This window comes from Cyanobacteria bacterium FACHB-DQ100, from assembly GCA_014695195.1.
Taxonomy (GTDB): domain Bacteria; phylum Cyanobacteriota; class Cyanobacteriia; order Leptolyngbyales; family Leptolyngbyaceae; genus Leptolyngbya.
In genome coordinates this window covers 1-56,694 of sequence record JACJNW010000023.1, presented here as the reverse complement: position 1 = coordinate 56,694, position 56,694 = coordinate 1, and the positions used below count along the sequence as shown (strand labels likewise).

Genomic DNA, 56,694 nt, shown 5'->3' with positions numbered 1-56,694 from the left:
TGCTTCGGTTGCACCGGATATGAATCCATTGATTCAATGGACATTAGCGATCGTTGCAGGAGGCGGAACCGCAGGCATTACAAAGTTATTAACAAACTTACTCAGAGGCACATCGACGGCTGCTTCGGGTGGCTTGACGAATCCGATCTTCGCTGCGGTAGAACTCGCGATCGCAGTTCTGCTTTCTGTGTTAGCGCTCACCGCCCCGATCGTCGCCGGACTGCTGGTGATTGGATTGTTCAGCTTTGGATTCTATCGACTGACAAAGTTCGTCACACGCTGGCGGACTCAGGGCAGAGTCAAAACTTTGCAAGAATAACTGCCCTTGCAACTTAGCTAAATATAATTTTCTGAGCTAAAACTCATCCTAAAATTTCATCAGCTGTAATTGAGACTCCGGGAAATGCCAAAAGCTCGATCGCTTGACCCCGCATAAAGGTCTGAAGCGATCGATATCCTGTAGCACTTGGTTGCCGATACACCTCAATTAGTTCTGCATTCACATCAACAACCCAAGATTCAGCAATGCTGTCTTCGGCATAGAGCGGAATTTTGACAGTGCGATCGTGGCGAATGGTTGAGTCTGAAACCTCAATCAGCAAAAATACATCAGTTGGAGTGGGATGAGCAGACGCATAAAAATCTTCACGCGGTCTCAAGATTGCAATATCAGGTTGAGGTTCTGAATGTGCATCAACTTCAACTGGATTTTGAACTGCGACTAACACTTGATCATCAAACTTTTTGAAGAATAGCCGATTCAGCCGATTAACCCCCGCTGCGTGTCTTGTCCCGAGGGATGCCATCTCAATAATTTCCCCTCGAATCAACTCGACACGATCGCCCTCTTGAATAATTCCGGTTTCGATCATGCGGTGATACTGCTTAACCGTAAATAGTCGTCTTAACACCTCGGTTGTCATGACGAAATCCCCCAGGTTAGTAGTACGTCTAGGTTATCAAGAATCTAAGGCTCAACGATAATAGGAGTCCCGATCGACACCTTTTCAAAGAGCGCCACCACATCTTTATTTCGCATCCGAATACATCCATGCGATACCGCTTGTCCGATTAGCTCCGGTTCATTCGTACCGTGAAATCCAAGCTGCGTTTTTCCATCTGTCCAAAACCCAATCCAACGCACACCCAAGGGATTATCTCGTCCGGGCTTGATGATTTTTCCGGTTCTAAAGTTTTTGAACACCGGATTCACTTCTTTCGAGAACACGTTATATTCACCGGGAGGAGTTTCCCAGCCTGATTTACCCACCGCGATCGCATAACTTGCAACCACCGCTTTTCCTTCATATACAAACGCTCGCCGTGCTTTCGTCCGTATCACCACTCGCAAGGGTGCAACCTCTGGTTCCGACAGTTGAATTTCAGCCGTCGATCGCCAATCTGGAGCCGCTAGCACTGGCAGTCCAGCAATCAGCAAAAATCCGCTTACGAGAGCTAAAATTCGTTTCATCTCACTCACCTTTCACGCTTTTTCTATCATTCCTGCTCATCTGGTTAAAATAATCAAGCGCTGATCGGCACATCTGATCAGCCTGAACAGCGGATGTGGAAACGACAGGATAGAATAAGTCCAGCAAACCTTATGATCGCAGTAAAGGTTAAAGAAGCGAATGGGTAGAGTCGTTGGGATTGACCTGGGAACAACCAACTCGGTCGTGGCAGTCATGGAGGGCGGTAAGCCAGTAGTCATCGCCAATGCCGAAGGAATGCGAACCACGCCATCGGTAGTCGGCGTGAGTAAAGAAGGCGAACGTCTCGTTGGACAATTGGCGCGTCGTCAGGCGGTGCTTGATCCGCAGAATACGTTTTTTGGCGTGAAACGGTTTATGGGGCGCAGATATGCCGAACTCAACCCCGAATCGAAGCGCGTTCCTTATACAATCCGTAAAGACGAAGCGGGCAACATCAAGCTGAAGTGCCCTAGACTCGATCGCGATTTTGCTCCCGAGGAAATTTCCGCGCAAATTCTGAAGAAATTAGCCGACGAAGCTGCTCGATATTTGGGCGAACCCGTAACGGGTGCAGTGATTACGGTACCCGCTTATTTCAATGATGCCCAGCGCCAAGCTACCCGCGATGCTGGACGAATTGCCGGACTAGAAGTGAAGCGCATTCTTAACGAACCCACTGCGGCATCGTTGGCATATGGACTCGATCGCGTGCAAAGCGAAACCATTCTTGTGTTTGACCTCGGTGGCGGCACGTTTGATGTCTCGATTCTTGATGTTGGCGATGGTGTGTTTGAAGTAAAAGCCACCAGCGGCGATACGCAGTTAGGCGGAGGCGAGTTCGATAAAAAGATCGTTGACTGGCTAGCAGAGCAGTTTTTAGAGCGCGAAGGCATTGATTTACGCAAAGAACGCCAATCGTTACAGCGACTCACCGAAGCCGCAGAAAAAGCGAAAATCGAGCTTTCCGGCGTGGGCGTAACGGAGATAAATCTTCCCTTTATTGCAGCCGATAAAGACGGCCCGAAACACTTAGAGACGCGATTAACCCGATCGCAGTTTGAAGGCTTATGCGAAGACCTGCTCTCTCGTCTGAGACTTCCCCTGCGAGAAGCGTTCCGCGATGCAGGTATGAGTCCCCGCGATATCGATGAAGTCGTACTCGTCGGCGGCGGAACTCGAATGCCGATGGTGCAAGAAGTCGTGCGATCGTTGATCAATCTCGAACCGAATCAAAACGTCAACCCGGATGAAGTCGTCGCGGTTGGAGCCGCCATTCAAGCCGGAATCCTAGCAGGCGAAGTCAAGGACATTCTGCTGCTCGATGTCACTCCGATCTCAGTTGGGCTGGAAACGATCGGCGGCATTATGAAAGCGCTGATTCCACGCGGAACCACGATTCCAACTCGACGATCGGACGTTTTCTCAACCTCCGAAGACAACCAAACCGTCGTTGAAGTTCACATCCTACAGGGTGAGCGTCCGATGGCATCCGGGAATAAATCGCTAGGGCGGTTTAAGCTCATGGGCATTCCGCCTGCACCGCGTGGCATTCCTCAAATTCAGGTCGCGTTTGATATTGATGCCAACGGCATTATGCAAGTGACGGCGATGGATCGCACCACTGGACGCGAACAGAGCATCACCATTCAAGGGGCATCGAACTTAAGCGACGAAGAGATTAAGCAAATGATTCGCAGCGCCGAAGAATTTGCCGAAATTGATGAACTCCGCAAAGCCAAAGTCGAGAAGCGCAACCGTGCCGAAGCCATGACCTATCAGGCAGAGCGCCAACTGCGAGAAGCCACTCTAGATTTCGGATTCCAGTTTGTTCAGCCTTACCGCAATCGCATTGAACCGCTGGTGCAGCGACTGCGAGCAGCACTCGCAAACAACGACGATCGCGGAGTTGATATCGCAGAAGCCGACCTCAGAGATGCCCTTTACGACCTAAATCGCGAAGTTTATCAGCAAAACAGAGAGGAAGAAGGCGAAGGCGGCATCCTCAAATCAATCAAAGACTTTTTCCTCGAAGACGACGACGATTACTACTACGACAATCGCCGCGATTATCGAGATGACTATTGGAGCGGTGGACGCAGTGGTTATGCGCTGAATCCCGCGCGTGAGCCTGATTTGTATCGCCCAGATTATCCGCGCCGGGATTCCTACAGCGATCCGTACAGTTCAGGCGGACGAGATGCTAACGGCTCAAGTGGTCGATCGACCCGCGATGCTGATTATGGCTCTAGTCGATCAACCCGTGATTCTGACTTCAGCACGCCGCCGCGCCGCAGTGCTGATCCGTATGGCGATGCTTACGGTTCGCGGGATTCCTACGGCACCAGCGATCGTTCATCCCGCAGTTCCGATTATTACGACTACGGTTCCCCCCAATCGGATCGTTCACCCCGACAAGACAGCGACTACGATTCGCCGCGTCGGGACAGCTATGATTCACCCCCAACTCGTAAGCGTCCCGATTACGATGCCGATTATTACAACGATCGCCAATCCCGCAGCAGCGATCAGCCCCGCCGCGATGACACCCCTCGCAAGCGTCCCAGTCGCCCCAACTATCAGCAAGACAACTGGGATGATGAGGACGACTGGCTGTAACGAGAAGCCAGGGACAAAGAGGAATGCGCCGAGATTTCAAAACAGTGCTACACTCTAGTCCCTAAGCTTCTTTTCAACCCTCCTAGCTCTGTTTTCCTATGCAAAGTTTCCGCAATTATTACGAGATTTTGGGCGTTGCTAATGATGCATCGGCTGATGAAATTAAGCGATCGTATCGACGCTTAGCGCGACAATATCATCCGGATCTCAACCCAGGAAACACAGCAGCAGAAGACAAGTTCAAAGCTTTGGGAGAAGCTTATGGCGTATTGTCTGACCCAACGAAGCGGGCGCAGTATGACCAATACGGCGGTTTTTGGAAACAGCGCGGCTTTCAAACCGGGCGTGGGGGACGAGACGACAAATCGACCTATGGCAAATTTAAGACGTTCAATGAGTTCTTCGATGAGGTTCTCAGCCGGAAGACTCCCGCACCAGAACCAGACTTCGATCCGGTTCCACGTCAGACCCGAACCACTCGCACCGTCCGTACTGCAACACCGCCGCCTCCGAGACAAGAACCTGATCCATTTCGTCCGGGAACCTCGAAGGAAAGTTACACCGTGAGACCTCCCAAGCCGAAGCGAGATGCAGAAGCAAGGTTAACGGTTCCGCTTGAAAAGGCTTACTCTGGGGGACGGGAGCGCATTCGGCTCGAAGATGGTCGATCGCTCGAAGTGGATATGCCGCCTGCGATGATGACTGGGCAAAAAGTCCGGCTGCGGGAGCAAGGTGTGAACGGTGGCGATCTGTATCTCAAAATTGAAGTCTCACCGCATCCGTTTTTCCGACTCGAAGGATTAGACATTAGCTGTAAATTGCCGATTACGCCGAGTGAAGCAGTCTTAGGTGCACCCGTCGAAGTCCCAACACTCGATGGATTGGTGAAGATGGTGATTCCAGCCGGAGTGCGATCGGGACAGCGCTTACGACTGGCAAACAAGGGCTACCCCGATGTAAACGGCGATCGGGGCGACCAAATTGTAGAAATTCAGATCGCCGTCCCCAAAGAACTCAGCGAACAAGAACGCGAACTCTACGAGAAGCTGCGGCAAGCTGAAACTTTTAATCCTCGGAAGGACTTACCCGTCTAATCTTCCGGGAGAATCCATTGCGTTGGGGTTGACATGCGCTCTAGCGCTTTTTTCCGTACCGCTTCATCTGCCATTTCTAGCAGCTTATCGAGCGGCGTATCGCTGATAAATTGGCTGGTTTTCTCGGTGTACTCCCGGTTTGGACATTCATCCCCCAGAACACAGCCGTTCTGACACAGTTCAGCGCAGTTAATTTCCGTCATGGTCTCTCCAGAGTCATTCATCAGGTGTTCTCAAGCAGTCGCGACAGTCTGCCCACTTGTCATTCTAGCGGGCATCGACGATCGTACCTATCTCCCTCGTGGTATGCGAGAATCAATCTACGGTTAGCTTCCGAGTTTGAAGGCTTCGAGAAATAAGCTGTAAATCAGTCCGAGCTTGAGCGCATTTGCAAGTTCAATCAGGAGCGATCGACGCAAGCGATCATTTCCCCCGTAAGTAAACCGACTCACCGCTTCTGTTAATAACAGCAGAAAAAACGCTTCCACGATATCGAGTTCCGCTTTCTGACCTGCACTGGTTGAAATGGCACTACCAAGAAAAAAACCGAGCAGCAGTCCGATCATCAGCAAGGACGTGCGCCGCCAAGGATTGCGAAACACCTGATTAAGTTGTGCCGCAGTGGTATTCACGATCGTACTCAGTCGAGTATTCTGCATAATTCAAGTGCGCCTGATCACAAGACTATCCAAACTGTATGCGAACTCTTGCCGAAATTAATCAAAAAATTCAGCGTGGAACCGCGATCGTTCGCACTGCTGAGGAAGTGAAAGCTCAAGTGGCGGAAATGGGCGTAACGGAAACGGCAAAAGTCGTTGATGTGATTACGACTGGAACTTTCGAGCCGATGGAAGCTTCAGGCGCAATTCTGAACTTAGGACAGACCGATCCGCCAATCAAAATTCGCCAGTGCTGGATGGATGGCGTGCCTGCTTATGCAGGGTTTGGAGCGGTGGATTTGTATTTAGGCGCGTCTCAATTAGTTGAATACCCCAGTGGAGGAGAGCCGCTCGATAGTGACGATCGCGAGTCTCCAGATGTACGGCAACGACAGCGCGGCGGCGGTCATGTGATCGAGGATTTGATTGCCGGAAAGGCGGTGAACCTACGTGCGATCGGGCAGGTGACGGACTGTTATCCGCGCTCGTCCTTTGAAACGACGATTACCCGCGATACGATTAATCAATTCTATTTGTTCAATCCTCGCAATCTGTACCAAAATTTTATCGTTGGAGTAAACGGCGGCGATCGTCCCTTGTACACCTATCTAGGCGCACTTCAACCGCGTTTAGGGAATGCCGTCTTTTCAAATCCGGGCGCAATTTCGCCATTGCTCAATGATCCAGATCTGCAATTAATCGGCATCGGATCACGAATCTTTCTTGGTGGTGGAGTGGGCTATGTTGCTTGGGAAGGAACGCAACATTTTCCGCTGCAAAAGCGCTTACCAAACCGCACCCCGATCGGGCCTGCTTCTACGCTGGCGCTGATTGGTGATGCGAAACAAATGGACGCGAAATGGGTACGGGGTTGCTATTTTCGCGGCTATGGTGCTTCGTTAATGTTGGGTGTTGGCATTCCATTGCCTGTGCTGAGTGAAGAAGTAATCACTCATTGTGCCGTTCGCGATAAAGATCTGGTGGCTCCGATCGTTGATTTTTCTATTCCTCGCCGCGTGCGTCCAACCTTTGGGCTTGTAAGTTACGCTCAGTTGAAATCGGGTCGATTAACGATCGACGGTAAATCTGTCCGGGTTGCTCCACTTGCCAGCGTTTATTTATCGCGACAGGTCGCCCTTGAGTTGAAGCATTGGATCGAGTCAGGAACGTTTACTTTGACCGAGGCAGTGGCACCGATTCCGAGCGATCGAACATTTATTCCGCAAGATATGCGCGGCAGTTGAATACCTTTGGAGAGTAGAAGAAAACTATAGTGATCCTGTTTGAGTTGTAAACGCTAAAAGGAGTAGGGAGTAGGGGGCTGAAAAGGGAACGACACCCCGCTCCTCACTTCACAACTAATTCAGGTCACCATATAAGCAATTTCGCTTAGATCTAATCTGATCTAACGGTAATTTGACGGGGCTTTCACGTCCTACTTGATTCGTTTCAAATTACTAATGTAAAGTCAAATTAAGAATACCTCGGAAAGAGATTAGAAGTTGTGTTTATCGTTAATAAGGCTTCTGGTGAGCAGATCGATCGTCATCAAATCAATCAGATCAAAATTGAATTGGAGAAAAAATTTAGCAATCAAGCTTTTGATCCAGCAGGTTTGGGGCTGATTTGGGCGGGTGAATCAGAATTCGTCTTACTTAGTGCAAATCTTTGCCTACAAGCAGTACACATTAACCTGATTTATGCTGTGATCGAGCTTTATCGGGAACAGCAGCTTGACCTTGTAGAGCTGGATTCTCCAAAGTTTCGGCTTAAATGCTGAAGCCACGAAGAAAAGTACAGCGCTTCGGGTTGAGCCGTGCGGAAACTCAGCAAATTGAACTCTGCGGCAGATTTAATTTGCTGAGCCGATCGCGCTCCCGATGCAACCCCCATTGAGACGCTCATGTACGCTAACATTCGAGGCACACAAATCTATTTCGATATTGAAGGTGCAGGACTTGTTCCTCAAGGCAATCAAATGCGCGAAAAACCAGTCGCCTTTTTGATTCATGGAGGGCCTGGAGCTGATCACACTTCCTACAAACCGACCTTTTCTGCATTAAGCAACAAGATGCAGCTTGTCTACTTCGACCATCGTGGACAAGGACGATCGGCAAGAGGTGATCAATCTACTTATACCCTCGATCAAAACGTCGAGGATATGGAAGCGCTGCGGCAGTATTTAGGGTTAGAGAAAATTATTGCGATCGGTGGCTCCTACGGCGGTATGGTGGCGCTCACTTACGCAACTCGCTACCCCCAAAACCTCTCACACTTGATCGTGATTGCCACAGTCCCTGATTCTCGCTTTCTCAAACGTGCTCAGGAAATCTTGCAAGAACGCGGCAGACCCGAACAAATCGCGATCGCGCAATATCTCTGGAATGGCAACTTTGAAACCGAAGAGCAGCTCAGCGATTATTTCCGCATCATGCACCCGCTTTACTCATTTACGGCTGACTCAACTCAAGCGGTTCAACGCCGATCGATTCTCTCGATCGAGGCAATTAACGAAGCCTTTGGCGGATTTTTGCGGTCGTACGATGTCCTCGATCAGCTTCACAAAATTACGGCTCCAACGCTCGTAATCGCAGGTCGCCACGATTGGATTTGTCCGCCTGAATTCTCTGAAGAAATTGCCCAAGCGATCCCCAATTCAGATCTCCGCATCTTCGAGAACAGCGGACATTTGATTCGAGTGGATGAACCTGAAGCGCTACTTGATGCGATCGCAGGCTTCATCGTTTACAAAAAATAAGGGCGATCCGAAGACCGCCCGTTCAACCTATGCTTCACTAATCGCGCTATCTGCCGCAGGGGGACTGCTTTCAGCCCGACGCTTCACGGGCTTGGGCAGCGGTTCCGATCGACGCGGTGCTTCTGGCGCAGAAGCGACACTTGCGGGTCGGCGATCACCTCCACCCGGACGCGGACTAAACGGTCGTCTTCCGCCCGGACGAAATCCTGGACGACCGCCTGAGCGCTCCCTAGCGCTTTCCTCCTTCGATTTTTTGCGAGGCGGAATCATTCCGATCGATTTAGCGCTCTTGATGACGAGATCGGCTCCTTCACGCTGGACGTTGAGTTCCCAGAAATAACCGACCACTTTTCCGCTTAACTCACCATTGAGCTTTAGCTTAAAAGACTTCGCTCGATCGTCTTTCTTGCGCGGCGACTGCTGAATCTTCACCACAACAGACTTCTCTTCAGGTGTATGAAAGATAACTTCTCCCCGAATTGAGAAATAGTTATCTTCAACTTCCGAGGAGGGCAGATATGCAGGTGATTCTGCTTCTTCCTCGTCAGGCTTACTGAGATTTTCAGGCTCCCAAACTCCGACAATCTGAACGTGCAAATCTTCCTGCTTTTCGCGAGTGCGCGGATACACAACCCAGAGATGCTCTTGTTCGAGGTCTAAATGATTTTTCACCAGGCTCATGACGCGACCGAGCAATACCGCTTCGATCGTCGTGCCATCGGCAGTGATCATCTCGCCGCGGGTGAATTGCTCGTCCGAGGCTTTATACCGACCGCGCAGTAACCCAATGGCACGGTACTGCATCGGTTCGCTTGGGGCGGGAATCGGTTGCTGTCTCAAACTCGCCGGATCAAACGCTGGTTCTGACGGAGACTCAACTGCTGGAGGCGGAGCCGGAGCAGGCGACTGTGGACGAGCCACAGGGCGCACCAACGGGCGCTGAACAGTCGTGTGTTTTGAATCAGAGGCTTCTGAGGGTTGGGGCATGGTAGAGCCTTCAGCCGCATTCTGAGCGGCATAGGGTTTAGGAGGCTGGGGTGGGCGGTTTGGCAAGGGACTCATAGGCTGTCATCGTCACAGGCTGAGGGCAAAAGCATTTCAGGCGCTTATTGTACTGAATGCAGGCTGATTTAACGGAATCCGAACGCTTTGCAACGGGTTTACAAAAAACTCACCCAGCTTTGCATCTTTTTCGGAATCTCCCTAGTTCTGGTAAAACTGCCATAATAAAAAATACGACAGTTTATAGAACTTCTTAGCATTTCCGGCACAGTGTCAGCAATAGCACTATGCCCATGATACTGATTTCTAATGCTGCGCTCTTCGATTTCTCGAATAGATAACTTTAAGTTTTCCCCTGGCTAGTTTGAGATCAACACGAAAGAATCAGCATTCTGCCAGTTTGAAAATCTCAACCTTGAAATCTATCGCCTAGAAGCGTGCAGAGAACCAATCCTGCTTTAGAAAACGCTCGTCCTTAAAAAAGCGCGTTAAAATTTGTGAAGAAGGGTCTTATCCTTTACAGAATCAACCTTCAGGAATCTTTCGCACTCAAGTTGCATCTTTAAAATGTAGATAAGTTCGTGCTCTTATTATCGCTTCGCTCTCAGTTTGGCGAGTTTGATTCATGCAAGTTCCCCTTTTTGGCAAAGTTAGTAAAAAACCGACCCGTTGGCTATTGGCGCTACTTGCAGCAGGCGCGATCGCGCTTCCAGGGGGTGCTTTTCTAGTTTCACGGCAGTTTGCCCCGCGTCAGGAAGCCGCCACAATTTCTGTTGAATCGAAGACGGTGACGGCACGTATCTCAGCCAGTGGAGAAGTAATTCCAATTCGGACGGTCAATCTCAGCCCCAAAACGACCGGAAAAATTGCCCAACTGCTTGTGGATCAAGGCGACCAAGTGATGCAAGGGCAGGTGGTTGCTCGAATGGACGACAAAGATATTGAAGCTGAGCGCGCTCAGGCTCAGGCGCGAGTTGCAGAAGCGCAAGCGAGGTTAGATCAGCTCAGAGCCGGAACCCGTGTCGAGGAGGTGCGGCAGGCAGAATCAGAAGTGGCGCGGGCAAGAGGTGAGGTCGATCGCGTTCAAGGTCTTGTGTCAGATGCAACGCAAGCGGCAGAGTTTGCCCGGACGCAAACCCGAAGACAGCGTGAACTAGCAAGCCAAGGGGCAATCTCGACAAATTCGCTCGATGAATTTATTCGTCGTGAGCAGAATGCGAACCAAACTTTGAGCCAAGCTAGGGCGCAACTAAGCCAGTCACAGGCGCAACTCAATCAAGCGAATCAGCAATTAGCGCAGCGGCAGAACGGTGCAAGACCAGAAGAAATTCGGCAATCCGAGGCGCAGTTAGCAGCGGCGATCGCTCAACTCCAACAAGTGCAAAATCGGCTCGAAGATACCTATATTCGCGCTCCGTTTTCAGGAGTGATTACGCAACGGTACGCGACCGTGGGCGCATTTGTGACCCCGACAACACAGGCAACCGCAGGAGCAGATGGTTCTGCTTCGACTTCGATCTTTGCGCTGGCAAACGGGTTAGAAGTGCGGGCGAAAGTGCCGGAAGTCGATATCGGGCAAATCCGGCGCGGTCAGGAAGTCGATATTCGAGTCGATGCCTATCCAGAGGAATCCTTTAAGGGACGAGTGCGATTGATTGCCCCGGAAGCCGTGACTGAGCGAGATGTGACTTCATTCTCGGTGCGGATCGACATTCTCACGGGGCGCGACAAGCTGCGATCGAAAATGAATGCCAACGTCAATTTTTTAGGCGATTCGATTCCGAATACGCTGGTTGTTCCCACGGCAGCACTTTCCACCCAAAGAGGACAAACAGGCGTTTGGGTTCCGGGTGAGAACAATAAACCGCGATTCCAGCGTGTGACGACTGGATTGAGTTTTGACAACGAGACTCAGATTTTAGACGGAATTAAAGCGGGCGATCGTATTTTCGTCCAGCCGCCAGAAGGTCAGAGAATCGATAACACAAATACTTAAGGCAAGCAGGCAATGGATTTTGGTGAAAGCCTAAAGATGGCGGCAAAGACGCTCACCGCCAACAAACTCCGCAGTAGTTTGACGATGCTCGGCATGATCATCGGCAATGCGTCGGTGATCGCCATGATTGGCATTGGACAAGGAGCGCAAAAGCTTGCCGCAGATCAGTTTGAATCGCTAGGACCCAACGTTTTATTTGTGACTCCCGGAAGCGGGCAGGCGCGGCAGAGAACCACCAACTTACCGCAAACCCTGGTTTGGGAAGATGCCAAGGCGATTGCCGAACAAATTCCGATGATTTCCGGAGTTGCCGCTCAGAAAAATGCTCAGTTTCCGGTCGTTTATGGCAATCGGAATTCATCCTCGCTGATTGTGGGAGCGACTCCCGAATTTTTGATCGTCCGCAGCTTTGATGTGGCAAAGGGTCGGTTTATTTCAGAAATTGACCTGAAACGGAATCAGCGCGTAGTGACCTTGGGGGCAGATTTGGCGAATCGGTTTTTTGGCGATCGCAATCCGATCGGCGAAGAAATCCGCATTCGCAATGTCAGCTTTAAGATCGTGGGTGTCTTGCAAGCAAAAGGCTCATTTCTAGGGAGTAACCAGGATGATGCCGCTTATGTGCCGCTCACAACGATGTCGAGTACGCTTACCGGACGGACTTCTCCGTATGGGTTGAATCTGACGTTTGTTTCGGTTTCTGCCAAAGATGAAGCCAGTATTCCAGCCGCAGAATTTCAGATTACAAACCTCCTGAGGCGGCGACACAAAATTGTCAACGAAGATGATTTTACGGTGCAAACTCAGAAAGACATTTTGCAGATTGTCGGCACGATTACCAGTGGGTTGACTGCGATGTTAGCGGCGATCGCCGGTGTCTCTCTACTGGTTGGTGGCATCGGGATCATGAATATCATGCTGGTTTCTGTGACCGAACGTACTTCAGAGATTGGGCTACGAAAAGCGATCGGGGCTTCTGGAAACGACATTTTGATGCAGTTTATGATCGAGGCGGTGATTCTCTCGGCGGCGGGTGGCTTAATTGGAACGGTGATTGGAGTCGGGGGAGTTGTACTCGTCGCTGCCTTTACGCCGCTTCAGGCAGTGGTATCTCCTGCGGCAATTATTCTTGCAGTTGGGGTATCAGGCTCGATCGGTCTCGGATTCGGTGTGATTCCCGCTCGTCAAGCTGCCAAACTCGACCCAATCGTTGCGCTCCGGAGTGCTTAATATGCCGAAGTCTGTCATCATTCGTTTAGAAGAAATCACTAAGGTTTACGGGATTGGCGAAGCGACCGTTCATGCCTTAGCAGGGGTTGATTTAACGATCGAACAAGGGGAGTATTGCGCGATTATGGGCGCTTCTGGATCGGGAAAGTCTACGATGATGAACATTATCGGCTGCCTCGATCGCCCGACTGCTGGACGCTACTATCTCGACAGCGAGGATGTTGCTCAACTCGACGATCTCGCCCTCGCTCACATTCGCAATCGCAAAATTGGCTTTGTGTTTCAGCAGTTTCATCTGTTGCCGCAGTTGTCGGCACTCGAAAACGTGATGTTGCCGATGGTCTACGCAAACGTACCCGCAGCAGAACGGCGCGATCGAGCGACAGAGGCGCTGATTCGAGTGGGATTGGAAAAGCGATTGCAGAATAAGCCGACGCAGTTATCTGGAGGTCAGCAGCAACGGGTGGCAATCGCACGAGCGATCGTCAATCGCCCCGTTTTGCTATTAGCTGATGAACCAACTGGAGCGCTTGACTCTACAACAACTCAAGAGATTTTGAGCATTTTCACCGAATTGAACGCCAGTGGAATGACCGTAGTGATGGTGACACATGAACCGGATGTCGCTCGCTGTACCCGTCGCGTGATTTGGTTCAAAGATGGTCAGGTTCTCACACCGTATCTTGCACCAGAAGAGGTTGGAGTTGCACCTGTTGGTTAATCAAATGGGTTAATCAAACCGGGGCGACCACAACTCCTCAACGGCAACTTGCCACCCGGGAAAGAGATCCGGAATCGTGAGAATATCACCGTCTTGAAGCATGATCGTCTTTTGCCCTGGACGGTGAACCTCCACAGTTCGATTTTCAGGATTGAGCAAAATTCCAACTTGCGTTCCTAGCTCCAGAAATTGTTGGATCTTCTCTCTCAATTTGGTAAGCCTATCCGTTGGAGATTTCACTTCTACCATCAAATCAGGAGCCAATTCTGCAAAACCCCGAGGACTCTGACGCAAGCGTTCAGCTCGGACAAACGAAACATCGGGAGCGCGAGTGTCAGAGTTTGGCAAGACAAATCCGGCTGAAGATCCGGTAATTCGTCCGAGTCGTCTTTCATCAACCCAGCTAAACAACTTGCCGCCCATCCGAAATGCGACTTCATCGGACTCGTAGCCAGACGGACTCATAACGATGATTTCTCCATTTACTAGCTCCATCCGATAGTCGGGATGTTGCTCCTGAAATTGCTCTAAATCTTTAACAGTTAACATTGTTCACACTCTCCCAAGTCGATCGACCGGATAAAATCGCAACCAAGCCCGACCTAAAATGAACTCCTGCGGCAGAAATCCCCAGACGTGAGAATCGTTGCTGTTATTGCGATTGTCGCCCATCACAAAGTAACAGCCTTCAGGAACTTGGACAGGTGGCATTTGATAAGACGGCGCTTCAGCAATATACGGTTCTAGAAGCGGCTGATTGTCTACAAAGACCTTACCGGACTTAATCTCGATCGTTTGTCCTGGCTTGCCAATGATCCGCTTGATGAAGGCTTGATCTTTAGAATATCCAAGTTCTTGTAACTGGGTGGGTGGATCAAAAACGATGATGTCTTGAAACTCCGGCGGATGCAGGCGGTAGGAAATTTTCTCAACCACCAGACGATCGCCAATTTGCAGCGTTGGCATCATCGAATCTGACGGAATAAATCGCGGTTCTGCAATATACGCTCGCACTAACAACGCCAGAATCAACGCAATAAATAGGATTTGAAAGTTCTCCCACCAAGTTTTCCATTTTGGAGCAGAACTTGAAGGAACAACAGCCGGATCAACTTTAGATTCAGGAGTCATAGCGCATTTAACGTACTATGCGATATTCTACCGAGGATTGTGAACTCTCGATGTTTAGCCCTTTGGCTTCAAATTATTTACGGATTTTGTTGCTGCTTCTTGTAGCAAAATGAGCATACACCGTTTGTAATCACGCGCATTTGCTGACTAGAAAAGGAGTGTCAAGAGTATGCCAGTCACGTCACTACAGGATCTTAGAGAGAATTTAGATGGACTTGGATATTATCTTGGGCCAAGAGGACTGGATGGATTAGGAAACAGCGTTAGCGCTTGCGATCGCGAAGTTCTAGGCGCGATCGACTGCAACGCGACTTCCCTGCGGCAACTTGCCAACATCGAAGACTACACCCGTGCAGCCATTTTGCAATATCAACTCGATAGCAACATGGCTGCAACCGGAAACGACGGGCCGCAGCTCAGAAGCGCGATCGAAAAAACGGTCAGAATTCTGCAAGACAACCTGAAAAAAGTATTGGGGATTTCGATCGAACTCAGCGGAAATTACCGCCGCACGACTTACAGTGCAGTTAAAACCTATCAGCGTACCCGCGGCTTACCCGTGACGGGCATCGCGACTCTAACGGTTCGTAGACGATTAAATGATGAAGCACGAGGCGCGGCCCCAACCCCTTCTCCAACGCCCTCTCCTTCATCAGAATTGGAGACTCTACGAAAACTTAGAAGCGACCTCATTACCCTAAAAAATAGTCTTCAAGCTCGACAAATTACCGACGAAGAATTCATTCGAGAAGTCTTCAGCCGAGTGCCTTAACCCTAGCGATCGCTCACGCAGAAAATGAGCAATCTGAGTTAGCGATTCATTGTTGCGGTGAGGCGATTGATGGCGTTGGTCTAAAGTCGGAGCCAAAATTGCTCTGGAAGAACTCGACGATCGAGTTGTTGATTCACATAATTTGCTGTCGCTAGTCCAGCCTCGAATGCACTCTCAACGCGATTTCCTCCGCACCAGTCACCTGTACAAACTAAAGGATTTGAGGTATTTGCTGTAAGGTATCGATCGGCAACCGGAGCAACTGGAAAAGCATAGCGCCAGCGATGCACCTGTAACACTTCAGGGCGGGTAAACCAGTCTTCCGCCACTTCTGCTGCTCGATGCAACAGCCGTTCTCCAACTTGCTCAAGGTCGCTCTCTTCGAGATGTTGTGCAGCAAAACGAGCATTACTTTGAACGACGATCGCAGGCTGTACCGGATTGAACTGCTTTGTACTGTTGATCCCAATCCAGCCTAAATCCGGATCAGACGGACAGACGATCGCTTTGTAGCCTAGTTTTTCAACCTCTGCTTGCCGCTCTAACGGATAAACGGCGATCGCGCTGATGCAAGGGAAATATTCAACTGCTTTAAGCCGCTCGACAAAGGCGTGATCCAGCGACCCGCAAATGATTGCTGCTTGTGGAGCCGGGATTGCAACCACGATCGCAGATGCCGAAATGATTTCCCCGGATTCACAACACAATCGCCACCCGTCTCGCGCTTCAATCCGTTCGACTCGATGATTTAATCGCAGCGTTAACCCAAGCGAGAGAAATTTCGAGATCGCTGCGATCCCATTTGCTGCGGCATAACAAGGAGCTTGACGTTCAGCCGGTTGAATTTGTCCTTGTGAGTTAAGCTCATGGATCGTGTCTGTCCAAACGCGAATCACTTTGCGATCGACAAGCCAATTCAGTAACGCTTGAAACTGAGCCGATTTTGGTTTGAGATAACACACCCCATGATCTGCGTGAGTTCCATGCAGGCGACGGGTTGCCATTCGCCCGCCTAAACCTCGTGATTTATCGACGACCACAACCTTATAGCCTGCTTGATGAAGAGATTGGGCACAGGACAAACCAGCCATCCCTGCCCCAACGATCGCGATGTCAAACTGAGAATCGAGCATGGTAAACCGTTGTGAAACAGGATGATTCGATGTGCCGTCTCACTTATGTAGAATAAGACTGACGCTGCATCGGGAGGAAGACCACCAGTGGATGAATTTAGAGCCGCTTTGGAATTGGCAACGGATGATGAACTGCGCGAACTAACCGAGATTCTATTTCGTCCAAAGTTCAATCCGCTGGATTACGTTAACGCACCTGACCCGATCGAACTACAAAGCCGTGACCGAGAAGACTGGCTAAATGCGATCGACGATCGATTTCGCTTTCTAGCTGCTGATGGTATCACCGTCCTGCGCCGCCAAACTGGACAAGTGACCTATCGCCAAGTGCTCATTCAGGTTTGCTGCTATCTAAAACTGCCCTATGAGGCGAAGATGTCTACCACAGACCTCGAAGCTGAAGTCTTTCTGAGTTTACTAAATCGGGCCTGGAAGCAACTTCCATCGCGTGAACAAACGGCTTTAACTCATCGAATTGAAAAATCCCTGGCGGATACCAGTTTTGTTGAAGAACTGCCGATATCTTTGCAGAAAAATCCGTTATCACTAGTGATGAAAGGCGGTAGTGCATTGGCAGTCAATACGGTAGTACAACCCCTTCTACTCGAACATATTGCCCGTCAGTTTGCTCTTCATTTTGCCCGCTACCAGGTCGCACAGCAAGCGATCGCCCAAGGCAGTATTGCTGCTGCCACGCAGATTCAAACGCAAGTTTCGATGCAGCTTGCACGACGCGGAATGACGGTGGCGACAGCGCGGTATGGTGCCACTCGCGCAGCCTTTGCCTTTGTAGGGTCGGCTTTGTGGGCTTGGTTCTTGGCAGATTTGGGCTGGAGGGCGATCTCCACGAACTACGGGCGAGTGATCCCAACGATCTTTGCATTGGCTCAGATCCGGTTAACGCGCTCTGAGCATTTTGAACCTGCTTGATTGAGGTTGGAATTGAAAACGCAGCGCCTTCAATCTCATCCTGATCCAGCTTTGCAGAAACATTGGACTGTCGTTCAAGTTGGATTATTGCTGCTGCCTTTTAGCGTGTTTCTGGGTGGGATTCCGGTTCTATTGGTGGCACTGGACATTTGGCGACGGCTATTTTCGCGCATGAGCCGTGAACCCGTAAATCGCGGCTTGGCGGTGCTGAGCGTGCTGATGATTGGGGCAGCGACGTTTGCTGTCGATCGTCCCACCGCCTTTTTGGGGTTGTTCAACTTCCTGCCTTTCTTTGTTGTGTTTGCCGGACTGGGTGAACTGATCGCATCGCCTCAGCAGCTCAGGCAAATCGCCTGGATTTGGGTGCTGACTTCCATTCCGGTGACACTGATTGGATTGATGCAACTGTTTTTTCAGGTCGGGGGATCGCCCTCGTTGCTTTGGGGATTGATTGAATGGACGATCGCACCTGGGGGTGAGCCTTTGGGTCGGATGTCCTCGGTGTTCACTTATGCAAATGTGTTGGCGAGCTATTACGCGATCGTATTTATTCTCGGCTTGGGAGTGTGGCTAGAAGAACGCAAGCCAATTTTAGGTGTGATTCTTTGCCTCAATATGATCGGGCTAATTTTGACCCATTCGCGCAATGCTTGGGCGATTGCGGTTCTAGCGTGTTTGGCGTTTGCGCTCTATCAGGGCTGGAAAACGATCGTCGCGCTGGTCGGAGCCGTAACAGGCTTGATGTTAGGAGCCGCGTTTGCTCCAGAGCCGATCGTATTGCCGTTAAGAACGATCGTGCCGCGATTTTTCTGGGCACGGTTAAACGATCAAATGTACAGCGATCGACCTGTGAACCAACTGCGATCGACCCAGTGGAAATTTGCCTGGTCGATGACAGAACAACGCCCCTTGACAGGTTGGGGACTCCGCAGTTTCTCGAAACTCTATACTGAGCAAATGCACCTTTGGCTTGGACACCCGCACAATCTTTTCTTGATGATGGCTGCTGAAACCGGATTGCCCGCAGCTTTGTTGCTATACAGCTTGGTGGGCTGGATTCTGGCTCAAGGGGTTCTCCAGTGGCGCAAGCTACACAAACTAGATCGGCGAATTTATTTCACCTTCTGGATCGCCTTCTTTGCCTGTACGTTGTTCAACTTTCTAGATGTGCCGCTATTCGATGCCCGGATTAATTTGATGGGCTGGGTGCTACTAGCTGGAATTTGGAAAACGAAGGCAGTAAGCTAATCCTGACTCTGCGATCGCAGTTCTGCCATTCGCGTTTCTAGCTGCTTTTTCTCGCTTTTGAGTTCTTCTTCTAAGACCTGGATTTGTTCGCGCCGTGCCTCAAGCTCGATTTGCCGTCGCGCTAGTTCTTGGCTCTCAAGCGTTAACGATTGTCGCCATTGTTCTGCCCGCTCGATCTCCTGCTGCAAATGACTGGGAGTGACTCCGTAGGTGAGATATCGCTGCACCAACTCCAGCACCCAGTCTTTTGCTTCTCGAATGTCTAAAATCTGATTGCTGTTCGAGATATCGACTAAAACTAATAAGCCATCGCTAAAGCCGCTGGCTTCGGTGGAAAGCACCGTCTCTTCTTCAGGAAGCTTTGTCCAAATATGCTCTGACTTTTGAGCAGCCAGTAAGCGCAATCCTGCTTTGCCTAGATAGCCCTTTTTTTGAATTTGCGCCAAGTGCAGCATTAATTTTCTCTCGATGTCGTCTCGGTGGGAACGATGCTCAGGGGCATTTACAGGGCGGTCTTACCTGCTAGTGTGCTAACAGCATTCAACGCTAGATTACCCGTTCCATCGTCCGTAGATGCACTAACCTGATGGGCACTTTCATGGAGCAGTCTTGACAACTGCGATCAGAGTTTGTACCTATCAAAATAGTATAACCTCCCTGTTTTCTATCGGAATTATTGATGGGTCTACCTCACAGAATCACAAAAAAAGAGATGCTGAAATGGCGCATCTCTGACGCAAACGTTAAGAATCGATAATTTAAAGGCGATCGAGCTTAGTTTTGAGAATTTCTGCCTGTTTTTCTGCTTCGGCTAGGGCTTCACGAGTCGATTGCACCACATCAGGCGGCGCTTTATCGACAAATTTCGGATTGCTCAACCGACCCCTCAGCGCTTGAATTTCTGCCTCTACTTTCTTCAAATCTCGTTCGGTCTTAGCTTTGAGTGCTTCAAAATCGACCAGTCCAGCTAGCGGAATCGAGATTTTGACGGTTCCGGTTACACCGACGATCGTTTTGGCATCGTCTACAGGTTCAGGTTGTGGTGCGGGCGCGACCTGAGGTGCGGGCGCAATCTGAGGCGCTGGCGGTTTCGGTTCTCCGATCACTTCAGTCTTGAATTGATTCACCTGTTTGAAGAAGGTCTGGCGATCGTCTCTTTGCCAGAGTCGCGTTTTTGCAAACCAAACGGTGTAGCCGATCCCGACGATTTCGAGGAGTGGGGCAAACAGTGGGACATCGTGAATGGCATCCAGCGTTGTCGCTGCAAGCTTGAGGGCAAACGCGATCGCGCCAATCAGCAGAAGTGACAGCAAAATCCTTTGATGTTTACCGAAGAAGTTGCCAAGCGTGTCCAATGCGGTTGCGAGAATGGGCGGATTGGAATTGATCAATCGTTTTTGAGCGTCAGCATTTCCCGCTCCTGAGATCGTCAGCGTTTCAATCCTTGCCAAGTCCTTGATATAAGACTGTCCTGTGATCAGCGTTTGCTTTTCTTGCTCGTCTTCGGTCGAGAGCGCAGCGGTGATTCTTGCTCCGGGTTTGATCTCGGCTCCCGATCGCAAATTCCGAATCGTGCGAATCGTGTTGATGATTAGCTCAAACTGCCGCTCAAGACTCGGATTGATGAATGCTGCATCCGGGACGGGATAGCTTTGGAGCGCAAGAGACTTATGATCGCTTTCCGGGGTCTGCGTTAGGGTGTGCCAAATTTCCTCGGTGATGTGTGGCATGAAGGGATGCAGCAGTTTGAGCGTTCCTTCTAGCACATGAGCAAGGGTTTGCTGGGCTGCAAGGCGCGTGGGTGAATTTTGGTCTTGCAGTCGCGATTTGACTAACTCGATATATTGATCGCAGAAGTCACCCCAGATGAATTCATAGAGGCTTTTCGCCGCTTCACCGAACCCATAATTGTCGATATAGTTACGGACTTGGCGCGTGACTTGATTGAATCGTGAGAGAATCCAGCGATCGCTCAGTTCTAAATTCTGCGGCTGACCCAATTGAGCAGGTGTTTTATCGTCGAGATTCAGCATCACAAAGCGCGACGCATTCCACAGTTTGTTGGTGAAATTGCGCGACGCTTCGACGGTTTCGGATTCGTCGGTTTTGCGATCGTAAGCAATCCGAATATCCTGACCTGCGCCTGTGACTTCCCGAACCAAGGTGTATCGCAGAGCATCGGTGCCGTATTTATCAATCAGGATGAGGGGATCGATGCCGTTGTTTGCCGATTTCGACATCTTTTTATTGTTCTCATCCCGCACCAAACCGTGAATGTAGACATCCTTAAACGGCATTTGTCCGGTGAAATGTCCCGCCATCATCGTCATCCGAGCGACCCAGAAAAAGATGATGTCAAATCCAGTGACGAGTGTTGAGGTTGGATAGTAGCGCTTGTAGTCTTCTGCTTCGGTGTTCGACCAACCTAGTGTTGAAAAAGGCCACAACCCTGAAGAGAACCAGGTATCGAGGACATCTGGATCTTGCTTGATTTGGACATTCTCGCCGAACTGCGCGATCGCTTTCGTCTGCGCTTCTTCTTGCGATCGCGCCACGATGTACGGCGTGTAGTCGGTAATCTCGCCGTTTGTCTCACTGATCGCATACCAAGCGGGAATTTGATGTCCCCACCACAACTGCCGCGAGATACACCAATCTTTCAGACTGACCAACCAATCACGATAAACCTTTGTCCAGCGCTCCGGTACAAATCGCGGCGAATCTTCTTCATCTAAGGATTCCAGCGCAAAATCAGCCAATGGCTTAATCTTGACAAACCACTGAGTTGAAAGTAGCGGTTCGACAGGGACTTTACCGCGATCGCTGTAGGGCACGGTATGTTTATACGGCTCAATCTTGACCAGAAAGCCTTCTTCTTCGAGTCGCTTCACGACGTTTTTCCGCGCTACAAAGCGATCTTGCCCCTCGAATTCCCCGGCTTGCTCGTTCATCGTGCCGTCTTTGTTCATCACATTGATCGACGGCAATTGATGACGCTGACCCATCTCGAAATCGTTCGGATCGTGCGCGGGTGTGACTTTAACACAGCCTGTTCCGAAACTCGGATCAACATGTTCATCGCCAACGATCGGAATCTCGCGACCGACCAGTGGCAAAATCAAGGTCTTACCAATCAGATCTTTGTAGCGATCGTCGTTCGGATTCACTGCCACCGCTGTGTCGCCCAGCATCGTCTCTGGTCGGGTGGTTGCGACTTCAATAAAGCCGTCCTGCTCTTTAATCGGATAGCGAAAATGCCACAGATTACCGTCAACTTCTTTGCTCTCAACTTCGAGATCCGACACTGCCGATTGCGTTGCCGGACACCAATTGACGAGGTAATTGCCGCGATAAATCAAGTCTTCATCGTGCAGCTTCACAAACGCCTCCAGCACCGCAGCCGAAAGCCCTTCGTCCATTGTAAAGCGTTCACGTGACCAATCCACCGACACGCCCAAGCGTCGGAGCTGATTAACGATCGTTCCGCCCGATTCCGCCTTCCATTTCCAAGCACGTTCTAAAAACTGTTCACGACCCAAATCATTGCGGGTTTTGCCTTCCGCTTTCAGTTGCCGTTCTAAAATCGTCTGAACCGCAATACTGGCGTGATCGGTTCCGGGCAGCCACAGCGTATTCTTACCGAGCATTCGCTGATATCGAATCAATACATCGATCAGCGAGCTTTCAAAAGCGTGACCCATGTGCAAACTGCCCGTCACATTCGGCGGCGGAATCACGACACAATACGGCTCACCGGGTTGATTTGGATCAGCTTTAAAGACCTGATTCTCCTCCCAAAACTTTTGCCATTTCGCTTCAGTGGTTGCGGCGCTGTATTGAGTTGGAAGAGTAGCAGTCATGAGAAGTTTCTAGAAGGTTGGGGACATTTAGCCTATGATAAACGGTTCTTTGCATGAGCAAGCGTTAAAAATCGAGTCTGTGCAAATGAATCAAGCGATCGCGATCAAAAGGCTCAATCTCCAAATCAGAACCCCTGCTCTAAAGCACAAGCTTTAGAGCAGGGGTTCTGATTTGCGAGTTCAGCAAGCAATTAATCGATGAAACCCATCAGCGCGGTGGAGTCATCCAGATCGTTGGAAAACACGGGACGATCGCCCATGTGCCGATTAGCCGATAGCAATCCAGGTTCACTCGCCATCACAGGTCGCCCAAGTGTTTCCGACCCTTCGACTGCATGAAAATCGCTGTAAAAAATCGGGCGATTTCCCGGAAGCATTTCAGCCACTTTCAGATTGCTCGACATAATCGGACGACCATTCATAATCGTGCCGTAGATTGCCATGTGGCTCGCTTCGATCGGGCGAATTCCCGCCGATTGAATCGTACCTGCCACCTCAAAATCATCCGACATGATCGGACGATTTCCAGCAGACAAGCTCGGAAGGCTAAGAATTTCGATCGCGCTTCCATTGCCTTCTGCAGGCGTTGCCGTTGCTTCAATCAATTCTGGATTACTCATAGGGATTTCCTCTTGTGTAGGTGCTGGTGTGGACGGCTCGGCAGGTTCGTCGATCGGTTCAGTAGGGGGTTGTGAAACGGGAGCTTCTGAAGTGGAAGTCTCCGGTGTTGCGGGTGAAGAATCAACTGGAACCGAAGTTTTCGCCGCTGTGTTGTTTCGGCTGGATGCTCTGCGAGTAGTTGATTGATTCCTACGGCTCGTCGCCATCGCGCCTTGTCCTCTCTTGTACAGAATTACCGCTTGCTCACGACCGGAAGAACCTACCCGTGGCGCTGCAAACAAATATTTTGATAAATCACGATTCTTAAGGGATTATTATAAATCAAAAGGCTGTGCCACTTATCGCTTGATCCCCAGGAGAACTTATTGGAGACATTGGCGATCGTAATTGGTTGATCTCAAAAAGAAAGGAAGCGCGATCGCGCTTCCTTTCGCCATTTCAATCAGTCCTAGACCTTTGCAGGTACTTTGGTTGCGCCAACTGTGTTTGTCAGACGCTCGTAAGTTGCCCGCATTTTCAGACCAGTCAGCACTTGGAACAGCCCTGTTCCATTGTTGGAACCCGGATATTCCCGGTGTTGCAGCAACAGTTCGGTGACTTCGCCGTTGTACTTCGCTGAAGTCTTGCTCAAATGCTGCTCGATGTAGATCACTTCTTCGAGCTTGTCGAACTGACCATCGACTTCGAGGACTGAAACGCCGTGTTTGTAGTACACATCGGGGCCGTAGTGCATTCTGATGCCGGGATACGAACAGGTCAGCTTGCGACCGCAAGGAGTCCAATCGATCGTGGAACCTTCATCAAATAGGTAAACCGGATCATATCCTTCGATGCCATCACGCTGAATCATTTGAACGCGCAGAACCTTCCGCTCTTGATCGTCTTTGATTAATTGCGTGGGCAACACTTGAATCACCACATCCGCGAATTCTTTTTGCGGATCGATATACGCATCAAAGTCGGGTTTGCGCGAGTTGATTTGCGCCAACACATCTTCGTAGCTGTGACCCCGCTCTGCCATATCGCGCTGGATTTTCCAGGCGATTTTGACTTCATCGCTAATGTCGAGATAGACGCTGAAATCGATTAACTCACGCACGCGCTGATCGTAGAGCGGATGTAAGCCCTCAATCACAACAATGTGGTTCGGCTCGACTTTCTCTGGCGGATCGATCATGCCGGTTTCGTGGTTGTAAATCGGCTTGTCGATCGTTTCTCCGTTTTTCAGCGCTTTGATTTGCTCGTACATCAAATCAAAGTTGTTTGCCTTCGGGTTGAGTGCCGTGATGCCCGTTTCCTTGCGCTGTTTCCGATCCAGACTGTGGTAATCATCCAGGCAGATCACAGTGACGAAATCTTCCCCAAACAGATCTGTGATTCGGCGCAGAAACGTGGACTTACCGCATCCGGAGTCTCCGGCAACGCCAATCAAAACCACGCGGTCTGGCTTACTGGTCATAAGGTTCCTCTAATAACAAAAAAGTCAACGACGGTTTATGAGATCAGCCCGGAGAGTCGAGGCTGCATCGATAGTGCTTCGTTTGATCGATAAATTGCTTTATCGATCGCTTTACCTTAACGAGTCACAGCGCAAAGTATTACTACGGGATTTGAGATTGCTCCAAGTCGCCGCAAAAAAATACCTTGCAAGCAGCCGATCAAGGCTCAAGGTATAGCGATAAGTATTTAATACTATCGGTTAAGGGGATTCTACCAAATCGCGATCCCTGGTACAAGCCTTAATAAAATATAAAACTTTGTACTACTGTACTATCTACTGTTTTTGCTGCATTTGAATCCGGTAGGTAACGCCATAGCCTGAATCCGTAAATCCGCCTGTTCGGTGAATAAACGCAATAAACGTCACAGAGATAAAAAGCTGAAGCAAAATCAGCGCCACGAGCGATCGCCACCGGTTCTGCAAGTGGGTTGCCCACCAGACGTGGATAAACGGAAATGGAGCAACTACATAATGCGGCGGAATGTTGAGCATCGACAAGGTGATTAATCCTCCCATGCCAATTCCCATTGCATTGAAATAAAAGTCGAGCGATCGCGCCACGGGCGGATTTAGCGGCTTGCGGCGAATGAAGGCAATGAGAACTTTAAGCCCGATCGCAACGAGAATTAGATGAGCAATGCCAATCAAGTAAGTCGGCTGTCCGAAAATTAGCGGCTCCTGGATGAAGTGGCTCCACATAATCTTCCCAAGTGAATAACTCAGATTTGTGCCTAGCCCTAAGACAATCCACTGCAAATAAAACTTCGGAAACAACAGCGACAGAATCGGACGACCCGCACCCCCGAAAGTATCGATCACCAAGTGCAGCCACATCGCAAACGGAATCAATCCCAAAATGGTTCCAATTGCCCAAGCCTTCCAAGCCGTTTCTGCTAAGCGATTCTCTTTGTAATCTCGCCAAACTGTCCAGAGAAACAATCCCGCTCCGTAAAAAAAACCGCTCATGTGCAACTGCCCGATCATCGTGCTCATCAAGCCCCAGAGCCATGCGCCAAAGGGATGCCGACGAAACCAATGTCCTAAGATCGTCAAGACTGCAAGCGGTGGAAGTAAATCGGTTGTCCAAATCTGTCGGGAAAACAAAATCGATAGGGGATTTACAGCCACGATCGCCAAACCCCACAGCCAAGGCGATCGTTCTTCTTCGAGAATTTGCCAAATCACAAATCCAAACATTGCCCACAACGCTGCAACATTCAGCCACATCACCCACTGCACCATTTCGATCGGTGAAGCGGAAAACCAACCGAACGCCGTAAAGATCCACAGACTAAACCCTGGATTCAAAACTTTCGCGCTGCTTGGCATTCCTACCCAGGTAAAGGGAATTTGACCCTGTGCGAGCGCTTCACCGTTTGTATAATTCCAAATCTCGTCTGCTTTCCACTCCATATCTTCGGGATAAATTACCCGAAGTAAACTGCCGATTATTAACGCAGCAATCACATAGAAATAGGGGGAATGTTTGGGGTGAAAGTTGGCGATCGTTAACTGCTTCACAACTGGGGCTAAATTCTCCAGACTCTAATTTAATGGCATTCCGCCCTGGGCAATGCGCCCCTAAAGACAAAAGATTAATCTCAGCTTTACAATTAGCGCGATCGAATGTCTCAAAGCCTCTGTAAAGTAGGAACGGGAGTCGTTTTAGCTTCTAAGCACGTTTAGATCAGGTTGGGGTAAATTTGCGATCGATCCCCAAACGTTGCATATTAATCTAAACAAGCTACTTGCAGCACAGTTTTAGTTCATTTAGGTCGGAGAAACACAGAGCGATGTATTATTCCAGCGCGTCGGGTGCTGCGAACACCCCTTCTGGGAGCCGCGTCTTCCGGTATGAAGTGGTCGGATTGCGCCAAAACGAGACAACCGATCAGCAAAACTACCCGATTCGGCAAAGTGGCAGCACTTTCATCAATGTCCCCTACAATCGCATGAACGAATTCATGCAGCGGATTACCCGTCTGGGCGGCAAGATCGTCAGCATTCAGCCTTTAGAGGCAAACGGCAACGGAACTGGAAACGTTACTGTTGAACAGAAAGCGCCTGCTGTCAAGCAGGAAAATGCTACTGAGAGCAACACACCAGGATCTAAGCCGATGACACAAGCCAAGGCTAAAAAACACGCTGATGTTCCAGTCAACATTTACAAGCCCAATAACCCCTTCGTTGGAAAGTGCATCTCCAATGTTGAGCTAGTGGGTGAAGGCGGGATTGGAACGGTTCGACATATCAAATTTGATATCTCGGGCGGTGATCTGACTTACGTGGAAGGTCAAAGTATCGGCATTATCCCGCCGGGAACGGACAAGAACGGCAAGCCAGAAAAACTGCGTTTATATTCGATCGCATCTACTCGTCACGGCGATGATGTGAATGACAAAACCGTATCGCTCTGTGTGCGTCAGCTAGAGTACAAGCACCCCGAAACCGGTGAAACCGTTTACGGCGTTTGTTCCACGTATCTGTGCAACCTGGAAGCAGGTGCAGACGTGAAGATCACAGGCCCCACCGGAAAAGAAATGCTCTTGCCGGAAGAGGAAGATACCAATGTGATCATGATGGCAACCGGAACGGGAATTGCTCCGATGCGTGCCTATCTGTGGAGACAGTTCAAGGACAACGAAAGAGCAGCGAACCCCAATTATCAGTTCAAAGGTTTCTCCTGGCTGATCTTTGGAATTCCGACCAGCGCAAACATTCTCTACAAGGAAGAGCTTGAAGAGATGGCTGAGAAGTATCCGACGAACTTCCGCTTAACGACTGCAATCAGCCGTGAGCAGAAGAATAAGGACGGCGGCAGAATGTACATTCAAGACCGCGTGGCTGAAAATGCGGCTGAACTCTTCCAGATGATGAAGAGCGAGAAGACTCACACTTACATTTGCGGCTTGAAGGGCATGGAGGACGGCATTGACGCGGCTCTCGGTGCGGAAGCAGCAAAAGAAGGAATCGAGTGGAAAGAGTTCCGCAGCGCAATGAAGAAAGCGGGTCGTTGGCACGTTGAAACGTACTAATTTCGATTAGCGGATCTGAATTAAAACCGGAAGAATTTTGCGATTCTTCCGGTTTTTTGCTGAAATTCTTGTTGTTTTATCTCTCTAGCCTTAACGTGCGATCGCTGCTGGAACCGTCCAAAAATACAAAGTTGTTTCTTCTTCAATCTCAAGTTTGATCACTTTTTCGGGTTGCCAATCGCCCATATCAAAATCGATCGACGCAATCCGAGTTCCCGGTCGAAGCTGTTCTAGTAATGCAGGTCGAAGTCTGAGATTCAAATGCGGTAACAGATAAAGAACCACGATCGAAGCGTCTTCAAATCGGCTCTCAAATAGATCTTGCTCTCGAAAGGTTAGGCGATCGCTGATTCCCGCCTGTTCTGCTTTCATTTGGGCTGCTTCAATTCGCGCTGGATCAATATCAATTCCTACACCCCGCGCTCCGTACTTCAAAGCTGCCGTAATCAACACCTGACCATCACCACAACCGAGGTCATAAATCACATCCGATCGATTCACCTGTAACGTCTCAAGCAGCGTCTCGATCGCGCTTTGAGGCGTTGGAATAAAAGCAATATCCGGTCTACGCGGCATCCTGTCTCACTTTACAAATGCTGGGCTGTTGCTGATCATACTGAAAATACAATTGCAATTTTGTACACCAGAACAAGATGCGATACGCTTGACTCGACTGCATAGACTTGATTTAAAGTGCTTTGTGTGACGCTAGGCTAAGGGAAAGCGATAGGACTTATGGGCAATTCAGCACAAAAAGAACAACTCAAAGCGATCGGAACTCGCCTCAGTGAAGAGCGCCAGAAAAAGTCAATGTCGCTCGAAGAAATTGCTGCAAAGACCTACATTCCGCTGCGCCTCCTCAACGCGATCGAAGACGCGAACCTCGATCGCCTTCCAGAACCGGTTTTTGTCCAGGGCTTTATTCGGCGCTATGCAGACGCGATCGGGTTGAATGGTATTGCCCTGTCGAAAGAATTTACAGTAGACTTGTCTCCGCTCCCCACTTCCTCTGCGGCAACCTTAATCACTTCCATCCCAGAGCCACCTTTGAAGCCCGCTGTTCAAGCGCCTGTGCCGCCAAAACCGGCTGCACCCATTACGCCTTCTCCCGCCCTGAAGCTGCCAGAACCTGAACTGATTCAGGATGAGCCGAAAAAATCAGAGCCTGAGCTAATTCGCAGCGAGCCGAAAAAGTCAGAGCCTGAGTTAATTCGGGGTGAACCGAAAAAGTCAGAGCCTGAGTTAATTCGGGATGAACCGAAAAGGTTAGAGCCTGAGCTAATTCGGGATGAGCCAAGAGTAAAAGTCGACGCGCCTGCACCAAAAGAAACGACCCGATTGCCCCTAATCGCGCTAGGAGGAGCGATCGCTTTCGGTGTGATTGGTGTACTAGCTGCCAGTCTTTTCAATCGTCCGGCTGAGCGTCCTGCTCCAACGACTGCAACCGCTCCGGTAACGCAACCGCCTCAACCGTCGATCGTTGCTCCTAGTCCGACTCCTGCCGCTTCTGCTCCAGCAAGCCCAACTCCAACGGGTGCAGTCGGGGTGAAGATGAATGTCAACGAGGAAAGCTGGGTTGAAGTGGTGGTTGATGGCAAAACGGAATTTGAAGGAACGCTGCCTCAGGGAACTCAGCGATCGTGGAGCGGGAAAAATCAAGTTAGTGTGAGGGCTGGCAATGCAGGCGGAGTGGCTCTTTCCTACAACAACGCCACCTTCAAACCGATGGGCGGTGCTGGGGAAGTTCAAACTGCGACGTTTCCACCGACGCCCTAACGCTTAACTCCGCCGCTGGCTGGTTGAAGAACGGCGATCGCTCGATCTACAGATTTCGGGTGGTACTGTCTTGCCTGATACTGATCGACGTGCTGGAAAATGGCAATTGGAGCGACGGTGCGACAGGTGAAAAATTCGATCGCAACTCGCCCATCTGGAACAACTCGAACTTTAGGTGAGAAATCTTTCGGAACCTCAGTACGCCATTGCCAGCCAGGATGGGGTGGAAGAGCGTTGATTAAACGCTGCTGGCTCCAACTCGCAAGCCGCCCAACTTTACCGAATTCAAGCAATTCGCGATGGAACAGGGAAGCAATCATAAACGAAATCGGAGAATGATCGCCGTTGATCGCGTCCATCAAGTTTGGTAAAGCAGCCTCAGGTTTAGGGGGTGTATTGCGATCGTGGAGCGCGGTACAAGCATCGCCAGCACTGATTAACGCTTTTCTGACGATTGGGCATTTGGCGGGTTTGCTCCAAGGAGATGCCGAAGTGAAACAAAGTGCCCAACTCTTCAAGAGATTCGGGTATGGCGGGTTCGTCCTGCTCGGTGTATCTATCCGGGCGATTCTCTGACTCTGGCACTATCAGAATCGTTTTGAGGTGCTGTCTAATTTTCTGTAGGGCTTCGAGTGGAACTCTTTGGATAGACATGAGTAGAGAAGGACAAGTCAGGAGTGACAGAGACTTAGGTCTAAAGTGCCCTTGATTACAATTGAAATTCTTACTAGCGAGACTGCTCCGCCGCCCATCTGGTTCGCAATCCTTTTCCTTCCGCCTTCATAATGAAAGAAGTTCTTTACATTGCTCAATCATGCCGAGAGATTTGCGCGGATTTATCAGACAGCTAGAAGAACGCGGACAGTTGCGCCGGATTTCAACGCTGGTTGATTCTGACTTGGAAATTGCTGAGATTGCGAATCGGATGTTGCAGCATGGTGGGCCTGGACTGCTGTTTGAAAATGTCAAGGGGTCGCCTTATCCAGTTGCAGTCAATTTGATGGGTACGGTGGAGCGGGTGTGTTTGGCGATGAATATGGAGTCGCCGCAGGAACTCGAAACGCTGGGTAAGAAATTAGCGCTGCTTTATCAACCGCGTCCGCCGAAGAAGTTTTCGCAAGCGATCGAGTTAGGTAAGGTTCTCTACGATGTGGTGCAAGCAAAACCTGCCCGTGATTTTCTTCCTGCTTGTCAGCAGATCGTGCTTAAAGACGATGCGGTGGATTTGAATCAAATACCCTTACTGCGGGTATATCCGGGTGATGCTGGGAAGGTGCTGACGTTGGGATTGATGATTACGAAAGATCCCGAAACTAAGATTCCAAATGTTGGAGTGTATCGGTTGCAGTTGCAGTCGAAAAATACGATGACGGTGCAGTGGCTCTCAGTGCGGGGAGCGACGCGGCATTTGAGAAAAGCGGCGGAGCGCGGCGAGAAATTAGAAGTGGCGATCGCGCTTGGGGTTGATCCACTGATTATCATGGCGGCGGCGACTCCGCTCCCTGTAGATCTGTCTGAGTGGCTATTTGCTGGCTTGTATGGCGGAGCGGGTGTTCACCTCGCCAAGTGTAAGACTGTCGATCTGGAAGTGCCTGCGGATTCGGAGTTTGTGTTGGAAGGCACGATTACGCCGGGAGACACGGCGATCGATGGCCCTGCGGGGGATCACATGGGGTATTACGGTGGCGTAAACGAGAAAGCGCCCTTACTGCGGTTTCACTGTCTGACCCATCGCAAAAATCCGATCTATCTCACGACGTTTAGCGGCCGACCCCCGAAAGAAGATGCAATGATGGCGATCGCGCTCAATCGCATCTACACGCCGATCTTGCGGCAGCAGGTGCCTGAGATTATCGATTTCTTCTTGCCGATGGAGGCTTTGAGCTATAAAGCGGCGGTGATTTCGATCGACAAAGCCTATCCCGGACAAGCGAGACGAGCGGCGTTAGCGTTTTGGAGTGCGTTACCGCAATTCACTTACACCAAGTTTGTAATTGTGGTGGATAAAGACATTAACATTCGCGATCCGAGAGCGGTCGTTTGGGCGATTACCTCGAAGGTTGATCCAGCGCGAGATGTGTTTATCTTGCCGGAAAATCCGTTTGATTCGCTGGATTTTGCCACAGAAAAACCAGGTTTAGGCAGTCGGATGGGCATTGACGCAACGACGAAAGTTTTCCCGGAAACCGATCGACCTTGGGCTGATCCGCTCAAGTCCGATCCGGATGTGGCAGCGATGGTCGATCGACGCTGGGCGGAATATGGGTTAGCCGATCTCAAGCTGGGAGAAGTTGATCCAAATCTGTTTGGCTATCAGATGGGCAAGCCTTAACGCACGGTTGCCCTACGGGTAAAAAAAGAAGGCAGGACTTCCTAATCCCGCATTCATGTTGTAGAGCCATCTGGGATAAAAGTCGCTGCTCCAAAGTTGCTCCGAAAATTGTTGAGTCCAGCGCAAATGGAATGGAATATCCATTGCATCAAAGACACCATGCAGAATTGCAGGTAGCACCAACAGCAACCCGATCGCGCTAATCAGCAAAACGGTAGTGAGAGATGGCGGCTTTTGATCGGGCGACTCTCGCTGCATCAATCTTAAGGCAGACAGACTTAATGGTTTTTGCATGATATATTCGCGCACAACAGACTCTAGCCAGAGAGTAACAGATTCGCTCTGCTTGCGCCTAATCAATCAATAGGAAGCATGATTTCAAAGCAAAAAGTTGGTTTTATTGTTGCGCTCGCGCTATCGATCGCCCTTGCGATGCAACTGACCCTAAACGAACTCGGCATACTTGGAATTGTATCAACATCGGGATTCTCGATGTTATTAAATAAGCGCTTATTAGGCTTGGAGTTCCTTGCTTTGTGCGGGATTTATCTGGCGTGGTTAATTCAATTTCGTCCAGTTACGATCGCTTCGCGATTTAGCGAACTATTGAAGCCTGTAAGCGCGTTCTTGGCCGTTTGTTGGTTGTCTTATCCGGGTACAAACGATATTTATATGTATCTACAGTACGGATTGATCAGCCTAAACCGACTTAATCCTTACCTCACAAAAGCTGGAGATTTTGGCTCTAGTATCACAAATTTAATCGATTGGAATCAAAGTTCAACTTATGGAGTTGTTTCACTCTTCTTCTTTTTGGTTTCCTCAAAGTTGTCTGAGATTAATCTCTTTCTTGGCGTTTACGGATTTAAGTTAATCTGCTTGGGGTTTCACATCTTAAATAGCTATTTAATCTGGAAAAATCTCAAGTCTAGAACCTATCGAGATCAAGTCACACTGGCATATTTGATCAGTCCGGTGCTGTTGTTTGAGCAAGTTGCAGAAGCGCATATCGATGTCATGCTCTGTACTGTTTTGATCGCAGTCGATCGATTTCTCAAGACAGGTCGATATTTGCTTGCTCTCGTCGCCACTGGAATTGGATTTCTAACAAAGACACTACCGATTATTTGGATTCCATTAATCGGTGTGTTTCTAATTCGACAGCGACGTTGGAAAACGATCGTAAAATTTCTATTTCTTAGCGTAATCGGCATCCTGATCTTGCACTTTACATTGTTTCCAACTATTGATGCTTGGAGAAGTATTCTCAATCCAGGTGTCGGAAATAGAACTGTGGGGTCATGGCATGATGTCTTAGACAGCATCCTGATGCGAACTGGAGCGATCGTGCCGAGTTCTGTTCAAACGAGTATTACTGCTTTATTTAATCGTTTCACGCTGCTCTTGTTTGCGGCTTATTATGCAGTAACGCTGTACAGAATCTTTTTGAATCGCTCCATTTCGGAGAGTCGATTGATGATAGAAATTGGGTGGGTTACTTTCGTTTTATTTGCGATTGCAACTCCCTGGTATCAGCCTTGGTATGCAACCGTGTTACTTCCGATCGCGGCCCTGAATCTACAATCACCGACTTTTGCGATCGCCAGTTTTGCCTTCTCACTGATCGGAACAACGGCTTCCCTTGGTCTGGAGTGGGGTTCCCGCATCCTCGCAATCATTGCGATCGTCCCAACAATGGGTTCCCCGATCGTAGTTCTCCTGATGCGACACAAGATTACGGCATTGATCCACGCAAAGTTTCTGCACGAAACTAAACGCGAGCTTGAACAAGTAAGGCAATAATCAAAGACGACAATCGCGACCCTCATAGAATAATGGGTTGCTCGACGCATTGATAAACCTCCCACGAAGTTCTGGGTAAAGTCAATTTGCAAGAAATTTATGATTTATGCCTTGATTGATGAAGATTGAGTGCCTCAATTAGCGGCGCTGGTTTTCGGGTGATACAGTTCGAGCAAAACAAATCCTAGCCAGAGAGAAACAGCCGCACTCTGTTCGCGCATAGTTAACTAAGGAGAAGTATGGTACTAAAACAGAGAATAATTTTTATCGTTGCGATCGCGCTCTCGATCGCAATTGCAATACAACTGTCTCTGAATGAACTGAATGCGCTCGGAGTGGTGTCAATTTCGGGATTTTCGGGGTTAGTTCGCAAGCGTTTATTAGCAGTAGAGTTTTTTGCGCTGTGCGGTTTATATCTGGTTTGGCTAATACGATTCCGTTCAAAAACGATCGCGGCAAATTTCGCCGAACTTTTGAAGCCCGCAAGCTTATTTTTAGCGGTTTCTTGGTTATCTCATCCGGTCACGAATGATATTTATCTATATTTACAGTATGGTCTGATGAGCCTAAATGGAGTTAATCCTTATCTGACAAAGGCGAGGGATTTTGGCTCTAGTCTTAGCAATTTAGTAGACTGGAATTATAACTCGACCTATGGAGCTGTTTCACTTTTATTCTTTTTGATTCCTGCAAAATTAGCTGAGATTAATCTGCTTCTTGGTGTTTATGGTTTCAAGCTCATTTGCTTAGTTTTTCACATTTTGAATAGTTACTTAATTTGGAGAATTCTAGAAACTAAGGCTTATCGAGACAAAGTAACGCTGGCGTATTTGCTGAGTCCAGTTCTTCTGTTTGAACAAGTGGCAGAAGCACATCTTGATATTTTCTTATGTACTGTTTTAATCGCGATCGATCAGTTGCTTAAAACCCGCCGATATCTGCTTGCTCTCGTCGCCACTGGAATTGGATTTCTAACAAAGACCTTGCCGATTATTTGGATTCCATTAATTGGAGTATTTCTAATTCGGCAACGACGCTGGCAAACGATCGGAAAATTCCTGCTGATTTCTTCGCTCGCTGTTCTTGTTTTATCCTTTACGCTTTTACCATCCATTGCTGCTTGGAAAAGCTTGGTAAATCCAGCCGTAGAAGGTTTAAGAGCAGGATCATGGCACAGTTTGCTAGAAATTATTTTGATGCGAACGAGCGTGCCAAGTTCTACTCAAGAAACCATCCTGACTTCATTCCATCGTTTTACCATTATTTTGTTTGCTATTTACTATGCAATAACCCTCTACAGAATCTACAGAAATCGATCAATTTTAGAAGAGCGATTGATGGTAGAAATCGGATGGGTCACCCTTGCTTTATTTACCGTTGCCACTCCCTGGTATCAGCCTTGGTATGCAACAATTTTACTCCCGATCGCGGCGTTGAATTTACAAGCACCGATTTTTGCGATCGCGAGTTTTGCCTTCTCATTGATTGGAACTGCGGCTGCACTTGGTTTGGAATGGGGGAAACATCCACTGGGAATTTTAGCGACGATTCTAACGATGGGATCTCCGCTCGCTGCTTTGTTAATGCGATCGAAGATCAGGGCATTTATGCAAGCAAAATTTCCGCGTGAAACTGAACGTGATCCTCAACAAATGACGCAATGAAATAGTAGCTATGATCGTAACCTTCCTGAAATCGAAGTGTTAACGGTTGCCCGACAGTTTCACACGCTTTTTGAAATACTTCAGGCAATAACTGATTTGCAAGAAATTTGTCGCTTGTACCTTGGTCAATCAAAATCGATCGCGGAAATTTCTGCACTTGAACTAATTCGGTTGCATCATACAATTTCCAACTGGCTCGATCTGATCCTAAATAATTCGAGAATGCTTTCTCACCCCAAGGACATTGCGTCGGCGCACAGATTGGCGCAAAGGCAGAAACCGATCGATAACGCTCAGGATTTCGCAAGGCACACACCAAAGCACCGTGTCCGCCCATCGAATGCCCGAAAATGCCTTGACGATCATTCCTCACCGGAAAGCTTTCAGCAATTAAAGCAGGCAACTCATCCACGGTATAGCTGTACATTCGATAGTGCTGATTCCACGGGGTTTGAGTCGCATCCACATAGAATCCTGCCCCGGTTCCAAAATCCCAATCGTCATCCTCGCCCGCGATCCCTGTGTTTCTCGGACTGGTATCCGGCGCAACTAAGATCAATCCATGCTTTGCAGCAAACTGTTGCGCCCCGGCTTTCACCATGAAATTCTCTTCGGTACAGGTCAAACCTGCGAGAAAATACAGCACCGGCAGCGATCGCTCCCTCGCTTGCTGTGGTAAATAAATCGAGAATTTCATCGGAGCGTTGCACGAGGTCGATCGATGCGAATACACCTCAATCGATCCTCCGAAACAGCGAGTTTTACTGAGTAATTCCATTAGAACGTCACCACCGATCGAATTACTTCTCCCCGGTGCATCAGATCGAACGCTTCGTTAATTTGATCGATCGGGAGAATCTTCGTTACCAGATCATCAATGTTGATTTTGCCATCCATGTACCAATCGACAATCTTAGGGACATCGGTTCGCCCTTTTGCACCGCCGAATGCTGTTCCCTTCCAAACGCGCCCAGTCACAAGCTGAAACGGTCTTGTGCTAATTTCCTGACCTGCGCCCGCAACCCCGATAATCACACTCACGCCCCAGCCTTTATGACAGCATTCGAGTGCCTGACGCATCACTTTCACATTACCAATACACTCGAAACTGTAATCGGCTCCGCCTTTGGTCAACTCCACAAGATAAGGAACAAGATCGCCCTCAACCTCGCTGGGATTGACAAAATGAGTCATGCCTAATTTCTCAGCTAGTGCGCGTTTGCTGGAATTCAGATCAACTCCAACAATCATATTTGCCCCAACCATTCGCGCTGCTTGAATCACATTTAAGCCGATGCCGCCTAATCCAAATACGACAACATTTGCACCGGGTTCGACTTTCGCGGTGTTGATCACAGCCCCGACCCCGGTAGTGACACCGCAACCAATTAAGCAAACTTTCTCAAACGGAGCATCCTCGCGAATTTTAGCAACTGCAATCTCTGGTAAAACCGTGTAGTTCGAGAAAGTTGAAGTGCCCATGTAGTGCAGGATGGGTTCACCGTCGATCGAAAACCGACTCGTTCCATTCGGCATGACTCCTTTGCCCTGAGTTGTCCGAATCGCCTGACACAGATTCGTCTTACCACTGAGACAATATTCACAGTTACGGCACTCTGGCGTGTAGAGCGGAATCACATGATCCCCAGGTTTGACGCTGTTCACGCCTTCGCCCACTTCGACTACGACTCCTGCTCCTTCGTGACCCAAAATCGCTGGAAACAAGCCCTCCGGATCTGCTCCTGAAAGCGTGTAGGCATCCGTATGACACACTCCACTCGCTTTGATTTCGACTAACACTTCTCCCGCTTGCGGGGCTTCGAGTTGTACGGTTTCAATTCTTAAAGGCTCTCCAGCTTTGAAGGCAACAGCCGCTTTGGTATCCATAATTTCCAACCTGGTCTGACTTCTTGAAAGTGTAGCGTCGATCAATTTCGATCTTTAGACACGGGTAAAAAATTGACATAATAGAGTCTGCCTTTCATGTGATGGATTCCATGCAGACTAGCGATCGTCCTCAAACTTCTTCCGTTTTTCCTGTCGCTCGAATTGCCTCAGTCTCTCGTAAAACTGGGGAAACTGATGTTCAAGTCACGGTTAATCTCGATGGCACCGGGAAATGTGTGGCAAAGACAGGGATTCCGTTTCTCGACCATATGCTGCATCAGATTTCGTCGCATGGCTTGATCGATCTGACGGTGCAGGCGATCGGGGACTTGGAGATCGACGATCACCACACAAATGAGGATGTTGGAATCACGCTGGGAATGGCGCTTGCGAAGGCATTAGGCGATCGTAAAGGCATTGTTCGCTTCGGGCATTTTGTCGCACCGCTTGATGAAGCGCTGATCCAAGTGGCGCTAGATTTTTCTGGTCGTCCGCACCTGAGTTACGGGCTAGAAATTCCGACTCAGCGAGTCGGAACTTATGATACGCAATTAGTTCGAGAATTTTTTGTGGCGATCGTCAATCACGCTCAAATGACGCTGCATATTCGCCAGTTGGATGGCATCAATTCACATCACATTATTGAGGCGACGTTTAAGGCATTTGCACGATCGCTACGAATGGCAGTTGAAACGGATCCGCGTCGGGCACACGAAATTCCAAGCTCGAAGGGTGTGCTGTGATGCGGGGCTGGCAATTGGTATTAGGCGTGGCGATTTTGGTCGGATCGCCTGTGGTTGAACTCAAAAGCGTTATTGCTCAGGAGAGCATTTGGAAGCGGTTTACGTCACAACGCGGCGGATTTTCCGTGGTCATGCCCGGAACACCCAAAGAGCGTAAAGAGAGTGGTTTGACGCTGTTTGAACTGCTCCGAGACGATGAATCGGTGCGCTATTCGGTAGGTTATCTCGATTTGCCGGTTGCACCGGGAAACGATAAACGCCTCCAGAACGAAGTGTACGAAGGCGTTCGTAAAGGTGCGGCGAAAGATCAAGGAGAGTTAATCTCATTTCGCACGATTCAACTCAATCGATTTCCAGGTCGAGAAATGAACTTTAAGCTACCCAATGATATGGTCGCAAAGTGGCGCGTTTATCTTGTGAATCGCCGCGCCTATTTTGTCAATGTCACAACGACGAAAGAGAATCAAGAACAAGGCTTAGCAACCAGCATTAATGTGTTTCTCAATTCGTTTCGATTGGTCGGTCGGCGCTAAGGGAATTGTCGATCAACTGACCGGAATTTCAATCACAAATTTCGTGCCTTCTCCCACGGTTGAATCACACCACAATCGACCCTGATGTTGCTCATTCACAATCTGATAGCTGATCGATAATCCTAAACCTGTGCCTCTACCCACAGGTTTAGTCGTAAAAAATGGGTTGAAAATTTTGCTTTGAATCTCCTTGGGAATGCCGCAGCCATTGTCAGCGATCGTAATTGCGATCCATCCATCTTGAGTGAGTTCTGTGCTGATCCAAATCGTTGGATCAAGCTTGGGATCGGCTTCAATCGCATCGATCGCATTACTCATCAAATTCAGTAACACCTGATTGAGCCGACCTGGATAACATTCAATTTTTGGCAATTGCGCGAAGTTTTTCACTACTTTAATCTCAGGTCGATCGCTCGTAAATTTTAGTCGATGCTGCAAAATCATTAATGTGCTTTCGATGCCGCTCTCGATTTCAACGGCTTTCAATTCGGCTTCGTCTAAGCGCGAAAAATTTCGCAAAGAAAGCACAATATCCTGAATCCGTCTTGTACCTGTTTGCATCGAGTTAAACACTTTTTCAAGATCGTGATTTAAAAACTCAAAATCGATCGTCTCCAACACTTCAATTACTTCTGGATCAGGTTGAGGATAGTGCTTCTGATAAATTGCTGCTAACTCTAACAAGCTTTGCGTATAGCGATCGAGATAAACCAAATTGCCGTGAATAAAATTAACTGGATTGTTGATTTCATGCGCCACACCCGCAACAATTTGCCCCAAACTCGACATCTTTTCTGTTTGAATCATCTGGGTCTGAGTTTGGCGCAGAGTCCGAAGCGTTTCACTCAGCTCTACAGTGCGCTCTTCAACTCGTTGTTCTAATTGCTCGTTGGCTCTTGCCAGCGTCATGAAAGAATCGCGTAACTGCTGTGCCATCCGATTAAATGATCGTCCTAACTGCCGCAATTCGCGAATTCTGGAAATTTGAATTGTTTGATCTAGCTCTCCCTTAGCGATCTCCTCAGATGCCTGGCTCAGCCTCAAAATCGGCTGAACAATCCAGTGCGAAGTCCACCAACCCAAGAGCGCTGCTACAATTGTCGCGATCGCGCAAAGCAAGATCGTTAAGCGGAGATTTTGATCAATCTGCGCCATAAAGTCCGACTCTGGCACAATCACCACGATCAGCCAGTCGAGTCCTTGATCATTGCGCCAGGGCAACACATTGATAAACTGCCGCGCTCCATCAATTTCGAGCGCAAATTTCTGCTGTGACTGAATGGCAGTGAGCGACGAAAACCGCTGCTGCAAATTTTTGCTCATTGCTTTGATCAACGGATCAGGACTGTTGAAGATGGTGAAGCGCTTCACCTGATCCTGTTCCTTACGGAGAAGCTGACTCGGCATCGAACTGCCGATCAGCGATCCATCCCGCTCGATAATCATCATCTGCCCAGTCCGACTGACCTTGAAATCGCGCAAAAAGCGACTGATATTTCCCAAGGTTAGATCTACATTAAGCACCCCAATAAATTTCTGATTGTTGTCGTAGATTGGCGTGGTCATGCCGATCGCTGTGTAGTACGACACACCATCTAGCATCACCTCACCCTTCGGGATTGAGCCTTCAAGTCGGTTCATGGAAGTGATTTCGACTTCGCCCCAGCCTGTTTTCCCGGTTGTTGCGGCTCTTTGATACCAGCTTCTTTCAGTCGTGCGATAAGTGTAGGTTTGCGCTAATTTGGCGATCGCGCCACGATAATTTGGCAAAAAATCATATGCTTGCCCGTCTGGTAATGCCCGAAACAAAATGACATCGACTCCCTCAAGCCAGCGCCCTGCTCCAGACGATCGTTCCGTTGATAAGGAGTACCCCACAAACCCAACCTCTGGAAACGCTTTTGCCTGTCTCCAAAAGTACCGTTCAGTGGCGGAGAAATCATCAAGCTTAATCTCTCCATTGGCAAGGGCATCTTCGTTAATTTGCAACAGTTGTGCAGGCAAAGCGAGATATTGATCGAGATGGCTATCAATGCGTTGATTGGCTTTCTCAACTAACTCATCGGCTAAGCGGTTGACTGCCTGCTGCCCGTTCTTAAAAGACAAGTAGCCGACTAATCCAACTGCACCAAAAATCTGTAGAACAAATGGTAGAACCAGTACCAAGCGAAGCGAAATTCTTGGTACAGGTGACTTTATGAAGGGAACTTTCATAGAGGGGGCTTCTGCACAACTTCTACGAGAATTCCCAATCTACACAGAAAAATTGGTTGGGTTTGGGTTAGATGCCTGAAAACTAGACGGTAGCCAATACTGGAGCGGATTCTAGAACAGTTGTAGATTCTAGAACAGTTGTGGATTCTAAAGCAGTTGTGGATTCTAAAGCAGCTGTGGATTCTAAAACAGTTGTGGATTCTACTGGCAGTGTGGGTTCCGTTGCAGGTCTGCTAACCAGTGCAAAATGCTCATCCACTAAACTAGCGACATCTTTCGGATCAACTTTGGTGTAGCGCGTTTTTCCGGGCATAAAGACCACGGGGACTTTCCCGCAAGCTTTCATACAGCCTGTGCCCTTGATTTTGACTTGATCTTCGAGTCCACGATCGCTAATTGCTTTTTCGATCGCGCTACAAACGGCTTTTCCGCCTCGCTTCATGCAGCTTGATTTCTGACACATCAGAATCGCTTCTTTTCCAGGCTTTTGCGGCTTGGGATGGCCGATTTTCGTAGCGTTCACTTTCGCTGCTGCTTGACAAGGAAGGGCTGCCGAAATCGACATTGGCTGAATCCAATACGCCTTAAATTTCAGGGTGTTAGTTTTGCGATCGAACTTCTTCCATCCTCGAATCTGAATCTGCTCTCCGGGAAGTAGCGTTTGCTTGAGACTTGCTCTTGCTAACTTCGTCATTTTGATCGAAAACTCGCCTTCTGAAGTTGCGATCGTCAGTCGCTTGATTTTGTAGCCATCTTTGAAGACGTAGCCGAGAAACTGACCAGAGAAACGAAATTCACCAGATTGAAGGGCTAGAGTCATGGTTCAAGTGAAAATAACGACTCAGTTATTGCCAAAGATATGCAATAACCTCTGACAACCAACATACTCGAATTGCTCAGCTTTTGCAAATACTTCTCAATAAAAACCAACGGTCGATCTTTGATCCCCAATAGCAAAAATCTCCGGCTTAAGGTCACAAGCCGGAGATCTCAAAGTTTGAATGCTTATTAAACTCGTACTTCCGTAGCCGCTTTACTCGGTTCTAATGGCAAGAACAGCGTAAATACTTCACCCTGCTCTGGGCGTTCTCGCACGATTAGCTTTCCGCCTAATGCCTGAAAGATATTCTTAGTAACGTTCAGATTCAAACTCAGGTTGCCTGTTTCGGGCTGGAACATCAAAACTTGTCCCAGAGATTTCAAGAGCGGCATTCGGTGTTTGCTCGAACAATCGACATAATCGTCCTTTGCCTGGGGTTGAAGCTGCAATTTCAACTGATGTCCTGCTAACGACACCTCCACTTGAATCGAACCGCCAGAGGGCAAACTCCGCGCCGATCGTTCAATTAAACTCGTCAACGCCTGATCCAGCATGGTCGGATTGCTCATTACCGAGGGAATGTGCTGCGGCAAAATTACGTCCAGCGTGAGGTTGCGCTGACTCGCTTGTTTTTGCCAACGCGGAATGCTTTGTTCTAGTACCTGTTCTAGCGAAGTTGTCGCCAGCGATGAAACCTTAGTTGCTGAAGTTTCGATTTCGACTGCATGACAGATCAGATTGAAGCGATCGATTTGTTCGCTACATTCGCGATCGATCACTTCCAATCGTTTCACGGCATCTGCGGGTAGGTCTTTTCTGCGTAACAATAACCGCGTGAGTGTCCGAATCGTGGTGAGCGGTGTGCGAACTTCGTGCGAGATTGCTTGCAGCAATTCGACATCTGCACCTGCTAGCACATCGGCAGTTTGCGCTTGCATCGGTCGAGGAGCGCGAATCGTGCGCTTTTCGGATTCTGTGATTGGGTCTGGCAAATAGCTCAGGAGTGCATGAGTAAACTGCGTGACTAATTTGTATTTGGGTTCGACAGGCGGAAAGGTTTTGTAGAGACGATCGAGCTTGGGAAGATGTCCCGGATTCATCAGCACCACGCGCAGTCTCAAGGTTTGCCAGGCGCGATCGATCGCTTCTGGATCAAACGAAAACTGGAAAATCGGATCGCCGGAGCCGTTTTCACCCTGCACCATTAACAGGCTAAATTCACGAGTCAGCGCTAGACAGAACGGCTGCGATGCGAGCGGATCACCGGGGAGCAGCGCTAGAGTATCAGTCGTTTCGCCCTTTGTAATGTTGCCATCAGCAGAAGGTAATTGGAACGGGAAGCCCGAAAACATCACGCTGGGCGTAAACAGCCAAGCGGAGATATTAGGCACTCCGGGCTGGCTAAGAACTGGGAGTGGAGCAGAAAACACTGCGCCTTCGGTCGATTGCAAGAGGGCTTCGAGTGCGGCGATCGCGCCAAACCACTCCCGCTCTGCTCGCAGTTGTCGAGATGCGACTGAAACGGGCGCTTCAAGTTCAGGAAGATCCAGTGTTTCATTACTGGCTGCCAAAATTTCACTCAGGGTTGGGAAGATCCACTCAGACATAACACGACTTTCACTGCGACTACCTTAGAGCGTATCTGGTTTCTCGATTAAAGAAAGATCGTAGAACCGTACCAAATGCAATGCGATGTCCGAAGCCGTTGAATTTTAGAGAATCGGTTTAGGCTAGAGATACCCCCTAATCTTCAATTTCGCTCATGGATTGGCAAGAAATTTCTGGGAATTGGGTTCTCGTTCCCGATCGTCCGATCGCGATTATTCATTTTCTTGGCGGCGCTTTTGTCGCAACGGCTCCACAGTTAACTTACCGCCGTTTGCTAGAGTTTTTAGGTGATCAAGGCTACCTAATCGTAGCGACTCCGTTTGTGAATACGTTTGATCATGCTGAGATTGCAGAGTCGGTTTTGATCAATTTTGAGAAAGCGTTGAACGGTGTGCGATCGCAGTATTCAGTGCGCTATTTGCCGATTTATGGCATGGGGCACAGTATGGGCTGTAAGCTGCATTTGCTGGCTGGTAGCTTGTTTTCGGTTGAGCGAGCGGGAAATATTTTCATCTCGTTTAATAACTACGCCGCAAAAGAAGCCGTCCCGTTTGTTGAGCAGTTTTCGCAATTTCTAAAACCACAGGGGATCTCTGTTGAATTCACGCCTTCGCCCACGGAGACGACTGCCTTGATTCGCGATCGCTATTCGGTGCGACGCAATTTGATTATTAAATTTGCGGATGATTCGATCGATCAATCGCTCCCGTTAGCGCAGCTTCTAGAAGAGTCCTATCCGGGACTGATTACCACTCATCGCCTCAAAGGAACGCACCTTACGCCGTTAGGCCCTGATATGAAATGGCAGGTTGGAGGCTCGTTTACGCCGATCGATGCGATCGGACAGTGGATGCGTCAGGAGATTTATCGGGAATTACATCAGCTAGAAAAAACGATTTTGAAATGGCTGAATCCGTTCGCTTAAATTAGCGCCAAAACGTACTTGAATATTAAACGGGGATTCGGGAGTTGCCCGATCGTCTGTTCTTCAATGATGGAAAATCATGTTTGTTTTGCTTCAGCAAGTCCGATTGCTTGATCCAGTAGCGAATGTCGATCGCGTGACCGATGTGCTACTCGAAGATGGGATTGTGCGGTCTTTCTCGCCTTCAGAAGTTCCCCAAGAAGCGGAGCGGCGATCGTGTTCGGGCTGGATTCTCGCACCTGGATTAATCGACCTGTACAGCCACAGTGGAGAACCCGGATTTGAAGAACGCGAAACTTTGGAATCTTTGCAAGCAGCGGCGATCGCGGGTGGATTTACTCGTCTGAACATTCTGCCGGATACGAATCCTGCGATTGATCAAAGCGCGATCGTCGCTCAAATTCGCACCAAATCTTCGAGAATTAGCTGCTGGGGTGCGTTAACGCTTGGTGTTCAGGGACAGCAAATGACTGAACTCACGGAACTCGCAGAAGGTGTGATCGGATTTAGCGATGGCAAACCGATTTCAAATCTGGCATTAGTGCGGCGATTGTTGGAATATTTGCAGCCCATGCAGAAGCCGATCGCGCTTTGGGCATCTGATCCAGGACTCACCGGAAAAGGCGTGATTCGAGAAGGCGTAAATTCGATGCGGTTTGGACTGCCGGGAGTGCCAATTATGGCAGAATCCGCTCCATTATCTGCCCTGCTTGAATGTATTGAAGAGATTGGAACACCAGCCCATCTGATGCGAATCTCAACAGCGCGAGGGGTAGAACTTGTGCGATCGGCAAAAGCGCGAGGGGTTCCCATCACTGCCAGTACCACTTGGCTGCATTTGCTCCTGAGTACCGATTCTGTACAGTCTTATGATCCGAGCTTGCGACTTGATCCGCCGCTTGGCAACCCGAACGATCGAGACGCTTTAATTCAGGCAGTTTCAGATGGCGTAATCGATGCGATCGCGGTCGATCACACTCCTTACACTTACGAAGAAAAAACCGTTGCGTTCGGAGAAGCACCGTCTGGAGCGATCGGCTTAGAACTGGCGTTACCGCTTCTGTGGTCGAATTTAGTTGAGTCGGGTCGCTGGTCGGCGTTGGATTTATGGCGGAGTCTTAGCGTGCGTCCGGCTCAGTGTTTGGGACAGGACTTGAGCGCGATCGCGCCCGGCCAACCGAGTGATTTAATTCTGTTCAATCCGAATGAAAAATGGACAGTCGATCGTTCCCATCTACGATCGCTGTCCACAAATACCGCTTGGTTCAGTCAGTCCATTAATGGACGAGTGCTGCAAGCTTGGTGTTTCTAACTTGTGTTTCTAATATTTTGGTTCTGGTGCAAGCTCACCTGCACGATTCGGGGGCCAGAATCGGACAACCGCTCTGCCAATAATCTTGTCGCGAGGGACGAAGCCCCAATAGTGACTGTCATAGCTGTTGTTGCGGTTGTCCCCCAGCACGAGATAAGAATCTGGAGGAACCACTTGAGGCCCCCATTCATATTGGGGTGCTTCGTCTTTGCCGATGTAATTTTCTCGGAGTGGCTGATCGTTCACGTAGACCCGATTGCCTTTGACCTGAACTTTATCACCCGGTAGTCCGATCACCCGTTTGATAAACGCATCGTGGAAATTCTGTTTCTCTAAAGCAGCAGTCGGAGAGAAGACAACAATATCGCCGCGCTGTGGATTATTGAACCGATAACTGATCTTGTCGATGATCAGACGATCGTTGATCTGTAAGGTGGGCAACATCGAACCAGACGGAATGTAGCGAGCTTCTGCGACGAACTGCCGAATCCCGATCGCGAGAACCGCACTTAAACCGATGGTCTTGAGTCCCTCTACCCAGGGATTTTCGTCTTTTTTCTGATGCGCTTTTTTGTTAGGAGCCGGGTTATCCACGCGATTCATATCACCTTAACGACTACAGATTCTAGAGGCTGAAATAGAAACCTTCGTTCCCAGTCTAATCTACACGGGTGGATTTACACTTTCAGTATCAATTCTCCGAACTGTAGCAAGAGGTGCTTACTTTTTCAATCCGATTGGCATGATTAAAACTTTTGGCAGTTGAGCGCGACCGCGGCAAATTCAATACCGAAGTTCGAGGACGGGCATTGAGATTTGATGCTTAGAGTTGAGCGTGAATTTCTTAGGATGGAGAAGTTCGCGACTCGCTCTGAAAATGCCTTCAATCTACAAACCGACAAAAGCTGAAGTTCACGCCGCTTACAATACAACGCTGCCGGATATTATTGCGCCAAATCTCAAAGTTCTGTTTAGCGGGATTAATCCCAGTTTGTACAGTGCAGCCGTGGGACACCATTTTGCCCGTCCTGGGAATCGATTTTGGAAAGCCATCCATTTAGCTGGATTTACCGATCGACTCTTATCTCCGTTTGAAGACAGAACCATGCTCGATCGTGGTTTCGGCTTAACCAATTTAGCCGCTCGTGCAACTGCAAGAGCCGATGAGTTAACGAATGAAGACTTAGCGACCGGGCATCAGGATCTCGCCGAAAAACTCGAACAATATCAACCGAAATATCTAGCCGTTTTGGGAGTGAGCGCTTACCGAACGGCGTTTAAGCAACCGAAAGCGCAAATGGGACTGCAAAAAGAGCCGCTATACAATACAACGATTTGGGTGCTACCGAATCCGAGCGGTTTGAATGCTCACTATCAGATCAAGGATCTGGCTGAGGTGTATGGGGAATTTTACGAATTTGCAACACAAAGTTAATCTCAGGCGTCTAGACTTAACAAAAGTTTAAGCTTTGAGAGGAATGCCATGTCGATCGTTCATGCACTCAAACCTAGATTGAATAGTGCTTTCAAGCAGTTGATGTCGGTTCATTGGTGGATGAGTGGAGCGTATCTGGTTCTGTTCGTGACGGGAACGTTCATGTCACAACTCGATCGCTCTGTGTCTTATCGGGGTTCGCTGTACGATTTTCATAAGTCGATCGCAGTGCTATCGATGGCGCTGCTGACTTGGCGGATTTTTCTACTGTTGCAAGTGTGGTGGAAGAAATACACGAAACGTTTTCCAAAATTTACGCCTGCTTGGTTTAAAACAGTCGCACTGCATACAAGTTTGTATGTGTTGATGTGGGCAGTTCCGATCACTGGATTTTTACTCTCAAACTCGTTCCGTCCTAACAATGTCAAATTCTTTGGGATTGTTTTACCGGATCTGTTTCCCCAAAATCCTGCGATGGCGGAGGTCGGGCGTAATGCTCACTTTTGGCTGTCTTACACCTTTTTGGCGTTCATTGTTCTGCATACGATCGCACAATGGAAAGTAGCTCGCGCTCATTGGCGACGGTTTAGCAATTTCTTGAAACTAAAATCTAAAACGGTTCGGACATGAAGCAGGTTTTTTGGAGTGCTATCGTAACGGGGTTATTGATATCAGGGTGTACGCCTGTTGCTTCAGTGGATGGCACTCCAACTAGCATTCGGATCATGCCGCTTGGAGATTCGATTACACAAGCCGATCGCAATCACAATAGTTATCGTCGTCCGTTGTGGCTTAAACTTCGAGCCGCAGGGTATGACGTGAATTTTGTCGGTTCAACAAAGTCTCATTATTTAGGAAATGCGCCTAAATCTGATTTTGATCAAGATCATGAGGGACATTGGGGTTGGCAAGCGGATGAAGTGTTGGCTCAAATCGCTCGCTGGTCAGCAACTGCTAAACCCGACGTTGTATTAATTCATTTAGGAACAAACGATATTCTAGGCGGACAGAGTTTTGACGGTGCGATCGCTGAACTCCGAAAGTTAATCGAAGTGATGCGGCAACGGAATCCTCGCTTAAAGATTCTGATTTCACAATTGATTCCTTCGTCGGGTGGTGAAGCGTTAACTCAACAGTTTAATCAGCAAATTGTGGCGTTGGCTCGATCGATCAATTCGCAAACAAGCCCAGTCATTTTAGTCGATCAATTCAGCGGATTTGATGTGCAGCAAGATACCTACGATGGACTGCATCCAAACGAATCTGGAGAACAAAAAATGGCAGATCGTTGGTTTCAAGCTTTAGAGAAAGCGCTGCCTAAAAAGCCTTAACGATTCCAGGCATCTCGGTACATAAAATGACCCATTAGAAACAGAATAACTCCTGCCCCTAAAAATAGAATTTGCCAAAAGCTGCCAACTTCAAAGCTTAGACCTACGGGCATAAAAGCCGTTCCAAGCATCCACATAACGTATGTGAAATTGCGGCGCGATCGTGATTCAAAATCCATAACGATTAATCAGAACTCTTAGCTTTACCGTAGCGATTCCGTCGATCGTTATCCTGTCTCCTGCAGTAGAACTACTCTCTGTCTGTTGTTAGAGATGTTTTGCCTTGTACCCAATCAATTTGTTAATGCTACAGATCCTTTGCCCCCTAAATCCCCCACGAGTGGGGGACTTTGAGATATTCAATCCTTCTTTGGCTTGAAGTCCCCCAGAATGGGGGATTTAGGGGGCTTGCAAGATCTGTAGTGATTAAAGATCAATTTGGTATTAGTTGGAGAGAGTTGCAAATTAGAAACCATTTCGTTAACAATATTTGCAGAGCGTTCAAGGAAGAAATTAATGATCTCGAATCCGCTTGTTTCAGTGATTATTGCTGCTTACAATGCTGAGGCATTTATTTCAGACACGCTAAAGTCAATTCTGGCGCAAACTTACCACAATTTTGAAGTGATTGTGGTCGATGATGGGTCAAACGATCGCACTGCGGAAATTGTGCGATCGTATATGGCGATTGACGATCGTATTCAACTGATTCAGCAGGAAAATTCTGGAGTCGCTGCTTCTCGAAACTTAGCAATTCGGCAGTCTTCTGGTCTATATATTGCGCCGATCGATGCTGATGATATTTGGTATCCCGAACGGTTAGAAAAGCACGTTCATTGTCTAGAAACTGCTGATGAATCCATTGGATTAGTTTACTCTTGGTCAACCTATCTTACTGAAACAGGCAAGATTAAAGGCTACTCACCTTTTTGTCAGCTTGGAGCAGTTGAAGGAAACGTTCTAGCCGTTCTTGTGTTCTACAACTTTCTCGACAATGCAAGTACGGTGATGTTTCGTCGAAGCTGTATCGATACGGTGGGGGATTACAACACTGAACTAGAAACTTGTGAAGACTGGGATCTGTTTCTCCGGATTGCTGAACATTATCACTTTGCGATCGTCCCTGAGTATCTCATCGGTTATCGCCAATACAGTGGCAGTATGTCTACAAAATGCACCACAATGGCGCACTTTTATGAATTAATCATGTCGCGTGTTTACGATCGCCATCCAGAGCTACCCAGTTCGATTCGTCGATGGGCAAACACTGCTTTTTATAACAATTTACTCAGTAAAAGCTATCTAGCGGGTGATTATGCGTTGATGTTTCGATGGCTTTACCGCAGTTTGAAGGGAGATTTCGCGCTGTTGCTGCGTCCAGGAATTTATAAAGTGACGCTGATTGCGATTTCTAAAGCTCTAACCCGCCCGCTACAGTTTTTCGCTTCAAAACGTTCAATATCAAGGAAGTCGAACCCTTCAGCGATCGCGATCGAAACTCAACTCCCCGCTCCTTCACATTCCAACGTCTGGAAGCCATACGATTTAGTCATCCGATACCGTTGGCAACAGATGGTCAAAACAACTCAGCTTTAGAAACGGAGAGGGGGGGATTCGAACCCCCGTTGAGTTGCCCCAAAACGCATTTCGAGTGCGCCGCATTCAACCGCTCTGCCACCTCTCCAGGTGCATATGCTCAATTAATATACTACAGGAATGAAGCTTCTGGCTCATCAACTTCTAAAGTTGTTCTAAATCCCTGATTTTTTGACCATTGCAATCCGCCCTCTGCTTGGGTTTGGTAAATCTGAACTTGACCCACCTGCAACTGACGCAATGTTTCAGGATGAATCGTTCGTGAGTAGGCGATCGCGACACTCGGCTGCATTTGTCCTAACAATCTCGGATGCAATCGCCGTCCCGACCACCAAAGAATTTCATTACCACTTAAATGATTGCCTAACGCTTGCCGCTGACTAACATTCGGTACATCTTTCAGCCATAACCAGCGTCGTTGTTCAACGCCAAGCTGTAAAATCGTTGGCTCGATGCTCAATGCTTGAATGTCGATTGTGCCTGTTTTAATCACTTGTCCGGTTGTAATCGGTAAATGCTTGCCTTTTTGCGCTGTTAATTGCTGTATTGCTTCAAGTGAGACGGCTGGCTGTTTTTCACCAGAGAAGTCATAGAGCGATCGAATTGGCAAATCTTTGATCAACGTACTCCAACCTTCTGAAGGAGAAGCTGCCACTGCCCAATCAATTCGGTTAACTCCTTCCTTCTGCAAAAACGGCAGAATCGTAAAGCGCACTGCATCAGCATCACCGCTGTTAATCAATCCAACTCGTCCATGATCTTGAATCACCATCACTGGAGTCTGATTCACGGATAATGCGGTGACTTGTAATAAGTTCGATCGCGCATACCAAGCAGGGATAAATACTAAATTGATTCCAACTAAAAGAAACGCCCACCATTGCCGTTGAAAACGGGAAAATATCCAAGGTGTGCAAATCAATCCATACAGTACGAGCATTAATAGAATTGAAATTGTGCCAACTGCGATCGAATTTCCCGGCAACTGACAAACGAATTTCACACCATTAATTAACCCGTGAGTTGGATAGTACAGAAATGGAGTTGTGAGGCTTGCGATCGCAGGAGAAATTAAATTCAATACCGCGTTAATGATTCCGCCAATGCTAATAAATGAAATCAACAAGGTTGCAGCAACATTCGCTGGAATGCAATAGGGGGAAACGATCCCAAATGAAAATAACTGTAAAGGTAATGTCCAGATAAATGCGGCAATTGGAACAGCGATCGCAGGAACGATAACAGTCGGCAACCAGTCCAACCGTTTTGAAAGTGCTGGAACTGTTACCAATAACCCCAACGTTGCTAAAAAGCTAAACTGAAATCCTAAATTCCAAATCCACAACGGCTCTACGATTAGCAAAATAATCGCTGCAATCAACAATGTGTTTAACGGCTTGGTGTATCTTTCCAACAGGATTCCAAGCAGAACCGCAAACCCCATGATCACGGCTCGAAATACCGCAGGCTGCATTCCCGTCAGCCCCATAAAAACGATCAATCCTGTCACACCCGTTCCAACCTGTACTGCTTTAGGAAATCGCCGCGTCAACGCCAACAACACTCCTAAAATCAGCGTGACTTGAAATCCCGATGCCGCCAACGCATGAGACAGCCCAATCTTACTAAAGGCATCTTTAACATCAAACGGGACATCAACCACGCGCCCACCGATTACCATTGCGCTGATGAGCGATCCTTCTACATTTCCAAATTGTTTCGCTTGCGATCGCACGATTTCTCTCTGAATCATCCACCATCCCCAAGTTGGCTTCTGATTCGTGTCGAGTAGTCGAATTGATGTTCCTTTCAGCCCTGCAAAGCTGCCTTCTTGCGCCAAGTATTTCTGAAAATCAAATCCGCCCGGATTCATTTTCGGCTTCGGTTTGTAGAGATTGCCTTGAACGGCGGTCGCTTGTCCCGGATACAAGTCCTCTCCGTCAATCTTTGACAACGTGACATAGAGCTTTCCGTCCGCTTTCTGCTCTCCAACCTTTGTCACGTTTAACCAAACCTGTCGATTGTCTTTGCGCGTCAACTTCGGCAGCGATTCAACAATCCCCGACACGGTAACTTCTTGCCGCTCTTTCGGTACAAATCGGCTCACGTCGATCGCGCTCGGTTGCGGTGTCCGAAGCTGTAGATAAAACCCCGCCGCCAGTCCAATGAATCCTGCAATAATCCAGGCCTTTGCGATCGTTCGTCTCAGCTTCAATCTCGAAAGTACAAGCGCACAAATCACACTAGAGATGAGTACGATCGCGCCTCCAAAGGGCACTGCGGTCATCAGCAATCCGACGATGTAAGCCAGGCACCAAACGGCCACACTGGTAGAAGCCATCTTTTACTCTTTGTCATGCAGGATCGTGTTTGTGGTGAATTTGATCAGGTTTCTCGCTGCGATTTGAGCGGCTTCTTGCCCCCTAAATCCCCCATGCTGGGGGACTTTGAAGGTTAAAACACTTCTTAAACATAGGGAATCCCTCTTCTCTAAGTCCCCCACAGGTGGGGGATTTAGGGGGCAACCCGAATCCACAATCGCAGCGAATTTTCCCAATCAAACTCACGCTGGCTTAAGAGTGCCCAAAAATTTAAGTAACCACAAAAAAAAGAGTCAGCCGCCGCCAACTCCGAATCAGCTTTTGCAAATGTTTTTAGATCGAGAGTCCGAGCATAATGCCAAATACACCATGAAGCAAAACGATTCCAGCGATCGCAGTACCTAAATAAGCGTGAAACAGTCTCAACCCCGGCTTATTGCCTCCAAATCCCGCCAGCGAAACCGCTCCATTCAAATAGAGCAATCCCAACACCACCATCCCAGTCAAGAAATGCGGACTCTCTAGAATCGACTTCTTCTGCATCACCAGCGACAAGATTCCGCCCGTTGCTCCCAGCGTCATAAACAGCACAACTAACGGCATCAGCTTCCGGTGATCCGCCCGATTCTTTAACGCCACTTCCTTATCTTCTGCTAACCGTCCCCGCCATCCAGCCCAAGCCGAATAGCCTCCCATCACCAAAACCACAATTCCCATCATCACCGGATGTCCCCAATGAATGATCGGTTCTGGCAAATTCAAAGAGCGAAAAAATTGCGCGATCGGCTCCAGCGTTTCACTCAAGTTTGTACCCATGTTCTCCCTCTTGCGTCATCGTCAAGAAATATTAAGAGCATTTTATGGGAAGAAAGGTTCAAGTGCTGAAATTCAAAGCGTTTCCTGACAAAAAAGCGATCGCTTCCTAATGTTGGAGATGCGATCGCCATTGTGCAACCTTTCTCTTTTCTAACTATGCGCTCTGCTCCTCGTCAGCCATCCGCGCCGCCTTCGCTCTCATCCGAGTCGCACTGCTCTTGCGAATTCGCTCACTCTTCCGCATCCCGCCCGCCATTTCATATTCCCGACTATCTTTGCCATACTTGAACGCCACTCCGATTAACATCTTGTCAATGAAGTCGCCCAAGCTTTTCTCTAGTTCATCAATCTCCTTTTTCGACGAGTCGAGCCTTGCTAAAGCGAGATTGTAGTCTTCGAGTCGATCGCGCAATTTTTCCATCTGTAAGCTCATGTCTACCAAGCTGCGGGAGCCGCCGAAATCCATGAGGGGATCGATCGCTTTCAATCCAGAGATTCGGAGTTCAGCTTTTTCGAGAATTCGAGAGGTTCGTTTTTGACGAGGCATAAATGCACTCCTTAGTGATTTGCTACTCTCAACATGGCTCATTTGTACTGTGTTTCAGTTCAGCAAAAAACGCAAAGAATTATATTTTCTCTGTTAAGATTTTGAATCAGTTTGAGTGACCGTGCTTATAAAAATTCTTTTTTCTCGGCGTAATTACGATCGCTCTTACAAAAATCGTGCGCTAAGTTGAAAAAATCGCGACGTTCCTAACGACAAGCGCGATTTTTCTAAGTGAAATTTCGATTTTTTGCTAAAAATCGCGATATTCCTAACGGCAAGCGCGGCGTTTCTAACGACAAGCGTGATTTTTAGGTGTCGATCGTGCTTGTGGCTAATAGAAGTTTTACCGTGGCAGAAACGCCAATAAGCTTAAAGTGTTGGCTGTGGAATTTTGACAAGGAATGATTTTAGGATGAGCAGATATCAAGAGCGAATAGAATCTTTCACAGGTTATTGTGTGTGTGATGACTGTAAAACTCCTACTGAAGAGCAGCTTCAAGCGGTTGAACGTGAAATTGGTGCAGTTCTACCCGCAGATTATCGTGAGTTTCTCACTCACTATGGCGGTTACGCTGCTTATAGTGGTTCACTTAGCTCGCGCATTCTCAAAGCATTTCCAGGAGCAGACTTCATAGGTGAGGAAGTTCCAGTAAATGTCTTTCTTGGAATTAAAGAAGATTCATCAGGTGCTTACGATCTTCTCAGTACCTATTACTGTTTCAGAGAAAGAATGCCTTTCAACTTCCTGCCAATTGCAATTGACCTTCTGGGTAACATGATTTGTCTAGCGGTTTCAGGTGAGGATCAAGGTTCTGTCTACTACTGGGATCGTGAGTGTGAAGAAGATGTCGATGAAGGTGAAGAGCCTGGATATTCCAATGTTTACCTACTTGCTATATCTTTTGATGAGTTTATCAATATGCTCCAATTTGAGCGAGAGGAAGAATGAACTGCGATCACACTTCCCACCTCAATGTAGATGTGCGATCGCTTCTTTAATAGAACTTTCTTCCTAATCTGAGGAAGTTGACCTGATGTTTATGGGCACACTGACTCAGGAACGTGAACTGTGTTGATCATTTCGATTGGCTTGCAATGAATAAAATTCCAACAACCTCCCAAACTAGTTTATCTGAAGGACTTTGGTTTATCTTTCAAGACAGTAATAAAAGAATTGCTGCCCATGTTTCTTGGTTCACGGGACAAGAATGCGTCTTTGCCAATGACAACTTAATCTCAAAGAGAAGATCGTTAAGTATGACAAGTACACACCGATTCATCTTTGAAGAAGATACGTATGAAGTTGTATTTTCTCAATCAATACTATCAAGTGATGTAAAATGCTCCCTAATAAAGAACGGCATTTGCATTGAACGCCTCAAAGTGTATTTTCCGTCTGAGACATTTGAGTTTTCATTTATTGTACTTTTCTGTTATTTCGCTCTTGGCGTTCTGATTCCTTTCTTTCGCTTACCTATTTGGCTATTATTACTTGCAGTTTTCTGTTCAGTTGTAGTAGTTGGTATAGACAGGATGAAAAAAGCTGTTATTGATAAAACTGATATATAAAACTTGTGGAATTGGTCACCAATAGCTATAACTATCTCATTTTGCCTCAATTTGAACGTGCAGTCGCCTCGCATACTGAATTATCTTAATAACATTAGCTTTCGAGAAAAGTTAAGGTGCTAGATATGGAAAGCGATGTGACAACATTCACCGCCCTAGTAGAGCGAGATACTGACACTAACCTCTATGTAGGTCACATTCCTGGCTTTCCTGGAGCGCATTCTCAAGATGAAACATTAAATGAATTACGCGAGAACTTGCGAGAAGTGATAGAGATGCTGCTCGAAGATGAGCAAGTTGCCTTTGTCTTCAAATAATCAAAGCGATCGTCCCCAACGATTTAACGCTTGATGAACGATCGCCCTTTTTTCCTACTAGACCGCCTCAACTTTCTCCGTCTTCAACAGCGGAAACCCTAACTCCTCGCGCTGTTTCAAATAAAGCTGCGCCACCTGCCGCGCCAAATTCCGCACCCGCCCAATATACCGCGCCCGTTCCGTCACCGAAATCACCCCACGCGCATCCAGCAAATTAAACGTATGCGAACACTTCAGCACCTGATCATAAGCAGGCAACACCAGCCCACGCTGCATCAGTTGTTCCGCCTCCTGCTCATACAACTTAAACAACGTAAACAGCAACTCCGGATTCGATGCCTCAAAGTTATACGTCGAACACTCAATTTCCCCTTGCAGATGCACATCCCCATAAGTAATGTCATCATTCCACTGAATATCGAAAATCGAGTTCACTCCTTGCAGATACATCGTCAATCGCTCTAACCCGTAAGTAATCTCGATCGACACCGGACGACAATCCAGCCCCCCACACTGCTGAAAATAAGTAAACTGTGTCACCTCCATCCCATCCAACCAAACCTCCCAACCAACCCCCCAAGCGCCAACCGCCGCATCCTCCCAGTTATCCTCCACAAACCGAATATCATGATCCTCCGGCGTAATCCCCAACGCCTTCAGCGACTCCAAATAAATCTCCTGAATATTGTCAGGCGACGGCTTAATCAAAACTTGGTACTGATAATAATGCTGCACCCGATTCGGGTTCTCACCATACCGCCCATCCCCCGGGCGACGGCAAGGTTCCACATAAGCCACCGCCCAAGGCTCAGGACCGATCGCCCTTAAAAACGTATGCGGACTCTTCGTGCCAGCCCCCTTCTCCGTATCGTAAGGCTGCACCACCAAACAACCCCGCTCCGCCCAAAACTGATTTAACGTCGAAATTACAGACTGAAAATTCACGGTTTCCTGCCCTCGTCATCCAAACTCACTTGCCTATTGTCGCGTAAAGCAAGCCGTAGCGGTTGTTTGAGAACAGATTAGAAAAAACTTTCAAAACCTGCTTGACATCCTCCTTCTGTTCCGGCTATATTGATTAAGCGGTGAGGGAAGCCGAGCGAAAGCGACGCACTTCACAGTGCTTGAACCGATATACAACAGAATAGTTTAGAAGCCAGAGAAAGGAAAGCCTTCGTCAAGAAAATGTTCCTAAGTGTTTAGGAACCGGAAGGAAAACCGGAAATAATTACCAGAGCTACAAACATCTATTACAACATGGAGAGTTTGATCCTGGCTCAGGATGAACGCTGGCGGTATGCTTAACACATGCAAGTCGAACGAAAGACTTCGGTCTTTAGTGGCGGACGGGTGAGTAACGCGTGAG

General features: G+C 48.5%; 56 protein-coding genes, 1 tRNA gene and 1 rRNA gene (1 of these 58 only partly in view). 30 read left to right on the top strand and 28 right to left on the bottom strand.

The window, feature by feature from the left end; all coding sequences use genetic code 11:
• On the top strand, window positions 1–319 hold the 3' portion of the coding sequence (locus H6F51_08390; GenBank protein MBD1822512.1) for a DUF4126 domain-containing protein. It extends 284 nt beyond the left edge of the window; the window shows 319 of its 603 coding nt (coding positions 285–603); its start codon lies off the left edge, out of view; its stop codon occupies window positions 317–319.
• Between the two features lie 43 nt (window positions 320–362).
• Here H6F51_08390 and H6F51_08385 read toward each other — a convergent pair whose 3' ends face one another.
• Together H6F51_08385 and H6F51_08380 are read right to left on the bottom strand one after the other, a co-directional pair.
• Window positions 363–923 carry a Uma2 family endonuclease gene (locus H6F51_08385; GenBank protein ID MBD1822511.1) on the bottom strand — a complete coding sequence of 187 codons (561 nt, stop codon included), beginning with the start codon at window positions 921–923 and terminating at the stop codon, window positions 363–365.
• A 44-nt stretch (window positions 924–967) separates the two neighbouring features.
• Window positions 968–1,471, bottom strand: coding sequence for a L,D-transpeptidase (locus H6F51_08380; protein ID MBD1822510.1), 504 nt, complete (start codon window positions 1,469–1,471; stop codon window positions 968–970).
• A 160-nt stretch (window positions 1,472–1,631) separates the two neighbouring features.
• On the opposite strand from H6F51_08380, the gene dnaK reads away from it, so the two are divergent.
• Window positions 1,632–4,088, top strand: coding sequence for a molecular chaperone DnaK (dnaK, locus tag H6F51_08375; protein MBD1822509.1), 2,457 nt, complete (start codon window positions 1,632–1,634; stop codon window positions 4,086–4,088).
• Window positions 4,089–4,186: 98 nt separating this feature from the next.
• The gene (locus tag H6F51_08370) at window positions 4,187–5,182 is read left to right on the top strand and encodes a J domain-containing protein (protein ID MBD1822508.1); all 996 of its coding nucleotides are present in this window, start codon (window positions 4,187–4,189) and stop codon (window positions 5,180–5,182) included.
• Here the strand turns inward: H6F51_08370 and H6F51_08365 are convergent.
• Entirely contained in the window at window positions 5,179–5,406 is a 228-nt protein-coding gene (locus tag H6F51_08365) for a hypothetical protein (protein MBD1822507.1), read from the bottom strand. The two genes, H6F51_08370 and H6F51_08365, sit on opposite strands and share 4 nt — an antisense overlap.
• Before the next feature lie 102 nt (window positions 5,407–5,508).
• Entirely contained in the window at window positions 5,509–5,841 is a 333-nt protein-coding gene (locus H6F51_08360; GenBank protein MBD1822506.1) for a DUF565 domain-containing protein, read from the bottom strand.
• A gap of 38 nt (window positions 5,842–5,879) precedes the next feature.
• On the opposite strand from H6F51_08360, the gene H6F51_08355 reads away from it, so the two are divergent.
• From H6F51_08355 to H6F51_08345, 3 genes are all read left to right on the top strand, one after another.
• Window positions 5,880–7,085, top strand: coding sequence for a homocysteine biosynthesis protein (locus H6F51_08355; GenBank protein ID MBD1822505.1), 1,206 nt, complete (start codon window positions 5,880–5,882; stop codon window positions 7,083–7,085).
• A gap of 260 nt (window positions 7,086–7,345) precedes the next feature.
• Window positions 7,346–7,621 carry a hypothetical protein gene (locus tag H6F51_08350; GenBank protein ID MBD1822504.1) on the top strand — a complete coding sequence of 92 codons (276 nt, stop codon included), beginning with the start codon at window positions 7,346–7,348 and terminating at the stop codon, window positions 7,619–7,621.
• Between the two features lie 123 nt (window positions 7,622–7,744).
• Window positions 7,745–8,599 (top strand): alpha/beta fold hydrolase, encoded by an 855-nt coding sequence (locus tag H6F51_08345; protein MBD1822503.1) that lies wholly within the window; start codon window positions 7,745–7,747, stop codon window positions 8,597–8,599.
• A 27-nt stretch (window positions 8,600–8,626) separates the two neighbouring features.
• On the opposite strand, the gene H6F51_08340 is transcribed toward H6F51_08345, so the two are convergent.
• Window positions 8,627–9,586, bottom strand: a complete 960-nt coding sequence (locus tag H6F51_08340) for a hypothetical protein (GenBank protein ID MBD1822502.1) — start codon at window positions 9,584–9,586, stop codon at window positions 8,627–8,629.
• Window positions 9,587–10,226: 640 nt separating this feature from the next.
• Between H6F51_08340 and H6F51_08335 the strand changes: the two genes are divergently transcribed.
• The 3 genes from H6F51_08335 to H6F51_08325 are packed head-to-tail and all read left to right on the top strand — an operon-like array spanning window position 10,227 to window position 13,548.
• Complete coding sequence (locus H6F51_08335) at window positions 10,227–11,597, top strand: efflux RND transporter periplasmic adaptor subunit (protein ID MBD1822501.1); 1,371 nt, start codon at window positions 10,227–10,229, stop codon at window positions 11,595–11,597.
• A 12-nt stretch (window positions 11,598–11,609) separates the two neighbouring features.
• Entirely contained in the window at window positions 11,610–12,827 is a 1,218-nt protein-coding gene (locus tag H6F51_08330; protein ID MBD1822500.1) for an ABC transporter permease, read from the top strand.
• A gap of 16 nt (window positions 12,828–12,843) precedes the next feature.
• The gene (locus H6F51_08325) at window positions 12,844–13,548 is read left to right on the top strand and encodes an ABC transporter ATP-binding protein (GenBank protein ID MBD1822499.1); all 705 of its coding nucleotides are present in this window, start codon (window positions 12,844–12,846) and stop codon (window positions 13,546–13,548) included.
• Between the two features lie 9 nt (window positions 13,549–13,557).
• Here H6F51_08325 and H6F51_08320 read toward each other — a convergent pair whose 3' ends face one another.
• Together H6F51_08320 and lepB (H6F51_08315) are read right to left on the bottom strand one after the other, a co-directional pair.
• Window positions 13,558–14,097, bottom strand: coding sequence for a Uma2 family endonuclease (locus tag H6F51_08320; protein MBD1822498.1), 540 nt, complete (start codon window positions 14,095–14,097; stop codon window positions 13,558–13,560).
• A gap of 3 nt (window positions 14,098–14,100) precedes the next feature.
• Complete coding sequence (lepB, locus tag H6F51_08315) at window positions 14,101–14,679, bottom strand: signal peptidase I (GenBank protein ID MBD1822497.1); 579 nt, start codon at window positions 14,677–14,679, stop codon at window positions 14,101–14,103.
• A gap of 169 nt (window positions 14,680–14,848) precedes the next feature.
• Here lepB (H6F51_08315) and H6F51_08310 point away from each other — a divergent pair, with 169 nt between their 5' ends.
• Window positions 14,849–15,451 (top strand): peptidoglycan-binding protein, encoded by a 603-nt coding sequence (locus tag H6F51_08310; GenBank protein ID MBD1822496.1) that lies wholly within the window; start codon window positions 14,849–14,851, stop codon window positions 15,449–15,451.
• A gap of 80 nt (window positions 15,452–15,531) precedes the next feature.
• Here the strand turns inward: H6F51_08310 and H6F51_08305 are convergent, their stop codons facing one another.
• Window positions 15,532–16,584 (bottom strand): FAD-dependent oxidoreductase, encoded by a 1,053-nt coding sequence (locus H6F51_08305; protein MBD1822495.1) that lies wholly within the window; start codon window positions 16,582–16,584, stop codon window positions 15,532–15,534.
• 87 nt (window positions 16,585–16,671) lie between these two features.
• Between H6F51_08305 and H6F51_08300 the strand changes: the two genes are divergently transcribed.
• Window positions 16,672–17,514: a hypothetical protein gene (locus H6F51_08300; protein MBD1822494.1), complete on the top strand. Its 843-nt coding sequence runs from the start codon at window positions 16,672–16,674 to the stop codon at window positions 17,512–17,514.
• 12 nt (window positions 17,515–17,526) lie between these two features.
• Entirely contained in the window at window positions 17,527–18,762 is a 1,236-nt protein-coding gene (locus H6F51_08295; GenBank protein ID MBD1822493.1) for an O-antigen ligase family protein, read from the top strand.
• On the opposite strand, the gene H6F51_08290 is transcribed toward H6F51_08295, so the two are convergent.
• The 3 genes from H6F51_08290 to H6F51_08280 all read right to left on the bottom strand — a co-directional run bounded on the left by H6F51_08290 (window position 18,759) and on the right by H6F51_08280 (window position 23,242).
• The gene (locus H6F51_08290; protein ID MBD1822492.1) at window positions 18,759–19,217 is read right to left on the bottom strand and encodes a hypothetical protein; all 459 of its coding nucleotides are present in this window, start codon (window positions 19,215–19,217) and stop codon (window positions 18,759–18,761) included. The two genes, H6F51_08295 and H6F51_08290, sit on opposite strands and share 4 nt — an antisense overlap.
• Before the next feature lie 303 nt (window positions 19,218–19,520).
• On the bottom strand, window positions 19,521–22,622 hold the full coding sequence (locus H6F51_08285; GenBank protein MBD1822491.1) for a valine--tRNA ligase: 3,102 nt from the start codon (window positions 22,620–22,622) through the stop codon (window positions 19,521–19,523).
• A gap of 191 nt (window positions 22,623–22,813) precedes the next feature.
• Complete coding sequence (locus H6F51_08280) at window positions 22,814–23,242, bottom strand: hypothetical protein (GenBank protein MBD1822490.1); 429 nt, start codon at window positions 23,240–23,242, stop codon at window positions 22,814–22,816.
• A 28-nt stretch (window positions 23,243–23,270) separates the two neighbouring features.
• Between H6F51_08280 and H6F51_08275 the strand changes: the two genes are divergently transcribed.
• Window positions 23,271–23,429: a hypothetical protein gene (locus H6F51_08275; GenBank protein ID MBD1822489.1), complete on the top strand. Its 159-nt coding sequence runs from the start codon at window positions 23,271–23,273 to the stop codon at window positions 23,427–23,429.
• Window positions 23,430–23,691: 262 nt separating this feature from the next.
• Here H6F51_08275 and H6F51_08270 read toward each other — a convergent pair whose 3' ends face one another.
• Entirely contained in the window at window positions 23,692–24,702 is a 1,011-nt protein-coding gene (locus H6F51_08270) for a phosphoribulokinase (protein MBD1822488.1), read from the bottom strand.
• Between the two features lie 315 nt (window positions 24,703–25,017).
• Window positions 25,018–26,265, bottom strand: coding sequence for a hypothetical protein (locus H6F51_08265; protein MBD1822487.1), 1,248 nt, complete (start codon window positions 26,263–26,265; stop codon window positions 25,018–25,020).
• 272 nt (window positions 26,266–26,537) lie between these two features.
• Here H6F51_08265 and H6F51_08260 point away from each other — a divergent pair, with 272 nt between their 5' ends.
• Window positions 26,538–27,779, top strand: coding sequence for a ferredoxin-NADP reductase (locus tag H6F51_08260; GenBank protein ID MBD1822486.1), 1,242 nt, complete (start codon window positions 26,538–26,540; stop codon window positions 27,777–27,779).
• A 90-nt stretch (window positions 27,780–27,869) separates the two neighbouring features.
• Here the strand turns inward: H6F51_08260 and H6F51_08255 are convergent, their stop codons facing one another.
• Complete coding sequence (locus tag H6F51_08255; protein ID MBD1822485.1) at window positions 27,870–28,355, bottom strand: class I SAM-dependent methyltransferase; 486 nt, start codon at window positions 28,353–28,355, stop codon at window positions 27,870–27,872.
• A gap of 159 nt (window positions 28,356–28,514) precedes the next feature.
• Between H6F51_08255 and H6F51_08250 the strand changes: the two genes are divergently transcribed.
• A complete protein-coding gene (locus H6F51_08250; protein MBD1822484.1) occupies window positions 28,515–29,555 on the top strand; it encodes a DUF4115 domain-containing protein in 1,041 nt (346 codons plus the stop codon).
• Here H6F51_08250 and H6F51_08245 read toward each other — a convergent pair.
• Window positions 29,552–30,073: a hypothetical protein gene (locus tag H6F51_08245; protein MBD1822483.1), complete on the bottom strand. Its 522-nt coding sequence runs from the start codon at window positions 30,071–30,073 to the stop codon at window positions 29,552–29,554. The two genes, H6F51_08250 and H6F51_08245, sit on opposite strands and share 4 nt — an antisense overlap.
• Before the next feature lie 296 nt (window positions 30,074–30,369).
• Here H6F51_08245 and H6F51_08240 point away from each other — a divergent pair, with 296 nt between their 5' ends.
• Entirely contained in the window at window positions 30,370–31,887 is a 1,518-nt protein-coding gene (locus H6F51_08240; GenBank protein MBD1822482.1) for a UbiD family decarboxylase, read from the top strand.
• A gap of 12 nt (window positions 31,888–31,899) precedes the next feature.
• Here H6F51_08240 and H6F51_08235 read toward each other — a convergent pair whose 3' ends face one another.
• Window positions 31,900–32,181 (bottom strand): hypothetical protein, encoded by a 282-nt coding sequence (locus tag H6F51_08235; GenBank protein MBD1822481.1) that lies wholly within the window; start codon window positions 32,179–32,181, stop codon window positions 31,900–31,902.
• A 78-nt stretch (window positions 32,182–32,259) separates the two neighbouring features.
• On the opposite strand from H6F51_08235, the gene H6F51_08230 reads away from it, so the two are divergent.
• Together H6F51_08230 and H6F51_08225 are read left to right on the top strand one after the other, a co-directional pair.
• Window positions 32,260–33,690: a hypothetical protein gene (locus tag H6F51_08230; protein ID MBD1822480.1), complete on the top strand. Its 1,431-nt coding sequence runs from the start codon at window positions 32,260–32,262 to the stop codon at window positions 33,688–33,690.
• A 239-nt stretch (window positions 33,691–33,929) separates the two neighbouring features.
• Window positions 33,930–35,354, top strand: coding sequence for a hypothetical protein (locus H6F51_08225; protein MBD1822479.1), 1,425 nt, complete (start codon window positions 33,930–33,932; stop codon window positions 35,352–35,354).
• Here H6F51_08225 and fghA read toward each other — a convergent pair.
• Together fghA and H6F51_08215 are read right to left on the bottom strand one after the other, a co-directional pair.
• A complete protein-coding gene (gene fghA, locus H6F51_08220; protein MBD1822478.1) occupies window positions 35,296–36,132 on the bottom strand; it encodes an S-formylglutathione hydrolase in 837 nt (278 codons plus the stop codon). The two genes, H6F51_08225 and fghA, sit on opposite strands and share 59 nt — an antisense overlap.
• Complete coding sequence (locus H6F51_08215) at window positions 36,132–37,241, bottom strand: S-(hydroxymethyl)glutathione dehydrogenase/class III alcohol dehydrogenase (GenBank protein MBD1822477.1); 1,110 nt, start codon at window positions 37,239–37,241, stop codon at window positions 36,132–36,134. The genes fghA and H6F51_08215 overlap by 1 nt, the downstream gene beginning before the upstream one ends.
• A 110-nt stretch (window positions 37,242–37,351) precedes the next feature.
• Here H6F51_08215 and hisB point away from each other — a divergent pair, with 110 nt between their 5' ends.
• Window positions 37,352–37,984, top strand: a complete 633-nt coding sequence (gene hisB / locus H6F51_08210) for an imidazoleglycerol-phosphate dehydratase HisB (GenBank protein ID MBD1822476.1) — start codon at window positions 37,352–37,354, stop codon at window positions 37,982–37,984.
• Entirely contained in the window at window positions 37,984–38,517 is a 534-nt protein-coding gene (locus tag H6F51_08205; GenBank protein ID MBD1822475.1) for a hypothetical protein, read from the top strand. The genes hisB and H6F51_08205 overlap by 1 nt, the downstream gene beginning before the upstream one ends.
• A gap of 12 nt (window positions 38,518–38,529) precedes the next feature.
• Here the strand turns inward: H6F51_08205 and H6F51_08200 are convergent, their stop codons facing one another.
• The 3 genes from H6F51_08200 to H6F51_08190 all read right to left on the bottom strand — a co-directional run bounded on the left by H6F51_08200 (window position 38,530) and on the right by H6F51_08190 (window position 43,158).
• Entirely contained in the window at window positions 38,530–40,731 is a 2,202-nt protein-coding gene (locus H6F51_08200; protein MBD1822474.1) for a HAMP domain-containing protein, read from the bottom strand.
• Window positions 40,732–40,813: 82 nt separating this feature from the next.
• Entirely contained in the window at window positions 40,814–41,551 is a 738-nt protein-coding gene (locus H6F51_08195; GenBank protein ID MBD1822473.1) for a (2Fe-2S) ferredoxin domain-containing protein, read from the bottom strand.
• Window positions 41,552–41,739: 188 nt separating this feature from the next.
• Window positions 41,740–43,158 carry a HAMP domain-containing histidine kinase gene (locus H6F51_08190; GenBank protein ID MBD1822472.1) on the bottom strand — a complete coding sequence of 473 codons (1,419 nt, stop codon included), beginning with the start codon at window positions 43,156–43,158 and terminating at the stop codon, window positions 41,740–41,742.
• A gap of 155 nt (window positions 43,159–43,313) precedes the next feature.
• On the opposite strand from H6F51_08190, the gene H6F51_08185 reads away from it, so the two are divergent.
• Window positions 43,314–44,084, top strand: a complete 771-nt coding sequence (locus H6F51_08185) for a DUF1350 family protein (GenBank protein MBD1822471.1) — start codon at window positions 43,314–43,316, stop codon at window positions 44,082–44,084.
• Window positions 44,085–44,163: 79 nt separating this feature from the next.
• Entirely contained in the window at window positions 44,164–45,396 is a 1,233-nt protein-coding gene (locus H6F51_08180; protein ID MBD1822470.1) for a dihydroorotase, read from the top strand.
• A gap of 9 nt (window positions 45,397–45,405) precedes the next feature.
• Here the strand turns inward: H6F51_08180 and lepB (H6F51_08175) are convergent, their stop codons facing one another.
• Window positions 45,406–45,999, bottom strand: coding sequence for a signal peptidase I (gene lepB, locus H6F51_08175; protein ID MBD1822469.1), 594 nt, complete (start codon window positions 45,997–45,999; stop codon window positions 45,406–45,408).
• 274 nt (window positions 46,000–46,273) lie between these two features.
• Here lepB (H6F51_08175) and mug point away from each other — a divergent pair, with 274 nt between their 5' ends.
• Genes mug through H6F51_08160 form a run of 3 tightly spaced genes read left to right on the top strand, consistent with a single transcriptional unit; the run spans window position 46,274 to window position 48,162 of the window.
• Window positions 46,274–46,831: a G/U mismatch-specific DNA glycosylase gene (gene mug / locus H6F51_08170; protein ID MBD1822468.1), complete on the top strand. Its 558-nt coding sequence runs from the start codon at window positions 46,274–46,276 to the stop codon at window positions 46,829–46,831.
• A 48-nt stretch (window positions 46,832–46,879) separates the two neighbouring features.
• Entirely contained in the window at window positions 46,880–47,461 is a 582-nt protein-coding gene (locus H6F51_08165; GenBank protein ID MBD1822467.1) for a cytochrome b, read from the top strand.
• A complete protein-coding gene (locus H6F51_08160; GenBank protein MBD1822466.1) occupies window positions 47,458–48,162 on the top strand; it encodes a cellulose-binding protein in 705 nt (234 codons plus the stop codon). Before H6F51_08165 ends, H6F51_08160 begins: the two co-directional genes overlap by 4 nt.
• Here the strand turns inward: H6F51_08160 and H6F51_08155 are convergent.
• On the bottom strand, window positions 48,159–48,341 hold the full coding sequence (locus H6F51_08155; GenBank protein ID MBD1822465.1) for a hypothetical protein: 183 nt from the start codon (window positions 48,339–48,341) through the stop codon (window positions 48,159–48,161). The genes H6F51_08160 and H6F51_08155 overlap by 4 nt on opposite strands.
• Before the next feature lie 337 nt (window positions 48,342–48,678).
• Here H6F51_08155 and H6F51_08150 point away from each other — a divergent pair, with 337 nt between their 5' ends.
• Window positions 48,679–49,758 carry a glycosyltransferase family 2 protein gene (locus H6F51_08150; protein ID MBD1822464.1) on the top strand — a complete coding sequence of 360 codons (1,080 nt, stop codon included), beginning with the start codon at window positions 48,679–48,681 and terminating at the stop codon, window positions 49,756–49,758.
• A gap of 3 nt (window positions 49,759–49,761) precedes the next feature.
• Here the strand turns inward: H6F51_08150 and H6F51_08145 are convergent.
• The 4 genes from H6F51_08145 to H6F51_08130 form a co-directional block, all read right to left on the bottom strand.
• A tRNA-Ser gene (locus H6F51_08145) sits at window positions 49,762–49,846 on the bottom strand.
• Window positions 49,847–49,870: 24 nt separating this feature from the next.
• Window positions 49,871–52,099 (bottom strand): ComEC/Rec2 family competence protein, encoded by a 2,229-nt coding sequence (locus H6F51_08140; GenBank protein MBD1822463.1) that lies wholly within the window; start codon window positions 52,097–52,099, stop codon window positions 49,871–49,873.
• Window positions 52,100–52,412: 313 nt separating this feature from the next.
• A complete protein-coding gene (locus tag H6F51_08135; protein MBD1822462.1) occupies window positions 52,413–52,895 on the bottom strand; it encodes a DUF4079 domain-containing protein in 483 nt (160 codons plus the stop codon).
• A gap of 154 nt (window positions 52,896–53,049) precedes the next feature.
• The gene (locus tag H6F51_08130) at window positions 53,050–53,442 is read right to left on the bottom strand and encodes a hypothetical protein (protein ID MBD1822461.1); all 393 of its coding nucleotides are present in this window, start codon (window positions 53,440–53,442) and stop codon (window positions 53,050–53,052) included.
• Between the two features lie 412 nt (window positions 53,443–53,854).
• Here H6F51_08130 and H6F51_08125 point away from each other — a divergent pair, with 412 nt between their 5' ends.
• The 3 genes from H6F51_08125 (at window position 53,855) to H6F51_08115 (ending at window position 55,328) form a co-directional block, all read left to right on the top strand.
• A complete protein-coding gene (locus tag H6F51_08125) occupies window positions 53,855–54,391 on the top strand; it encodes an SMI1/KNR4 family protein (GenBank protein MBD1822460.1) in 537 nt (178 codons plus the stop codon).
• 146 nt (window positions 54,392–54,537) lie between these two features.
• Window positions 54,538–55,011, top strand: a complete 474-nt coding sequence (locus H6F51_08120) for a hypothetical protein (protein ID MBD1822459.1) — start codon at window positions 54,538–54,540, stop codon at window positions 55,009–55,011.
• Window positions 55,012–55,148: 137 nt separating this feature from the next.
• The gene (locus H6F51_08115; GenBank protein ID MBD1822458.1) at window positions 55,149–55,328 is read left to right on the top strand and encodes a type II toxin-antitoxin system HicB family antitoxin; all 180 of its coding nucleotides are present in this window, start codon (window positions 55,149–55,151) and stop codon (window positions 55,326–55,328) included.
• Between the two features lie 57 nt (window positions 55,329–55,385).
• Here the strand turns inward: H6F51_08115 and glyQ are convergent, their stop codons facing one another.
• Window positions 55,386–56,273 (bottom strand): glycine--tRNA ligase subunit alpha, encoded by an 888-nt coding sequence (gene glyQ / locus H6F51_08110; protein MBD1822457.1) that lies wholly within the window; start codon window positions 56,271–56,273, stop codon window positions 55,386–55,388.
• A gap of 309 nt (window positions 56,274–56,582) precedes the next feature.
• Here glyQ and H6F51_08105 point away from each other — a divergent pair.
• A 16S ribosomal RNA gene (locus H6F51_08105) occupies window positions 56,583–56,694 on the top strand; the annotation flags it as partial.

Excerpts from the sequence above, each read along its gene's own strand:
- H6F51_08385 (MBD1822511.1), bottom strand. The coding sequence starts at position 923 with ATGACAACCGAGGTGTTAAGACGACTATTTACGGTTAAGCAGTATCAC.
- H6F51_08380 (MBD1822510.1), bottom strand. The coding sequence starts at position 1,471 with ATGAAACGAATTTTAGCTCTCGTAAGCGGATTTTTGCTGATTGCTGGA.
- dnaK (MBD1822509.1), top strand. The coding sequence starts at position 1,632 with ATGGGTAGAGTCGTTGGGATTGACCTGGGAACAACCAACTCGGTCGTG.
- H6F51_08370 (MBD1822508.1), top strand. The coding sequence starts at position 4,187 with ATGCAAAGTTTCCGCAATTATTACGAGATTTTGGGCGTTGCTAATGAT.
- H6F51_08365 (MBD1822507.1), bottom strand. The coding sequence starts at position 5,406 with ATGAATGACTCTGGAGAGACCATGACGGAAATTAACTGCGCTGAACTG.
- H6F51_08360 (MBD1822506.1), bottom strand. The coding sequence starts at position 5,841 with ATGCAGAATACTCGACTGAGTACGATCGTGAATACCACTGCGGCACAA.
- H6F51_08355 (MBD1822505.1), top strand. The coding sequence starts at position 5,880 with ATGCGAACTCTTGCCGAAATTAATCAAAAAATTCAGCGTGGAACCGCG.
- H6F51_08345 (MBD1822503.1), top strand. The coding sequence starts at position 7,745 with ATGTACGCTAACATTCGAGGCACACAAATCTATTTCGATATTGAAGGT.
- H6F51_08340 (MBD1822502.1), bottom strand. The coding sequence starts at position 9,586 with ATGCCCCAACCCTCAGAAGCCTCTGATTCAAAACACACGACTGTTCAG.
- H6F51_08335 (MBD1822501.1), top strand. The coding sequence starts at position 10,227 with ATGCAAGTTCCCCTTTTTGGCAAAGTTAGTAAAAAACCGACCCGTTGG.
- H6F51_08330 (MBD1822500.1), top strand. The coding sequence starts at position 11,610 with ATGGATTTTGGTGAAAGCCTAAAGATGGCGGCAAAGACGCTCACCGCC.
- H6F51_08320 (MBD1822498.1), bottom strand. The coding sequence starts at position 14,097 with ATGTTAACTGTTAAAGATTTAGAGCAATTTCAGGAGCAACATCCCGAC.
- lepB (MBD1822497.1), bottom strand. The coding sequence starts at position 14,679 with ATGACTCCTGAATCTAAAGTTGATCCGGCTGTTGTTCCTTCAAGTTCT.
- H6F51_08310 (MBD1822496.1), top strand. The coding sequence starts at position 14,849 with ATGCCAGTCACGTCACTACAGGATCTTAGAGAGAATTTAGATGGACTT.
- H6F51_08305 (MBD1822495.1), bottom strand. The coding sequence starts at position 16,584 with ATGCTCGATTCTCAGTTTGACATCGCGATCGTTGGGGCAGGGATGGCT.
- H6F51_08290 (MBD1822492.1), bottom strand. The coding sequence starts at position 19,217 with ATGCTGCACTTGGCGCAAATTCAAAAAAAGGGCTATCTAGGCAAAGCA.
- H6F51_08285 (MBD1822491.1), bottom strand. The coding sequence starts at position 22,622 with ATGACTGCTACTCTTCCAACTCAATACAGCGCCGCAACCACTGAAGCG.
- H6F51_08280 (MBD1822490.1), bottom strand. The coding sequence starts at position 23,242 with ATGAGTAATCCAGAATTGATTGAAGCAACGGCAACGCCTGCAGAAGGC.
- H6F51_08270 (MBD1822488.1), bottom strand. The coding sequence starts at position 24,702 with ATGACCAGTAAGCCAGACCGCGTGGTTTTGATTGGCGTTGCCGGAGAC.
- H6F51_08260 (MBD1822486.1), top strand. The coding sequence starts at position 26,538 with ATGTATTATTCCAGCGCGTCGGGTGCTGCGAACACCCCTTCTGGGAGC.
- H6F51_08255 (MBD1822485.1), bottom strand. The coding sequence starts at position 28,355 with ATGCCGCGTAGACCGGATATTGCTTTTATTCCAACGCCTCAAAGCGCG.
- H6F51_08250 (MBD1822484.1), top strand. The coding sequence starts at position 28,515 with ATGGGCAATTCAGCACAAAAAGAACAACTCAAAGCGATCGGAACTCGC.
- H6F51_08240 (MBD1822482.1), top strand. The coding sequence starts at position 30,370 with ATGCCGAGAGATTTGCGCGGATTTATCAGACAGCTAGAAGAACGCGGA.
- H6F51_08235 (MBD1822481.1), bottom strand. The coding sequence starts at position 32,181 with ATGCAAAAACCATTAAGTCTGTCTGCCTTAAGATTGATGCAGCGAGAG.
- H6F51_08230 (MBD1822480.1), top strand. The coding sequence starts at position 32,260 with ATGATTTCAAAGCAAAAAGTTGGTTTTATTGTTGCGCTCGCGCTATCG.
- H6F51_08225 (MBD1822479.1), top strand. The coding sequence starts at position 33,930 with ATGGTACTAAAACAGAGAATAATTTTTATCGTTGCGATCGCGCTCTCG.
- fghA (MBD1822478.1), bottom strand. The coding sequence starts at position 36,132 with ATGGAATTACTCAGTAAAACTCGCTGTTTCGGAGGATCGATTGAGGTG.
- H6F51_08215 (MBD1822477.1), bottom strand. The coding sequence starts at position 37,241 with ATGGATACCAAAGCGGCTGTTGCCTTCAAAGCTGGAGAGCCTTTAAGA.
- hisB (MBD1822476.1), top strand. The coding sequence starts at position 37,352 with ATGCAGACTAGCGATCGTCCTCAAACTTCTTCCGTTTTTCCTGTCGCT.
- H6F51_08205 (MBD1822475.1), top strand. The coding sequence starts at position 37,984 with ATGCGGGGCTGGCAATTGGTATTAGGCGTGGCGATTTTGGTCGGATCG.
- H6F51_08200 (MBD1822474.1), bottom strand. The coding sequence starts at position 40,731 with ATGAAAGTTCCCTTCATAAAGTCACCTGTACCAAGAATTTCGCTTCGC.
- H6F51_08195 (MBD1822473.1), bottom strand. The coding sequence starts at position 41,551 with ATGACTCTAGCCCTTCAATCTGGTGAATTTCGTTTCTCTGGTCAGTTT.
- H6F51_08190 (MBD1822472.1), bottom strand. The coding sequence starts at position 43,158 with ATGTCTGAGTGGATCTTCCCAACCCTGAGTGAAATTTTGGCAGCCAGT.
- H6F51_08185 (MBD1822471.1), top strand. The coding sequence starts at position 43,314 with ATGGATTGGCAAGAAATTTCTGGGAATTGGGTTCTCGTTCCCGATCGT.
- H6F51_08180 (MBD1822470.1), top strand. The coding sequence starts at position 44,164 with ATGTTTGTTTTGCTTCAGCAAGTCCGATTGCTTGATCCAGTAGCGAAT.
- lepB (MBD1822469.1), bottom strand. The coding sequence starts at position 45,999 with ATGAATCGCGTGGATAACCCGGCTCCTAACAAAAAAGCGCATCAGAAA.
- mug (MBD1822468.1), top strand. The coding sequence starts at position 46,274 with ATGCCTTCAATCTACAAACCGACAAAAGCTGAAGTTCACGCCGCTTAC.
- H6F51_08165 (MBD1822467.1), top strand. The coding sequence starts at position 46,880 with ATGTCGATCGTTCATGCACTCAAACCTAGATTGAATAGTGCTTTCAAG.
- H6F51_08160 (MBD1822466.1), top strand. The coding sequence starts at position 47,458 with ATGAAGCAGGTTTTTTGGAGTGCTATCGTAACGGGGTTATTGATATCA.
- H6F51_08155 (MBD1822465.1), bottom strand. The coding sequence starts at position 48,341 with ATGGATTTTGAATCACGATCGCGCCGCAATTTCACATACGTTATGTGG.
- H6F51_08150 (MBD1822464.1), top strand. The coding sequence starts at position 48,679 with ATGATCTCGAATCCGCTTGTTTCAGTGATTATTGCTGCTTACAATGCT.
- H6F51_08140 (MBD1822463.1), bottom strand. The coding sequence starts at position 52,099 with ATGGCTTCTACCAGTGTGGCCGTTTGGTGCCTGGCTTACATCGTCGGA.
- H6F51_08135 (MBD1822462.1), bottom strand. The coding sequence starts at position 52,895 with ATGGGTACAAACTTGAGTGAAACGCTGGAGCCGATCGCGCAATTTTTT.
- H6F51_08130 (MBD1822461.1), bottom strand. The coding sequence starts at position 53,442 with ATGCCTCGTCAAAAACGAACCTCTCGAATTCTCGAAAAAGCTGAACTC.
- H6F51_08125 (MBD1822460.1), top strand. The coding sequence starts at position 53,855 with ATGAGCAGATATCAAGAGCGAATAGAATCTTTCACAGGTTATTGTGTG.
- H6F51_08120 (MBD1822459.1), top strand. The coding sequence starts at position 54,538 with ATGAATAAAATTCCAACAACCTCCCAAACTAGTTTATCTGAAGGACTT.